The following is a 57,031-nucleotide window of genomic DNA, read 5'->3' as shown; positions in this document are numbered from 1 at the left end:
GGACTCACTGGCTAACTCGGCTCAGCCGGTTTCTGGATGGCAGCGCGTCATGACACGGCCGCGCAAGCTGCTGCTCTGGGGCGCGCTGCTGGTTTTGCTGCCCGCTGGTGTGGGCGCAGGATGGAGCTGGGCCGTTGCGTCACGCTCCGCTTCTTCTTCGCAGCCGCTCGTGGTGCTGGGTGATGGCACGCACGGCCCATTGGGAATGGCGTGGGTGCCAGGCGGACAGTTTCTGATGGGCAGTGATTCGAAGCAGGCTCAGGCGAATGAGCGCCCGGCTCACGCTGTGCGCGTGCATGGCTTCTGGATGGACCGTCATCACATTACGAATGCAGAGTTCCGCCGCTTCGTGCAGGAAACCGGTTACGTCACGACGGCTGAGCGCAAACCCGATTGGGACACGCTCAAAGTGCAACTGCCACCCGATACGCCACGGCCGCCTGATAGTGCGTTGATCGCGGGGGCAATGGTGTTTGTCGGCACGAATCAACCTGTGCCGCTGCAAGACTATTCGCGCTGGTGGCGCTATGTGCCGGGTGCGAACTGGCAGCATCCGACAGGGCCCGAGAGCAGCATCGCAGGCAAGGACGATCACCCTGTCGTGCAGGTGTCGTACGAGGATGCGCAACGCTATGCCGCGTGGGCGGGCAAACGCTTGCCGAGCGAAGCCGAGTGGGAATTCGCCGCACGCGGTGGGCTGGAGCAAGCCACTTACGCGTGGGGCAACCAGTTCACGCCTGATGGCAAGCAGATGGCCAATGTCTGGCAAGGACAGCAGGCGCAGGCATTTCCCGTGGTGAGCCCAAAGGCGGGCGGGGCGCTGGGTACGAGCCCGGTTGGCACTTTCCCGGCCAATGGCTATGGCCTTGTGGATATGACCGGCAACGCATGGCAGTGGACGGCTGACTGGTATCGCGCGGACCAGTTCCGGCGCGAGGCGGCCAACGCCAGTGTGGTGGATAACCCGATGGGCCCCAGCGATTCGTGGGACCCCGCCGACCAGGGCGTGCCGGTGGCAGCACCGAAGCGCGTCACACGCGGTGGCTCATTTTTGTGCAACGAGGCTTACTGCCTCAGCTACCGGCCTAGCGCCCGGCGCGGCACCGATCCCTACAACAGCATGTCGCACCTGGGCTTTCGCCTCGTGGTGGACGAAGACGCGCTGAAGAATCCTGTGACACGGCAGAAAGTCGCACATGCCAGCGCCGCTGCGCTAACGGCTACTGCTGCGGCTACTGCGGCTACTGCATCAAGCACCGTGTCGTCATCGGGTGGATAGGCAGACGTCTGCGCATACCTGCGCAGACTAGTCCTGCCATGTGACGCAGTTCATGTGGCGCAGTTCAACGGCAATCCAGCTAAACAAGAAGAGGTCATATGCAACGCTTGCACCAAGAGCAACGTAATGGGTTGGGCCGGCTGTCAGGTGCCGTGGGTGCGATGTTGCTTGCACTGAGTCTGGCGGGCTGCGTCACATCAGGTGGTGCAACTACGGGCACCACCCAGGCCTCAGCAAATCAGCCGCAAACGCTCAGCGCACCGGTGGCCGCCTTGCCTTCCTGGCGTGACGGTGCAGCGAAACAAGCTATCGAACAATTTGTCGCCGACGTCACGCGCCCAGGGTCTGCGTCTTACGTGCCGCCTGCTGAGCGCATCGCCGTGTTCGATAACGACGGCACGTTGTGGAGCGAGCAGCCACTGTATTTCCAGTTCATCTTCATGCTGGATCAGGTGAAGGCGGCGGCTCCCCAGCATCCTGAGTGGAAGAACAACCTAGCGTTCAAGGCGCTGCTCGCTAAAGACACCAGCGCGCTCGCCAGTCAGCCCAAGGCGTTGCTTGAACTGCTGGCAGTGGCCAATAGCGGCATGACGGTCGAGGCTTACGACAAAACCATCCGCGATTGGCTCGCCCAGGCGCGCCATCCGAAATTCAACCGGCCTTATACCGATCTCGTGTACCAGCCACAGCTTGAACTGCTGGCGTATCTGCGCGCGCATGGCTTTAAGACCTTCATCGTGTCGGGCGGCACCATTGAGTTCATGCGTCCGTGGGCGGAGAAGGTTTATGGCATTCCGCCTGAGCAGGTGATCGGTTCAAGCCAGCTAGTCAAATATGAAATGCAGAACGGTCAGCCCGCGTTAGTGCGTCAGCCAAAGATTGATTTCGTCGATGACGGCCCGGGTAAGCCAGTGGGGATCTATCGCAACATCGGGCGCAAGCCGATTCTGGCGTTCGGTAATTCAGATGGCGATTTGCAGATGCTGCAATACACCGCCTCAGGTTCGGGCCCGCATCTCGCGTTGCTGGTGCATCACGACGATGCCGAGCGCGAATTCGCCTACGACCGCGCGTCGAAGATCGGCAAGCTCGACCACGCCTGGGACCAGGCACTGGCGAGCGGCTGGACCGTTGTGAGCATGAAGAACGATTGGCAAACGATTTACCCCAGCATCAAGCCGTAGTTTGAGCCGCAGTTGCCGTGCGGCGAGCATGAGACAAACCGGTTCACCGGTGGATTAAAAGAAGTATTTTTTGGAGCGACACGATGAGACAGTTTCTGCGCAAGAAGCACTACGCAGTCGGGGCGACGGTTTTCGCCTTTGCCGCGTTGTGTGCATTACTCGTTTTCCCTTCGGTCAACGTCCCGGCCCAGACCTCAGCCCAGACTTCCGCTCCGGCCAAACCAGCAGCGGCGGCTCCTGCCCCAGCGAAGCCTGCCGCACCTAGTGCAGTTCAGCCCGTGAGCAAACAGTCGTCGAAGCCGAACATCCTCGTGATCTTCGGTGATGACATTGGCCAGTCGAACATCAGCGCCTACACCCACGGCCTGATGGGCTATCAGACGCCGAACATCGACCGCATCGCCCGCGAAGGGATGATGTTCACCGATTACTACGCTGAAAACAGCTGCACGGCAGGACGCTCGTCGTTCATCACCGGCCAGGTGCCGTTGCGCACGGGCTTGTCCAAGGTGGGCGCGCCAGGTGCACCAGTTGGGCTGCAAAAGGGCGACATGACGATTGCCCAGGCGCTCAAGCCGCTTGGCTATGCCACGGGGCAGTTCGGCAAGAACCACCTCGGCGACAAGAACGAATATCTGCCGACCAATCACGGCTTTGATGAGTTCTACGGCAACCTGTATCACCTGAACGCCGAAGAAGAACCCGAGCGTCCGTACTGGCCGCAGGACAAGAACGATCCGTATGTGAAGAACTTCTCGCCGCGCGGCGTGATTCACAGCACGTCGGACGGCAAGATCCAGGACACCGGGCCGTTGACCACCAAGCGGATGGAAACCATCGACGACGAAACCGGCGCTCATGCGGAAGAATTCATCCGCAAGCAGGCCAAGTCGGGTACGCCGTTTTTTGCGTGGATGAACTTCACGCGGATGCACGTGTTCACTCACGTGCGCCCTGGGTTCAAGGGCAAGAGCGGCATGCCGGGCAATGAGTACGCCGATGGCATGTGGGAGCACGATCAGGACGTCGGCAAACTGCTCAAGCTGCTCGATGACCTAAAGATCGCCAACAACACGATCGTGATCTACACCACCGATAACGGCCCGAACATGTTCTCCTGGCCGGATGCGGCGATGACGCCATTCCGCAGTGAGAAAGATTCGAACTGGGAAGGTGCCTTCCGCGTGCCCGCGATGGTGCGCTGGCCTGGGCATATCAAGCCGGGCGATGTGTCGAACCAGCTGTTCTCCGGGCTGGACTGGTTTCCGACGCTGGTGGCAGCCGCGGGTGACCCTGGTGTGAAGGACCGCTTGCTGAAGGGCTGGTCGCCAAAGTCAGGTGGCACGAACTTCAAGAATCACCTCGACGGCTATAACCAGTTGCCCTATCTGACGGGTAAGGCACCCAAGAGCGCTCGCTCCGAGTTCTATTACTTCAACGACGATGGCGACCTGGTGGCGATGCGCTGGGATCAGGACGGCATGGCGTGGAAGGCGGTGTTCTGCGAGCAGCGGGCCAAGGGCAATCTCAACATCTGGCAGGACCCGTTTGTCTGCCTGCGGCTGCCCAAGATCTTCAATCTGCGCATGGACCCATATGAGCGCGCCGACGTGACCTCCGACCAGTACAACGACTGGCTGGTGAAAAACGCGTATCTGACGGGGATTGCAACGATGAAGGCCTCCACGTTCCTGCAGACCTTCGTGACTTATCCACCGAGCCAGCGTCCCGCGAGCTTTAGCGTGGATGCGGTGCGCCGGCAGGTAGACAAGAAGATCGACGAGTCCTTCAAGAAGCGCGGACTTGAGTGATTGAGCCATTGAATGATTGAGCCATTGAGTCATCAAGCAAGCAATCAGGCTTGAGGTTTTGAGCCCCTTGGCGCCCGCCGGTGATGAACCGGCGGGCGCCAAGTGCTTGATGCACCAGATGGATTCACGCCAAAGAGGGTTTGCTGGTTTCGCTATTGTTCTTTGCTGCTGGTGTTGCGGACGGGCTGCACTCGCAACGGGCAAAGCCGCCGAGCCGTTTTTGCTGTGAACCGCTATTGACCCATGTATTGCCAGGTGATTGACCGATGACGCTAACTCCCTCCCGTTCCGCCAGAACTTCTCGCCGGGAACATGACCGCGCTGCAACGCGTTCCGCCGGTCGATCTACCGGCTCGCCACAGCAAAGGCCGCAAACACAGCACACTCATCCAGCGTCGTTAGCGCTAGCCTGGCCGGTGCTGTTGCTCTTGATGTCGGGCGCAGCTTCGCTGGTGTATCAGGTGCTATGGATCAAGCAGCTCGCGCTGGTGGTGGGGATCGATGTGCAAGCCGTGACCACCGGCGTGAGCGCTTTTTTTGCCGGATTGGCGCTAGGTGGCTGGGTGTTTGGCCGGCTGGCGGATCGGCTGGCGCGGCCGCTGCGGCTATACGTGCTGCTTGAGTTCGGCGTGGCGCTGCTCGCGGTGTTGAGCACGCTGGCACTGGCGCATGCCGCGGCGTGGTTTGCGTTGTTGCAAACGCATGCGGGAGCATTGGCCTGGTTGTTGCCGTTCGTGCTGGTGGGGCTGCCCGCAGTGCTGATGGGCGGCACGTTGCCGGTGCTGATGCGGGTCGTGTCGCCCACGGCTGGGCGCATGGGCCGGGTAGGCGCACGCTTGTATGCGGCGAACACGGCAGGCGCGATTCTTGGCACATTGGCCAGCGCGTTCTGGCTGTTGCCATCGTTTGGGGTTCAGCACAGCGCGCTGGCAGCCGCTGTGTTGAACGTCGTGGCTGCAGGGCTGGCGTTACTGCTGGGGCGTTTTCATCCCGCACTTGCTCGGCCACATGCTGCTCCAGTTAACACAGCGCAGGCAGAAAGCGCGGCGGACACGGGCCTCGCTTCCATGGCGCAAGCCGTTGCGCCGCATTCCCCGCGAGCGCGTTTAGCCCTGCTGCTCTACGCGCTCGCAGGTGGCGTGGCGCTGGGCTATGAAGTGGTGTGGTCGCAAGCCATCGTCCAGTTTCTGAGCACTCGCAGCTTTGCTTTTGCGATTGTGCTGGCGACGTATCTGCTTGGACTGATGCTGGGTAGCGCGCTGGTCTCGCGTCGCGTCGATCGTGCCCGCGATCCGTGGGGGGCCTTTGCGTTGCTGATTACGGCTGCAGGCCTCGTGGCTTTGCTCGAATTCACCATCACGGGCAACTGGCTGCTGCATTGGCAAAGCGTCGTGCGAGCCACCACGCTTGCTGCCACCGGCAGCTTGCTCAGCGCGATGTGCGCTAGTTTTGCGCTCGCGGCGTTTTGCCTTGTGTTTGTGCCGACCCTGCTGTTGGGTGCAGCGTTTCCATTTGCGCTGCGCTTAGGTGTGGATAGCCAGCACACCGGGCGCGATGTTGGCGCGGTGGTGGCGTTGAACCTGGCAGGAGGAATCGCCGGAAGCGTGCTCGCGGGCTTTGTGCTGGTGCCGCTGCTGGGTTTGGTGCATGCGCTGGCCACACTGGCGTTGGCGGCAGCGGTGCTGGGTCTGGTTGCCATCTGGCGCGGTGCGGGCGTGCGCGCATTGGCGCGCTGGGGTGTGCCGTTGCTGGCCGCCGTGACGTTAGCGGGCGCCTTCCTTACCCCAACCGACCGGCTGGCGACGATGCTTGCAGCAGCACGCGGCGGCACCCTGAATTTTTACGAAGAAAGCGCGGGCGGCACCGTCGCGGTGCTCGAACAAGGCACGGACGAAAAACGCTTTCGCCGGCTGTATATCCAGGGGGTTTCGAACTCAGGCGACACGATGACCTCGCTGCGCTACATGCGCTTGCAAGCGTTAGTGCCGTTAATCACGCAGCGCGATGAGCCGCGTTCGGCGCTGGTGATTGGGCTTGGCACCGGTATTACCGGTGGCGCGCTGCTTACCTGGCCGGGGCTGGAGCAACGGGTCATAGCGGAGTTGTTGCCAGCGGTGGTGCGTGCAGCGCCGCAGTTCAAAGGCAACTATGGCGTGAGTACCGATCCGCGCGTCGAGATTCGCTTGCGCGATGGACGGCGCGAATTGCTTAGCAATGCAACGCACTACGATCTGATAACGCTGGAGCCTCCACCGCCATCGGCAGCCGGCGTGGTCAATCTGTATTCGCAGGATTTTTATCAGTTGGCGGCGGCACGGCTGAAGCCGAATGGCGTGGTCGCGCAATGGTTGCCGCTGCCGACACAGAATGAGGACGACACGCGCGCGCTGATCAAGAGCTTTGTGCAGGTGTTTCCGTATGCCGCGCTGTGGACCACTGAGTTGCACGAGATGATGCTGGTCGGCTCGATGCAGCCGCTCGAACTCGATGTGCCGCGCATTCAGGCGCGTTTTGCGCAGCCGCAGGTTGCCGCCGCGTTACGCGAAGTCGGCATCACTTCACCGCAGGCATTGCTGGCCACGTGGATCACAGATCGTGCCGGACTGGAGTACTACGCCGCCGAAGCCTTGCCGGTCACCGACGATCAGCCGCGTATTGAGTACGCGCCCTGGGTGCGCCGTGAGAACTTCCCCGCCGTGCTGGCGCACTTGCTGGCATTGCGCACAGCACCGCCACTGAACGGCGCTGATCCGGCCTTTCGCGCGGCGCTGGAGCATGAGCGCGACACATTGCAGCATTTCTACGCCGCTGGGCTCGCGGCTTACCGGGGCGACCGGCAAGCTTGGTCACGCGAGATCAGCGCCGCGTTGCAGGCCGATCCCGGGAATGCGTATTACCGCTGGTTTATTGGTTCGGAGCAGTAGATCCGTCGCGCAGTAGATCAGTAGGGCCGGACGAAGTGCAGCTCAGCCAGCGCTTGCAGCTCTTCACGCGTGCGTGGGGATTTGCTGGCGAGTGCCCAGAGCTCGAAAGCCTCGGGCCGCGCCATGGTGGCGACCACCGGGAACCCGGCTGCGGCAAGCGTGCCATTCAGCACTTTCTCGGTGAAGCCGCAACGGTGCGCCATATACAGGTTGCCCTGCGCCATGGGTGGACGATGGCCGTACAGGATGTCGAGAGGTGCGATGGGCCCAGCACTCGATTGATAGGCGGGCTCCAGCAGTTTGTCGTCTGCGACCAAAGCGCAGACCGATTTCAGGTCTGGGCAGGTGACCACCGCAAAACCATCCGGCTTGAGCACGCGCAAAAATTCAGCCAGCGCGAGCGGCACTTCATGGACGTATAGATGTTCGATGTTGTGGCTGGAAAAGATCGCATCCACCGAGCCATCTGCCACCCGTGACATATCGGTCATCGTGCCAACGATATCGGGCTTAACGGCTTCGTCGATATCGAGCCGCAGCTCAATCCAGTTGCCGGTATTGAAGCCTCGCGTAGTCGTGGCTTTGTGCTGCGGACCGCAGCCTACATGGAGGAAGGTTGGGGTGGTCGTCGAGTCGGTCATGGTGGTGTGGCGGGCAGGAGATTCATCGGTGACAGAAGCGGGTTGGCCGCAGTTTTCAGATGTTGCAGCATTGTCGCGGTGGAGCCGCAGGCGCGGCAAATTCTCCCACGGAACCGGCTTGACGGCATGCGCTAAAAAAATGGTTTTGACCGGCTGGCAGGGTTTGAACAGCCGCTGCCACCGGCGCGATTCCTGCCGCGGTGGCAGCGGTTGACGCCTGAAAAGACCGGTAACGCGACTGGTTGCGGCAGCACAAAGCAGCGGACCTGCCGAAGCAGGTCCGCTGAATCACGTTACGGCATGCCCGCGCGCTGGGTGATAGCGTCACAGGCCACATCACAGGCCATGCGCGGGCGGTGAAGACGGCTTATTGCCGGAGCGACGCGAGGTCAATCACGAAACGGTATTTCACATCGCTTTTCAGCATGCGTTCGTAGGCCTCGTTGATTTCCTGTATCTGAATCAATTCGATATCCGATGTAATTCCATGCTTGCCGCAAAAATCAAGCATCTCTTGCGTTTCTGCGATCCCGCCAATCAGCGACCCTGCTAGACGCCGGCGTTTAAAAATCAGATTGAACACCTGTGGCGATGGATGGTCATGCTCCGGCGCGCCGACCAGCGTCATCGTGCCATCGCGGCGCAACAGGTTCAGGAACGGATTCAGGTCATGCTGCGCCGCGACCGTGTTCAGGATGAAATCAAAGCTATTGGCGTGCGCCGCCATCTCGTCGGGATTTCTGGAAATCACGACCTCATGCGCACCTAGCCGTTTCGCGTCGTCGATCTTTGACGGCGAGGTGGTGAACAGCACCACATGCGCCCCCATCGCGCGAGCCAGCTTCACCCCCATATGCCCGAGCCCACCCAGCCCGGCGATGCCCACTTTTTTGCCCGGACCCGCACCCCACTGGCGCAACGGCGAATACGTCGTAATGCCCGCGCACAGCAGCGGTGCGACGCCAGCGGCATCAAGCCCTTCTGGCACACGCAGCACAAAGGATTCATCGACGACCAGCGTGCTTGAGTAACCACCTAGCGTGATCTCACCGCTCTCGCGGTCCACACCGTTATAGGTGGCCACGAAGCCGGTTTCGCAATACTGCTCCAAGCCTTCGGTACAGCTCGGACAAGTCCGGCACGAATCGACCATGCAACCCACCCCAACCCGGTCACCCACCTTGTAGCGCGTGACCTGCGGCCCAACCGCCGTGACCTTGCCGACGATCTCATGGCCTGGCACCACTGGAAAAATCGAATTGCGCCATTCGTCACGCACCTGATGCAAATCGGAATGGCAGACCCCGCAAAAGAGCACCTCCATTTGCACATCGTGGTCGCGCAGCGCGCGCCGCTCGAACTGGACCGGTGCGAGTGGCGACTGGGCATCCTTTGCAGCATAGGCATACGTGGTGTTCATGACGACTCCGGCAGATGAGGGAACAGGGACAGGCACGCCACCCGGCGGGTGACATGTGGTGATTCAGATTCGCGCGAGATTTCGAGATAAAACGGGCATTGTCGGGCAAATTCCTTACGTCCAGCCTGCACGGTTTGGCGCAAGAGTGAAGCGCGGAGCCAACACTTCGGGAAACTAAAACACCGGGTACAAAGCAGAAATCCGCCAGCGTAAGATTGAGCCCCAGTCCAGCACCGAAGCTGCGCATTAGATTAGCTAAACGTAGTAATTTCAGCGCTGGCTTAGCCTGGTTTAGCCAGGCGGAGCGTTGCACGCTGTACGTAATCAACTGATGGAGGAAAGCCCATGAAAGCCGCAATTGTTCACGATTATGCTGCCCCACCGCGCTACGGAGATTTCACCGATCCCAGCGCCCAAGCTCACGAAACGCTAGTCCACGTCCGCACGGCGGCACTGAGCCAACTCGTGCGCTCCCAGGCGAGCGGCAAGCATTACAGCAGCGGCAAGATTTTGCCGCTGGTTCCCGGCGTAGACGGCGTTGGGCAATTGCCCGACGGCAAGCGGGTGTACTTTGCGTTTCCGCGTGCCCCGTTTGGCTCTATGGCTCAAACCACAGTGGTTGAGCGGTGCCATTGCATTGCCGTCCCCGATGGCGTGGATGACGTCAGCGCTGCCGCGTTAGGCAATCCGGGCATGTCATCGTGGGGCGCGCTGATGGGACGGGCGAAGTTCCAGCCGGGCGAAAACGTGCTGATTAATGGCGCGACGGGCGTCTCCGGACGACTAGCGATCCAGATCGCGCGCTACCTTGGCGCAGGCAAGGTGCTCGTCACCGGACGCAACGCTGGCAGCATCGAAGGACTCAAGGCGCTAGGCGCTGATGTGCTGATTCCACTCGATGCACCCATTGAACAGCTCACCGAAACATTTCGTTCGATACTCCGCGAGCATCAGGTGAACGTGATCCTGGATTACCTCTGGGGGCCATCAGCGGAAAGCCTGATTCACGCCGTTTCGGCACACGGCAGCGGTACAGCCGAACCGCGTATTCGCATGGTCCAGATTGGCTCGCTGAGCGGCAATACGATTGCGCTACCCGGGTCCGCGTTGCGCAGTTCTGGGCTGGAGTTGCTAGGCAGCGGCCTGGGGAGTTTGTCGAACGAAGCGCTTCTGGACGCGATTAGCGGCGTACTGAAAGCAGCCGCAGAGGGCGCGTTGTCGATTGAAGCCGAAGCAGTGCCGCTGGCAGACGTGGAAGCAGCATGGCAAACGGCTGGGGCGGGGCGGGTGGTTTTTAGGGTTTAGAGGTGGAGGAGGATAGCGGGCGGATTCGCATTTTATTTAGAAATTCTGAAATATCGCTTTAATCTTTGCTCGCTACCCTGAGACTAATCGTATTGGCTGTATGGCGAAGAACGGTTGCCACTGTGCTGGATGCTGCCGGAGGTGAACCGTTCGCTGCCGATTGTTACTAAGCAGTTGATTTTTACAAACCTTTGATAGCCCCGATTTTTACCGTGCGGCCTCGCGTGCTAAAAATTTTAACTAATTTTTCAATAAAATTATTTCCCGATATGTCGAATATAAACAATAAAGTCACCGCGAAATCTCCCGTAATTCCCGGCAAAAATGATGATAAAAATCTAAATTCTGAATTTGGTAGCATCTCTTTAGGTTCGCCTGGCGATAATCGTTTGGTAAAGGAGGTGATTCAGGGTGGATCTTTTGTTGCTGTTGATGGGGGAAGTGATGTGAGTGCGGTGTGCATTGGCGGGGATATAAAATCTCAAAAATATTTTCAGGATTTATTGCCTGTATCGAATGAATCTGGTTCGCTAAGTGATGCGGAGTTTGAAAGACAGAAGCAGCGCAGAATTGATGAACTCAAAACCAGGCAGGGAAAAATTTATCCTTCCCAGCAAAAAGCGATAGACGAACATTCGCCTGATATATTTATTGTTGAAAATGATTGTGTTGCATTATCTCTCGAGAATTTAGATGAATTTGCTAGTCGGTATGAGGAGGTTGTGCCGCCTTCTATAAAAAACGAAAAAGCATTAAGCGTTGCTGAAAAACAGCAAGTCTTTGAGGGTAAATTGGCTGCGATAATGGGTTTGCTTGAAATTAATGGTATTGAAATTTCAGAGACGATTTTAAAGGCGTTAAGCTTAGGTCTGGATGATATTTTGATTTTTGATGGGGGCTTCCCTGATATATCGTTTGAGAAATTATTCAGCCGGGTAGAGAGCTTGCGGAAGGACGAGGGGCGGACGTCATCTGAAATAAAAGTCAACGTCCTGAATGTGCCTGAGACTGTATCTGAAACGATGAAAAATACGGAGTATACGTATACGTTTAATGATAAAAATTTTAGGCTGGCAAAAGATATAATTATTTCATCAGGTCTTGTTTCATCAGATTTTGATTTTCCAGAATCTATGCTCAAGGTGCTTGAGAAGCATTTGCCAGAGATTCTCTGGCGTAATGAAGGCGGCGAAGCAGATATACGGATAGATGTGTTGTATGAAAAAATCGATCAGTTTGAAAAAAATTCACCCCTGAAAGCTGAATTAAATTGCCTTGAACTAGATGCCTCTGCAAAATTGCAGCCAGGTAATCTCGAGGAACGGGCAGAGCAGGTTATTAAGCGACAAAAAGAACAAATGCGCGAAGAAAAATTATTCATGGAAAAAGAAAAATCATCCGGGGAAAAGGCAACCGGGTTTTCCGATATAGAGTTTATATTATCCCGGGTTACAGTTAGCGCTGCAGATTGTGCGATTTCGGCACTTAGGGAAAAAGGATATAAAACTATTTTTAATACCGGAGGTTCGATTGAAGGCGTTAACCCAGGTAATGGTTTGATCTATTCTTTTGTCATGCAGCTTGAGTCGGTTTATTTTTGGCTGGATCTGGATGGTAGAGTTATCGAAATACGAAAAATATTGGAAAAATTAAAAGCGGAGCTTAAAGTTAAAAAATCAGAAAATCTACGCCTCGATATTCACGGTGAAAATGGCGCGCTTCTCATCAAGCTTCTGAGCTTTTTATATGAAACTGTTTTGGACACGTTAGTCGTTGTGGTTCCAGAGAGCACTGGGAGCGCCCCTTATACTCTGGAGCAGCATAAGGGCGCAACGCAGAAAGAAGTGGAGGCATGGGCCGCCACTTTGCCTAAAAATATCCATGATTGGTGTGTCCAGATAAAAAAACCGCTCGCTCGTATTAGCGATGGAACTGAGCTATCCAATGCTAAATGGACTAAAAGCGAAATGAAGATCTATAACAACGACGGCGATTTTTTGGCCTTGGGTCCGATCTCGGGGAAAACACCTCAACCGCTCCTGCCTTCGTCCGGGCTAGTGTCGAAGTAGGCCGGATGCGTCTGCCGGGCATCGTCAGACTGGTGGAGGGCCGCACAAGCTGGCGTGATGGACCGGTGGCAGATAAGACTACGGGTTAGAAAACAAGCGGCGGATGTGGCGTGAGTTCGGTGAATTCACGCCATGTGGCGAACAGGGCAGCGAGGGGCTTGCGGTAAAGCAAGGCGCACAGCAGAAATCTTCCAGTGCGAAGTGCTGCCCAGTTGGCTAGAGAGGCGAAAGGAATTTCTGGAGGTGTTTCTGATCGAGCACATTTGAGATGCGTGGCTTTAGTAGTTTGCATTTGCGTGTCGATCTTTTTCATCTCCCGACGAACGCCGACGCGTGTCGCCGCTTTGCCGGGGAGATTTCCTCTTACTTTTTAGGTCGCTGCGATCTCGACGGTAATTTCCGGCTCGGACGGCGAGGCAATATCAATGACGCGATCCAGACAATACGCGGCCCAATGCTTATAAGGTCCGGGATGGTCATCGCAGGCCCATGACGCCTTGCGCAGGTAGCCGAGATATTCCGAGCGAATGTATTCCTTGAAGAGATCTCCTGAACCGTCGGAGGTCTCGGGTTCTCCTGACGCGTAGCTTTCGTTGACAACAGAGTACGCAATGTAGTCAGACCAGCGGATATCAAATACACGGCATCCAGGCAGATGCTCGATTGCGTGCGCCTCCTTAAGCATGTCGGCCAATTCAGGGGGTGAATCAAAGCCAGTTCCTGCCGGTCTTTCCAGCTCGCGTAGTCCAGCGAGTTGCGGATCAGGTGCACGATGCACGTTTGCCGTGTCGTGGCGGGAAACGCCATGCCCAGCGCTTCAGACATGCCCTTCAGGCCATCGGTAACCGCAATCAGGATGTCCTGCACGCCACGCGTCCTCAGGTCGCTAAACACCTTCATCCAGAACTTCGGGCCTTCCGTGTTTTCGATCCATAACCCCAGGATCTCGCGCGTGCCGTCGGGCCGCACGCTCAGCGCCAGATAGATCGCTTCGTTCATCACGGCGTCCATGACCGAACTAATGAGCCTCGGTGCCGTACTGCCCGGTCAGAAAGCGCTGGATTTCGCGCACTGTCATGTTGCGCGCGGACATCGCAATGATCTTGTCATCGAAGCCCGTAAAGCGCCGTTCGTGCTTCGGTATCCTCAGCGGCAGCAAAGCTGCCATCGTGGTCACGGGGAATATCCAGGCGAAGCGGACCGTCTTGCCGCTCTTGCCGTTGCGGTGGTTAGTCGCCACGTCGGGACGTGTTGCGCCCAACGGATACCCCCACAGGTGGTGCCCGAGCTCCGCGCCCAGCATTCGCTCGATTAGTGCTTTCTTGAATGCGGCTGACGCCGATTGCCACCGAATTGCGACTACCGAACGCACAAACAAAAACAGCGGACATTTAGTCCGCTGTTTTGTAATGGATAATTCTGGTCGGGGTGAGAGGATTCGAACCTCCGGCCTCTACGTCCCGAACGCGTAAGTCAAAAGACGGTTTGACGGGGTTGTAATCGCCATCGTAGTATTTGTTGGGACAAATTTGGGACAACGGTGGATGGGCACGATTACGAAGCGAGGCGATCTGCAATGGCAGGCAAAGGTGCGGCGGAAGGGGTTTCCGCAGCAATCGCGCACCTTCATGTACAAGGAAGACGCGGAGAAATGGGTGCGGACCGTCGAGCGAGAGCTCGAAACCTCCGGGTTCGTTGACCGGCGTGAGGCGGAGAAAAACACACTGGCGGAAGTGCTCCGGCGGTACCAGAAGGATGTTACCCCCCAAAAGAAGTCGGCGGCGATCGAGTCCGTCAAGATCGACGTGCTGCTGCGCGACAAGGCGCTCGTGGACCTGAAGATGTCCGCCGTCACGAGCGCCGCGTTGGCGAAGTGGCGCGATCGCCGACTCAAGGAAGTGACTGGTGCAACGGTCAACCGGGAAATCGACGTGCTTTCCACGGTGCTGAATCACGCGCGGCGCGAGTGGGGTATCCATGTCGAGAACCCTGTTCCATATATCAAGCGGCCAGAAAAGGCGCGCTCGCGGGATCGGCGGCTGTCGTCTGACGAAGAGCGCTATTTGATGGCCGCGCTGACGGGCGGTGAGCGACGGGAGGATGGAACCTTCAGCAAAGGCGCGCGGAACCCATGGCTGCTGCCGCTCGTTGAGCTTGCCCTCGAAACGGCAATGCGACGCGGCGAGCTGCTATCTCTGCAATGGGAGAACGTCGACCTCGAGCGACGCACCGCTTACCTGCCTGATACGAAAAATGGGGACGCGCGTACGGTGCCGCTTTCGACACGGGCTACCCACATCTTGAAGGCGCTACCGTCGTATATCGCCGACAAAATTGACGAACATGCCGTCGGGCCCGTCTTTGCAACGACCGCGATGGCGCTCCGGAAGGGGTTTACGCGGGCGATCGAGAGAGCCCAGCAGCAATATGCCGCTGATTGCGAGGAAGCTCAAAAGAAGCCTCTTCCAGGGTTTCTCTGCGACTTGCATTTCCACGATACGCGCCATGAGGCGGCGTCGCGGTTAGCTGACAAGCTTTCCAATGTGCTGGAGCTGTCGGCCGTGACGGGGCATCGCGATCTGCGGATGCTGAAGCGCTACTACCACCCACGCGCCGAGGATTTGGCAAAGAAACTGGACTAGTAACGTATCTGGGTCTGCGAATACATGCGGCGGCCGTCAGGTTCTACCGTACATCTTGGCCTCGATGGCCGCGTCGAGCCACGCGACGAAGCGCTCCACGGTGTCCATTGACGCCACGAGCGCCGCCTGATGGACGTGCACCGACGGCGGGGCCAGCCAGGTCTTCGCGTCGGGGTCTAGGCGATCGAGCAAGTCCACCTCGCGAGCGTCGAGAAATACCGACCGCGCGACGCCCGGCTTCCGGTCGGCGTGCTTCGCTTTGATTGACGTGATCTCGACGTCGTGCTGGATGCTGTTGCGCGTCAGCACAATGTCTTCCAGCACCACTATGGGAACCGGCCCATCCCGGAACGAGATCCCGAACGCTAGGGCGAAGATCCGGTTGTAGCCCCGGACCCAACCTCGACGGAATACGCGTTTGCGCTCGTCCTCCGTCAGGTCCCGGCAGTGCAGCTTGTGACGGGTGTGTAGGTACGCCTGCAACGCCGACGAGAGCATGCACATGCAGGCATGGCCCAGGACGTCGATCGAATCGCTGGCCTCCTGCCATTCGAGCAGGAAGGGCGGCTCACCGTCCTCCGAGTACGGCGGCACGAACGGCTCCTCGCCGTTCTCGATCTTGGTCCGGCGATCAACGAAGGGCGCCGACGACTGGGCGTAAAGCTGCCGGATGAAATCCAGGCGGCGGTTCAGAAACCAGGCCACGTCCATGGCGTTCCCCCGATCGGGTGCGTTCGAACCATTGTGCCCGGTGCCTTTGCATGGCACCGGGCGTCGTGTCCGCTTACGCGGTTGCGCGAGCCTTCCTTTGCTTGATGTACTCGTCAACGAATGCCTTGATTTCTTGGCTCCGCGGGAAAGCCTTCTTCACCTCGGCGGGCACGACGACGCCCGCATCCTGGAGACGGGCGAGCCCGTCTTTCCAACGTGCCACGAGGTTGTCGTTCAGGAACTGTTCGATCTCCTCGAACGTCACCACGCTGTCGATCGGTGCGCCCGTCGCCACGTAGAGATCGGCTACTAGCTTGATCCCGTCGTTGGAAGGGACGGGCAAGGTGGCCGCAATGGCCAGGATCCGCGCCAGCAGGTCCGCCTCCATGTCCGTTCCGCCACCCGCGCGCATCGTACTCATGAACACGTTCATAACGTCGGCGCCATACGTGCCGCAAATCAGCAGCGCGTCCTCGCTGTACTTCAACAACAGCTCGGGCTCGGTGTAGCTGGGGTGGTAGATCAGGCGGCGATAGCCTTGGGCGTAGGCGCTCTCGATCGACGGCAAGAAGGGCAGTTGCCGGATCGCTTCCGGCACGTCCCAGTCCTTTGATGGCGTCGAGCGGTGGCGCGCCATGATGCGGGCGGCCGGGCCGGCGTGCTCGGTCAGCGCCAACGAGGCCGCCACAAGGTCCATTGCGGAATGTTCGGCGATGACGGCGGACCCGAACAGCAGTAAGCCGTTTGTACGTTCAGCCAGCGCATCACGCAAAGGTCCCATGAGCGGCGTCGGCAAAGCGTCGGCGGTTCCTGTCACCGTGACCGGTTCAATCGTCGGCCACGCCCCCGAAAACGGCGTGCGCGCTTGCAACTCGCCCTCGTCGGTGACGACGCCGATCAGCGCCGTTTCTTCGTCCACATGGCCATCCCTGGATGCGATCATGAGCCGGACGTCCTCGTGGAGCATTTCGGGTGTCGGCGTGTCGAGCAGCACCGCGACACGGTGCCCCGAGTCCAGTGCGTACCGGCAAGCCGTTTCAAGACGGCTCGCGGTTCCGTCCCAGGATTGTTGGTCGAGTTCGAGAGGGCCGACTACCAGCAACGTGCCGCTGGGCACACGATCAAGGCCGGACGACCAGAGGCCGTATTCGCCCAGGTCGATGGCGCTGGGACAACCATTGCCGGCGCGTTCGGCGTAAAGCAGCGCGCCGTCGGTGGCGTCCTCGTACACGTCCAGCAGGGCGTCGATCGCCTTCTGGGAGGTCGCGATGTAGACGCCGGGAACGGGACCTGACCGCCAGATCTGCGGGACCCTGCGGGCGACGACCGCACCAGGCGGCGAGAGAGCGCCGAGCAACTCATGCGGCGACATGTCGACCGCGAAGCGCTTCTTCAGGCGGAACGCGAGGCGGCCGGTTGAGGTGGTGTCCAGCTCGGCGGCGGCGACGCGTTCGGGGAACGCCATCACCTCGGGCCAGTTACGAAGCCCGGGCAGCGCTGCGATCAAATCGAGCGCTTGGCTATGACCAAGGGATGGGTCCGTAGGCTGCAAAAGGCCGCGGACGAGCCCGGCCAGCAGCTTCAACTGCTGCGTATCCATTGCTTTCTCCTGGGCGGCAAATCCGGTGCACGCTTTGCGGACCGCCCATCGAAAACAAGGACTATGGAATGGGGTAGGTGCGGTGACACATCGTCTTCGTCATGCCCCGAAGGGCGCGTGCGGCAGGCGACGACAGCCTAGGCAACTATAACAGGGAACATCTCTCGCGGGCGAGGTTGTGGACAACCCCGGTTGTGCTTCGGGATAGCGTTCCGCTGCTGTCGGGATAGCGTTCCGGCATGTCGGGATAGCCTTCCGTTTTCTCGGGATAGCGTTCCGCTGCTCCCTCAAAGAGCCTTGCTGGTAAAGGCTCTCCGGGCCGCAATGGAGCCTCTACCTTTCTTCTACCTTTTTCTACCAGCTACAAGCTGTGGACAAGGTCGTATATCGGCGACCGTCTATGAGGACGGCGAGCGGCTGGACTCGAATCTTCGAGAAGGCCGGAAGCTGCAAGAAGCACCATCGAAGAAGCCTTGAATCCGTCTATGCGCTGCTTTCAAGACAGGGTTTTTTACCGAATTGGAACCAAAACGTTCCATGCCCCCCGACGGAAGGGCAACCGTTTCAACCTAGGGGTTGAGTTGCCGTTGGGAGTGGGGCATTCCCGCACTGGGGTAATACGTCTTGTAGATGTCAACGGCCTCGGCCCAGCAATCCAACAGTTCGGACGAGTGCTGCCGTACCCAGATAGATAGGGCCGGACCGTTTGGGTGGCTCGTGCCATACAACGGAGCGCCGTTTGCCAAATCAAAAACATAGTCTCGCCCGCCACCTCGAATGATCACGCACGCGGCTTGCTTCGGGTCCGCGCAGAACGTAAAGGCCTTCGGGATTTCGAAAGGATGTTGGCAGTGCATCAAGGGGCGCAGAGATTGCAAGGTCGCATCGCAGGGAGCCACAAATCCCGCGTCTTGGAATGGCCGCCTCCCGTGAGTCTCGAATTCGTAGTCAACGAATCCAGTAGGACCGTTATATTCCACTCGCGTAATCGCACTGGCGGAGATCGGTCCAAATGACAGCCACCACGAGCTTGCCTTCGTGGCCGTGGTTTTCATCAGATGTCGTTGCGTTGCCCGGGGTAAGCGCCAGGGATTCTCGACGTAGGCGGAGAGCCCCATGAGTATCGCTTCGTCAGGCTTTTCGCCACGCTGCGCATAATAGTCCACAAACGGCATGATCAAGCTATCGTCGGCCGGCAGATCCACCGTGATGCGAATCCGCGTCTTGTTGAAGACAACGCTATTCTTGGGCGCGGCACCTTCGACGCGGGTTACGTATGCGAGCCGACTGGCGGTCAGCTTCTCCTGACCGGTCAGTAACCCGTGGCCATCGGCTTGCGGGTCGGTCGTCAACCAGACCACTGGTTTCCGGATACTCCCATCTCCATGCTTGATATGGCCTTCCGAAAGGCCCTTGGAGATGATCGACTCTGCCATGGAGACTGCTGTGAAATGATAGAACTTCATGCACTTCCCATCCGTGGTTGCGCGAGCCCGGATGGTTCGCGACTAAAGATGTGCGTCAGGTCGGCAGCGAGGACACGTTCTCAAAGTCTCCCGGCACGAACGATCTTGCCGTAGATTTCAATCGCTTTCCGAACTGCCGCATCATCGCCGATTCGCAAGCTGTGGCGCTCTTGATTCAGCCGTCGTTGCAGTATCAATAATTTGCTTATCCGATCTGCGTCGGGCTGTGATTTTTGCCGCTCGGCAGCAATGTCGCGCGAGGCAATCGCGATCACGTTACCAACGGTCTCCAGTACCGTCTCGTAGTTCGCCAGTTGATCGTCAGTCCAAGTTCGCATGTCGTCCACTCGTTTCTCGTCGCTTGATACGCTGGCAGAGGTTGGCTCCAACCTCCGTAGCAATCGCCTTTGAGAGCGTGGCGCGAACGCCATCGCTGCTTCGTTTCAATCGTCCTTCGTGGAGGTATCCCGGCAAGACTTTAGTCTGTCCGTGTGTCTGATTATCGCAACACCTTTTCGTTCGCCGAATCATGTCTAAAAAGTGTTGTTAAGAGTAATTCGAGAACCTTCCTCGATACCGTCTTTTCTGCTTGGGAAAAACCGTCCGTTCAAGCTACCTTCAAACTTCCGCAAACGACAGCGTAACTTCGGTGACAGGGTAGGGTTTGTAATACCGCCAAATTGGCGCTATTACAACCGGCAGCGCACCAGTCGTTTCACTCCCTATGCGCGGCCTACCGTCCCTGCTCAGGGCTTCGCCCCGAGACCCCGATTTCAAGAGAGATGGGCGTAACAATGAGTACGAGCGAACAACGACAGAGAACCGGCATGCTTCCACCGATACGGTGCTATGAGAAAGAGGAAGCCGTGGTTCGAGAGAGGGCGCGAGATTGCGGTATGAGCGTCGGGCAATTCGTGCTCGCGGCAGCGCTTGGGCGTCGCACGCGCACAAAGATCGAGGCGCACATTCTCAATGAGCTTCGCAGGCTCGGCGGCCTGCAGAAGCACCTGTTCAATGAAGGCGGTGGAGTGCTGTCGAAAGAATACGCTGCCATCCTCGTCGAGATTCGCGAGGCAATCGCACGGATCGGTGACTGAAAATGCTGGCCAAAATCCCGCCTCGGCGAGAGGATTTGAAATCGAGTTTTACAGACTTGGTGGAGTACATCACCAATCGCGATGAAGAGAAGGCGCATTTGAGCGACGAGGTTGATCCGAGCGATCCGCACGATCGAGAAAAGCAGCTCAAGATTCTTGCGCGTGCTAGAGAGCATCTCCGATTGGCCGCGAACTACCTTCGACAGTCACCGCAAATCGACAGCGATTTTCAACAGAGGGCGCTAGCGCGGCGAGTACGTCTCCGGCTCGAAAAGAAGCCGATTCAGCCTGCACCTAGCCAGGCCGAAGCGGAAGCCCTTGCGGAGCTTTGGTCTGGGCGACTCCTCGGCCAGGCCGAACGTCTCGTAACGCCGACGGGCGTTGCGTGCGAACACAATTGCTTGTCATTGTCGTCCGCTGCTGCTGAGATGAAGGCAGTGGCGACCCAGAACGCCCGGGTTAAGGACGCCGTGTACCACGTCGTTCTGTCTTGGCCGACGAATGAATCACCGACCGATGCACAAGCGTTCGAGTGCGGTGCGCACGCGCTTGGCGCTGTCGGCATGGCAGATCATCAGTACGTTTTTGCCGTGCATCGCGATACCGACAACACGCACCTGCACATCGCCGTCAATCGCGTCAATCCGGACACGTTCGCCGCCGTCTATCCCGAGCGCGACTATTTCAAGCTGGATCGCGCGATGCGCGAGCTGGAACTCCGATATGGCTGGCAACACGACAATGGCCCTTACGCAGTCTTTGAGCGCAATGGCCACGTCGTCATCGATTGGGCGAGCAAGGACCCGGCCACGAAAGGCAAGCAACCGACGCCGGCAGCCGATATGGAGCGGCACGCTAATCAGGAAAGTCTATTTACTTACGCACGCGGTGAGCCGCGTAAAGCGCTCTTGGCTGCGCTGAAAAATGACGAGTTGACGTGGCGTCAACTGCACAATCTGCTCGCCAAGTATGGTCTCGAACTACGCGAGAAAGGGCAGGGCTTCGCTATCTACGACCTCAATCCGGGTGCTGCGACTACGACGCCGATCAAGGCCAGCGACATGCACGAGGCGCTGGGTAAGGCACGGCTGACCAAACGACTCGGGCCGTTCGAGCTGTCGGCATCGACGACCAGCGCTGTTCTGACGTACGACAAGGATCGGCCGCCGAAGCGCGATTCGAAAATGCGGGAGGAGCGGCGCCAGGAGCGCGCGCAAGCTCGATGTGAGCTGCGTGCCCGGTACGGCGAGTACAAGCGCGCGTTCGTATATCGCCGACTCGACCCGGCTGGTGTGCGGCAGCGATTCTCGGATATCCGCGAAGCCGCCCGTCAGAAGCGGTTCGAGATCCGAACGACCGTCACGGACGCTGCAGCCCGTAACGTGCTGTACAGCGTCGTCGCATTCGAGACGGTGCGGGACCGCGATCGGCTGCGACGTGAGATCCGCAGAGAGCGTCAGGCGCTGTGCGCGGACCCAGTGAACCGCAGGTTGTCATATCGCGAATGGGTTGAGCGCCAGGCGGCCGCCGGCGACGGTGCGGCGATCGGCCAGCTACGCGGCTTTGTCTACAGTGAGAAGCGACGTGCGCGAGAGCTAGTGCGGGCGCTAACCAATGATGATGCCGACGGCGTCATCCACGTTGACGATGTCGACCCGGTTGCACGGAACGTCGCTGATGGGCTGTATTTTCGCGTCCGCCGGGACGGAGCGGTGATCTATCGATTAGACGATCGTCGCGACGCTTTCATTGATCTCGGCCGGCGCATCGATGTGCTCGCCAAAGGCGATCGCGACGACCTGTCAATCAAGACTGCGCTGCAATTGGCCGCGGAGAAGTATGGGGGAGTATTCGAGCTCACGGGTAGCGAAGAATTCAGGCGGCGCGCGATCGACATTATGGTCAAACATCGAATTGAGGTTCGGCTCCGAGACGCCGAGCAGGAAGCGTTGCGGTGTGCCAAGACAGCGGCTGCAGCGAAGCAACTGCCCCGGCAAACGCCACGCCATCCCAGAAGGCCTTGAGCGGAGCAATGGGTTATCTTGGATATTGGGGTCATATGGACTCGGGTGGCGCTTAGGTCTATAGTAGTCGCAGGTATTACCTTTTGCTACGGAGGCCGGGCCATGGTTACGGCAACATCCATCAAGCTTGATGATGAACTGAAAGGGCGGGTCCAGCACTTGGCCGAGGCTCGCCGACGTACCGCGCATTGGATCATGCGTGAAGCCATTGAGCAGTATGTCGAGCGCGAGGAAAAGCGCGAGGCGTTAAACCGGGACACGCTCAAGGCGTGGGATGAATTTCAGGTGACTGGCCTGCACGCGACTGCTGAGGAAGTAGATAAGTGGCTCACGAGCTGGGGAACTGAAAACGAACTGCCCTCGCCTGAATGCCACAAGTAATCTTTGCACCGGCGGCTATCCGAGATCTACAGCGACTACGCGACTTCCTGCGACCGAAGAATCCTGACGCTGCGAGGAGGGCTGGTGAAGCGATTAGACAAGGCGTACAGGCCCTCGGGACTCACCCTCGAATGGGACGTCTCGTAGAAGATCTACCCGAGCAGTATCGGGAGTGGCCCATCGATTTCGGGGACAGTGGTTACGTGGCCCGGTATCGCTTCGATGGCGACGCCGTCACGATCTTGGCTGTCCGGCATCAGAAGGAAGCGGGGTATTGATCATGACCGATGACGAGGCGAAGGCACGGATCGACGTGCTCCACGACGATGCGGCGACGATTCTGGCCGAGCAAGGGCTATCGCCCGTGCAGGCTTACTGCCTGATCCTGGAGTGGGTCACGGTGCGGCACGAGCCTACGCTGCAGTTGCTTGCAGACGCAGCAGCCTATGACCAGTGGTTTCGAGATGAGGTCCAGGAGAGTCTTGATGAGCCCCGTGAATCGGTATCTGACGAAGACGCACGAGCTTCCTTTGCGAAGCAGCGAGCCGATTTGCTGGCACGGATCAAGAACGGCAATGAGTGACGATTACACCCGCTGCGGCACGCCACTGGTCTACGCTGGCCAGCTCGAGCTGCAGCCCGATATTCTCGGCGAGCTCGGCGGGCAGAAGGGCCCGGACCAGGACGCCCAGCCGTCGACCTGACCGGATTAGGCGCCCCGCCCGTGTGTTGGCGCACGCGGACGGGACTTCCACAAACACCACCTATGTACGAGGTGATGGCATGGCAACTCAAAATCTTAGCCCGGATGCAATCCGGGATGAAATCGCGCGCCTTCAGTGGGCGAACGCCCTCATGCGTGCGGCCAACAAAGCGCTGGCGAAAGGCGACGGCGCGGCCTTGGTCGACATGGGGTTTTCACGCGAGCATGTCGACGAGCTGAAGAAGCATGGAGGGTTTCCGCCGACATCGATCGGTAACAACACGCGGATGGTTACGTACTTGCGATCGATTTAGGGGCTCCGGCTGGCGTCAATAAATGCCCTTCAAGCGCTGAGCCTGGGAGTGTGGACTTAACGGCCGCGATGCAGGTTTGGCGCATGGATGGAGCCTTCTAGCACCATTGCTGTCTGTGTTGCACGCGAAGGTCCATCTGTACCGACCTCACAGCAAACAGTATCATTGGCGACCAGCACCGACTCAAAACCACATATATCGGTACATCGGGGGACCAATCTTTGCGGATCAATCACGCTGCCCAGATCTGCGCGCTTTCGCCATCAGAGCTTGAGGAATTCGTCAACGACTGGCTCGCCCAGCGTTGCAAGGACTACCACAGCCACGAGCTGTGGCGGGGCACGGGTGACATGGGCCGCGATGCAACAGGCTACGTCACCGACCGCCGCATGGAAGGTGCATGGGACAACTTCCAGTGTAAGCAGCTTAGCTCGAAGCTGTCTGAGGCGTCAGCATTCATTGAACTCGGCAAGATCTTCAAACATTCGGCCGACGGCTGGTTTTCACTTCCGCGCGCCTACATCTACGTCGCGCCACTCGGCGTCGTACGGAATGTCCGGCATTTTGTCGCACATCCCGAGCAATTCAGGCAGGCCTTCCTGGACCGATGGGACGCCGCTATCGCCGGCGAGCTCGTAGAGAACCAGGTCGTGAAATTGACCCCCGAGATTGAGACCAAGATCCGATCGTTCGACTTTACGAAGGTGGACTGGTTCGACGCGAATCGCCTCGTCAACGATCCCTCGTGCAAGCCCGCTTTGGTGGCGTGGTTTGGCGCTGACCCGGGGCCTGGGCCGAGGGGGGTGGTGCCGGACGAGATTCAGGCCAGTGAGTCGGCCTACATCGGCCAGCTTCTAAAGGTCTACGAGGAAAAGGGGGGCGGGGTCTACCCCGAGGCGGCGGCGGCGCTTGCTTGTCCAGAGTTCGGACCGCATCTGCGCGCCCAGCGCACGCGCTTCTTCGATTCAGTCGCGTTTGATCGGTTCTACCGCGATTCCACACCTGATGGGTACTTGAAGAACTTTAAGGATGAGATTTACCACGGGGTGCTCGATGTCCATTCCGGCGCGCATCCGGGTCGCTACGCTCGGCTCAGTCAAGTGATGCAACAGGCAGCCATCTTGCAGCCGTCCGGCGTGCTGGGTAAGCATGCGGGCCCGCAAGTCAAGCAAGGCACCTGCCACCAGTTTGCGAATGACGGGCTGATGCCATGGGATCGTTAGATCACGATAAAGTGAGCGCGCCCCCGTTCAATAGCACGCTTGAGACCGGGATACGGGCTCTAGTGGTGCTCGAGGCTTTCTACCCGCGGCGCTGCGACCTATTGGAGATGACTTGGCTTGACCATCTGGTCGTGCATACCGGCGACCTCGACGGACAGGACGTACCAGACAGCTTGCATCCGGATCTCCCGAACCGCGCCGGCGAGTTACTTGTGCGCCGCCAGTTGGTCGAGAAAAGCCTGCGCCTAATGCAGCAGGTGCATCTCGTCGAAATGTTTGAGACAAGGGATGGCATCACGTTCGGCGCCAGCGAAGACGCGCCCAGCTACCTGGACCTGCTGCAGACGCCATACTCGCTTGCGCTCAAAGACCGCGCCAAGTGGATGGCGAATCGCTTCGCGGACATGGAGACCGCAGAGATGAGAGCGCTGATCGAATCGCGCATTGGGCGCTGGACCGCCGAATTTCATATCGACGCGTTGCCTCCGAGGTTATTGAAATGAACGGCATCCGTCTGCGTCATCTGGTCTTCACTGGCCCGAACGTTGAGATCGCCGAGCTTGAGTTCGACGAAGGTTTGAACATCGTCTTCGGCGCATCTAATACCGGAAAGTCTTTTGCGTCGAAAACCATCCTTTTCATGCTCGGCGCGTCGACGAGCCTGCCTGAGACTGAAGAGATCGCAGCCTATGATGGTGCTTGGCTCGGCATAACCTTAGCCGGTCAGGGCGACTTCACGCTCTATCGGGCGACGCGCGGTGGACACCTCAAGCTCTATGCTGGCCTGCACAAAGGCACGCCCGAGGGCAGTGGCGAATTGCTGCGTGAGAAGCACGACCACAAGCGCACCGATACCGTCTCGCATCGGCTACTTGACGCAATCGGTTTGGCCAACAAGTGGGTTGTGCGTGACGGCAACGGCAAAAAGGACTCACTGTCCATCCGCCTGCTATCGAAGTACGCCGTGGTGGCCGAGGACGACATCATGTCCGAGGTCAGTCCGGTCTATCTTTCGGGAAATCCGTCAGAGCGTCCCTTCGAGCAGAACCTCTTCAAGCTCCTCCTCACGGGTAAAGATGATGCGGCCGCTGTGACGGTTCCGAAGGAAACGGAGCGCAAGGCCGCCAAGGCCGCGAAGATCGAGCTGGTCGACGAGCTGCTCGCTCAGATTGATGCTGAACTGGGTGAGGAGCCCCCGGACGAAAAGGAGACCGACGAGCAGCTTGAGCGGCTCGAACTTAGTGCCGACGGCCTGCTCACACGGTTGCAGACTGCTCAAGGCGAACTGGACAGCCTCGTGCTTGAGCGCCGTGCCACATTTGAGCGTTGCGGCGAACTGCAAGAACGCATTGGCGAGCTGGAGCTGACGCTGGAGCGCTTCGCCAAGCTGCAGGCGGTCTACAACTCTGATCTGCAGCGTCTGCAATCCATTGAGGAAAGCGGGTACGTGTTGATGGCCATGGCCGGGCGTGATTGCCTGGTCTGTGGTGCTCCGCCTGATGCCCAGACACACAACCACGCAGCGGACGAGATCTCGCTGGCGCATACCGCTGCTGCCGCCGAAGCCCGCAAGATCGAACGTGAGCAGCGAGAGCTGGCACACGTGGTCGCCTCACTTGAGGCGGAGGCCACAGGCCTACGCAGGACCATCGTTAAGCTCACGGCCGATACTGAAAAATTCGACAGTTCCATAGAGGGACTGCGTCCTCAAGAAGCGTCGCTTCGGGAAAGCTACGAGACGTACAATACAAAGCGCATTGCGATCCTCAAGGTGCTCGACCTTTATCAGCGGCGCGCGAACCTGGTCGCGCGACGGGCGGAGATCGGCGCGATGCCCACTAAGCGTGAAGGCGAAAAGCCAGTTGTCGGCCCTGACTCAACAACCTTGTTTGACTTCGGCGAGACGGTGAAGGCGGTGTTGAAGGCTTGGAAGTTTCCCGACGCTGACAAAGTCCAATTCGACGGGAAAGCCAACGACATCACGGTCGGTGGCAAGTCTCGGGCGGCCAATGGCAAGGGGGTTCGGGCGGTGCTCCACGCTGCCTTCAACGTCGCAGTGATTGTTCACTGCATCGACAACAACTTGCCGCATCCAGGCTTTCTGGTGCTTGACACCCCGCTGCTCACCTATCGGGAGCCACTGAAGTCCAAGTATGGCGACTTGTCGCCGGACGAGGCCGCGCTCAAAGCTACTTCGCTCGCTGAACACTTTTACAAGTACCTCGCGAGTCTCTCGAAGCATGTGCAGGTAATCGTCATCGAGAATTCGGATCCGCCGTCCGCCATCGCCGGGTTGGCTCGCATAGAGACGTTCACTGGTAGCCTGGGTAATGGGCGGGCTGGGTTGCTAGCACGGCCCGCCTGACCTTCGGCGCTAAGCGACATCGACTGGCCGGGGCCGATGTACTCCTTTGTGCGGGCTACTCGAGCAGGGCTGGGCGGAACTTTGCCGAGCATGAGATCGTGCGCGTTGTACGATCGTTGTATAGCAAGACCGGGCCGTTAGGCCCGGTCGGTCAGTATCCATCCGCTACGCCGCGCGCCCCAAGGCATACTGAATACGAGCGCTAGTATCTTCGGCGTGAAGTCGGTTGACGCGGATCTGCATCGAAGGATTGGCAAAGTCCCTGAAGCTGAACGTGAATGCAGAATGGATCGCGTCGCCGGCGTCGCTAACTTCGGCGCTTTGAATGTAGGTGAGCGGCTCGTATTTTGCGACGTTCTTCTCACGATCAATGACAACCGCTCTGCCTGTCACGGTATCAAGGCCGACATATCGCGTGTTGAGGTAGTCGGCAAGCTCGACTTGTGGCCGGAAGCTCGGCGCGATCGAAGCGATGAGCTTGCGCATGTTGCTGTCGCGCGATCGGCGCCATTTCGATAGCAGCAGGAGACCGCCCGCGACCCAGACGACAGATGCAACCATTGTCACAACGGCCACGCCTGAGTGCAGGAATCTTCCACCCCATACCGAATACACGAATACGGGGAGCGCGGCCAGTACGGATGTCGCGATATAGAGCAGCTCGGATGCAAGTCTCAGCAATCGCATTGCGTTCTCCTATTCTCTGATGCCATCAGTCTTGGATGAAGGACTCGTCCCGCCCAGCGGGCGCTTGCCACCGCTACCAGACGGACGAATATCGAATTTTGCCAGCATGGTATTGAGCGCGGTTTTGGTCCTCTCGCTATGATCGCCACCGATCATAGCCGGCGCGACGCCGCCTACCCAGTTGATCACCTTGTCGGGGACCAGGAAGATCAAGTTGAAGCAACTATGCACGAGGTTGAGACACATCGAAAAGTAAATCGTGCAATACGCCAGAATCGAACCGATGCCGGTCAACGAGTCGAACTGCGCGTTGGCGAGAGCGATGCCGAATCCTTCGTTCAGCAACGTTCCGCCGGCGATGATCCCTGCGCCTCCGAGGAAGAAGCCGATCACCATGAGGATAGGGCGAACCATCATCTCCAAGAGGAAGATGTAGCCGTGAGCGGTCTTGTGGCCGAGGCCGTCGCCTTCCCCGCCTAGATGCGTGATTGCCCATAGCGGGGCCGCGATCACGCCTTCTCCGACAACGACGAGCCAGTTCACGGCTGCGCCGAACCAGATAACGAACGGCACCATCGGCAGATAGGTCGACAGACCGAGCCCGAGCAGCAACGCGGCAATGATGATCATCATGATGATCGGCCCAGCACCATCCAGTGCGCCTTTGATGAAGCTGATCGCACCGCTGGCGTCGGCCACTCGCGATGCCAAACCTGCGATGCTGAAGCTTTCGCTGGTCTTTTCAAGCCCCTTGGCGGTCAGGTATCCGGCGAGACCGATTTCGGCGACGCCAGTAAGGTGATCCCCCAGATTTTTCATCTTGATGAGCGGGTTGATTTGGCCACGCGACTCGCCACCATCGTTGATGTTGGTGATTGCCTCCGTCAACGTCTGACCAGGCGAGCTGAACAGCTTCGCGAGGATGTTGCTGCCATCGTCTTGTCGCTGTGTACCGAGCGGGGTCGCGTGTGTCGTCGTTGCGCGGCCCTGTTGTGCTTGGTACGCGTTCAAGGCCGTCGTGTAGACGGTCATCATGCCGGGATCGCCGCTGATCGACGCGCCGAATGTCGTCGCCTTGCCGGCTACAGCATCGGACAGCTTCGTGTTGGCCGCGGCGAAGGTCTGATACCACTGACCGAGCGTCCACCATCCCCCTTCCTTGATAGATGAGCTGAGCTGGCTAGCCAGTTCCCCAATGTTGCCCTGTTTCGTGGCGGCCATCGAATTGACGGTGTTTTCGTACTGCTGTGCCGCTGCCTGAATTGCCACTTCAGTGTCAGGCAGTGTGCTGTTGCCACTCGTGCTGCGGGTCGTTATCGCGTTGACGAACTCTAGCGCGGATTCGCTCAGCGATTTTTCCATGCTGGAAAGGGCTTGGAGGTGGGCTCTGCGGACCTCGGCGACATCGATTGTGCTCGAGAACCAGCTCGTCGAGCTGGGCTGTGATTCGAGGTTAGGGTCGACATTGGCGCCACCGCACACGAAGCTCTTGTTGGCGAGTAGGAACCCGGTATCCGTCGCTTGCGTTTGCACATAGCTGTTTTCGGGAAGAAGCGCCCCCTCGCTAGACCCCATAGTCAAGCTTGCGTTAATTCCGTGGCGGCACAACTCGATCTCAAAGATCTTGTGAGCCAGCGCATTGGTGCTGGGCATGACGGGCTGCAATACCATTCCCTTCCCGTCATTAAACGCCGTGACGGCGGCGTCGACGCCCATGTTCGCGACACCGACGCCCATCACCGCCGCGGACCACAGCATCAACAACTGCGCGAGCGACCAGCCGTTTGCCGTCGGCACGAGGGCGGCCAGACCCCAAACGAGTCGGATCGGCCCCCATAGCGTGTGCTTCTCACGATCGTAGACCGTGCCGTCGTGCGCTGTTTGCGACACCTTCCGGAACATCACGTAGCACGCGAAAAGCGCGCCGATGACCAGCAGCGCGCCGTTTGCCACTTGGAAGATTCCGGCCAGTATCGTGTCGCTGCCGCCGGCGCCCCCGGTCGCAAGTGGATTGTTGACGACGTTTCCGTAGATGGTGACGAGCGCCTGGCGCGACTTGTCGCCCGAGCGTTGCGCTGCCTGCGTGATCTCACCGAGCGTCGTACCGTCGGCGAAAACCGGCATGGACATCCAGCAACCGGCGATAAGCAACAGGAGCGCGCGCATAGTCTTCATGCGGTTCATCGCTGTTCCTCCCGTTGATCGCTTTTGGTCCACCAGAATCGAATCTCGTGATCGAAGACGTGGGCCCACCAGAACCTCCGTCGGTAGTAGTCGATACACGGCCGGTCGGGATGGCGTGCGCGCCACAGCAGTTCGTCGGAGAACCAGGCCAGGACGGTCGTGATAACCAGTAGGACCGACCATGTGAGCGGTTGAAAAAGCCGTCCGGTGACAAGGCCGAAGAGCGACCAGAGGGCGAGAAAGAGGAACCATCGCTTCAGCGCCAGTTGCTTGGCGACTTCTTTTTTATCAGGGCTCGGCATTTTTCGTTCCTTGCGTTTGCATATGTACGTACGTATGTATTCAGTCGCGGCGATCCGGCGAATCGCGCAGAAGGAGGGCGGTTCCATGATTACAATTTGGTCCAGATCGCTTGCTCTCTGCCGCGCGTGCTGGTTCCAATGTGGGCGCCTGCGATAATCTCAACGCGCTCCAGTTCCGCCAGTGCGGCGCACAGGGCGTGGCGGAATTTGTCCATCCGACTGGTGTATTGCAACTTGTTCTTGAGCCAGTCCAGGCCATACCGTTGCACCTTGTCGGCCGAGGTTGCGATCAGGCGTTGCAGCGCCTTCGCCATGTTCTGCCCCCGTCCAAACTGGCGACGCTTGTTCCAGTCGATCAGGGAAAATTCCCGGTCGCCGTAGACGTCCTTCCAGCGAGGATCGATGCGCAAGGTGTACACGCCAGTCTCTTCGTCGTAGTCGAAGCCCTGGATCATGTGTAGGACACGGTTTTTGCCGACCTCCAGCTTTAGCTCGCCGTCCTTCCTTACCTCGATGACGAGCATGGCAAAGGACAGTGCGGTCATTGTGCGAAGCAGCCACTTGTACTCGTTTCCGCCGGTGTGCCGGTTGATGGACTGAAGGAATGCGGATCGCTCGATGACGACTGGTTCTCCCAACCGCTGTTTGCCCGCGATGTCCATGGCCTGCATCCACACATCGGCTTGCGACTCGTCGAGTTGTTCCCCCCAAAACTTGATGACGGTGCCGCGGAAGGTCACCAGCTCTGCATCCTTGTGAATCTTCTTCTTGCCTTGTGCGACGGGGGCGAACAGGCTGGAGCTGGCGATAGGGTTAGGCATTGCGCGCATGTGCGGCCGCAAACCTCGGAGGAACAGTTTCCGAGGCTCATGCCGCTCCTTGGCTTGTGCTGCACGCTCTTGCAATCGTGCCCAGGTAGCTGGGTTGACCATGGTGTCGAGTCGTCGCGGCCCGCGGACTACTTGAGCCGAAGCGTTGTTTTGGGGGCGAGGGTTGCTCATCGCTCGGCCCTCGCGCTGTAGCTGTACCCTTGCCGCTTGGCGTCCCCCTCAATCCAGCCCGAAAAGTAGGAGAAGGCGTCAAGGTTGGCGGGGCATGGCGTCATTGCGTGGCCGACCTCACCGGCATCAAAGCCCGCATGCCACGCTTTGGGATCAATGTGCACGGCGACGTTCATTGCGCCCCCTTGGTCGGGGATCGCGATTCCGTCGCTTGGCGCTGCCAGGCTAATTGCTGGGCCTTTGTTGGCCGACCGCGCGGACGGCGAGTCGGGGGAGGGAATGGTTCCCGATTCGCGTCAATCCAAGCCCGAACATCGTGCTCGTACCAACACAACCGGCGGCTGTGCGGCATCTTGAAAGGACGGGGAATGAGGTGTTGGTACTTTGCGTTTGTGGCGCAGGTACGAATCGTGGTCGCTGTCTTGCCAATGAGGGCCGACAGTTGTTCAATGAAGAGGACGCGAGGGAGCCCGTCTGTAGGGGCGAGCGGGATGGTCATAGATGCCTCATAAGTGCAATGCGCTTATGAGGGCCGACTGTCGGTCAAGCGGGGCCGGTGAATTCGATCACCTTTCCTTGGTCGCTTCACCTCACGGTGTTCTGAGCACTAAGGGTTCGGGTTTAGTTCCGCTGCGCTTGGGAATGAAAACCGTTGCCCCCGACGGCTTGACCGTCGAGCGTTGCAGGCTCTTTCAGCTGGGCTCTATCCCTCTACGATTTGCCCAACCTTCTCGCGAAATTTGCGCCGGGGCTACACGGTGTCTTGTAAGGCGATTCGCGAGGTCACCGTTGCGTTGACCCCATGAATAAGAGGATAAAAAAATATCCCACGCGCTGTCAAGCAGGTGGGACATTCTTGGGACAACCAGAAGGGAGATTTATTCTAACTCGACATGAACATCAAGTTAGAAAAGGATCGATAACTCCTTGATCTTTTTGAAGAATTCTGGTCGGGGTGAGAGGATTCGAACCTCCGGCCTCTACGTCCCGAACGTAGCGCTCTACCAGGCTAAGCTACACCCCGATTTATAGACTGTTTTCTTTGGGATTTTTCCGACGCTTTAGTCCAGATTAGGACTGCCTTGCCGTCGAATAAGAGCACAATGATAGCAGGCTTTCTTTATAAATGGAATGCGGAAACCCCGAGATGGCTGCCGCTGCAGCCTGTGCTTCCTGTTTGGCGCACTCAAGCGTGTGGTCAAGCGCGCCTGATCGTGTAATCGCCTCAAAAATGGTGTCGAAGCGGTCAGTGCCGCCTTGTTCGATCGCCTCCCGGGCGAGTGCCGATTGCTCTGGCGTGCCGCGTTCAATCAGGTAAATCAGCGGTAACGTTGGCTTGCCTTCGCGCAGATCATCGCCGGCGTTTTTACCCATTGATTCGGCGGTGCCGGTGTAGTCGAGCCAGTCGTCCATGATCTGGAACGCTGTGCCGATGCGGCGGCCAAATTCGGCGGCGGCGGCTTCAACCGTTGCATCAACGCCGGCCAGAACCGCACCTAGTTGCGCGGCGGCTTCGAACAGTTTCGCTGTTTTGTAGCGAATCACTTGCATGTAACGCGTTTCGTCGACGTCCGCGTCGTGCATGTTCAGAAGCTGAAGCACTTCGCCTTCCGAAATAACGTTGGTTGCTTCGGCGAGGATCTCCATCACACGCATTTTGCCCACGCCGACCATCATCTGGAACGAACGTGAGTACAGAAAATCGCCAACCAGCACGCTTGCGGCATTGCCAAACAACGCGTTAGCGGTTTGCCGGCCGCGCCGCAGATCGGATTCATCGACGACATCATCGTGCAGCAGCGTCGCTGTGTGAATGAACTCGACCACAGCAGCCAGCTCGTGCCGGTGCCCGGTGGTTTCGCCTAGCGCGCCGGCTACCAGCAGCAGTAATGCAGGGCGTAGGCGCTTGCCGCCTGCACCGATGATGTACTCGGAAATCTGGTTAATCAGCATCACCTCGGATGCCAGACGGTGCCGGATGACGCGGTTCACCTGTTGCATGTCTTCGGCGACGGGAGCAAGCAGGTCGGTGGCGCTGGGGATAGGGATGGCAGTCGACGGCATGATGATGAGATGGGAGAGTGCCGCGAATTATAAGGGGAATCGCGCCTGTTCCGGGCTATAGCCTGAGTGATCCATGCAGGCGAGCTGTTTTATTGGCCAGATGACGGACGACTCTTTTGACTGGAAACCGGTTGGCTAACAGATTTTGACCGTGTAGCTAACTCTATGTATAATTGAGGGTTTCCGCGCGTGGTGCGTGGAGAAAATGAATCCAGAGTGAGGTTTTCAATGTACGCGGTCATAAAAACCGGCGGCAAGCAGTATAAAGTTGCCGTTGGCGAAAAACTTAAAGTAGAACAGATACCGGCAGACATTGACGCTGAAATCACGCTCGACCAGGTTCTCGCAGTGGGCGAAGGCGAATCGATTAAGTTCGGTACGCCGCTGGTCAGTGGGGCTTCCGTCAAGGCTACCGTTGTGTCACACGGTCGTCACGCCAAAGTGACCATCTTCAAGATGCGTCGCCGGAAGCACTACCAGAAGCATGGCGGCCACCGCCAGAACTATACCGAACTGCGTATCGACGCGATTACCGCGTAAGCGCACCGGTCAAGGAGTAATCACATGGCACACAAAAAAGCAGGCGGCTCCTCGCGGAACGGCCGCGACTCCGAGTCAAAACGTCTCGGCGTCAAAGTTTATGGCGGTCAGGCAATTAACGCGGGTGGCATTATCGTGCGTCAACGCGGCACACGTATGCACCCGGGTCAAAACGTTGGCATTGGCAAGGATCACACCTTGTTCGCGCTGACAGATGGCCACGTCAAGTTCTCGACGAAAGGCGCTGACAAGAAGCATCTGGTCAACGTAGTCCCGGCAGCAGCCTGAATTTAATCAGGCACGGGCTTTAAGGACCGGAACAAAGGCCCCGCGAAGTTAGCGGGGCTTTTTTTATTGCCGCATGCGCGCATGCTTGGCCACCTGGCTAGCTGGCAAAGTGCGCGAGGCACGGCAAAATCAAAACCCTGACGGGACGGAGTAACGCATGAAGTTCATTGACGAAGCGCGAATTGAAGTCATCGCCGGCGACGGAGGGGATGGCAGTGCGTCGATGCGCCGCGAAAAATTCGTCCCGTTTGGCGGGCCGGACGGCGGTGACGGTGGGCGTGGCGGTAGTGTGTATGCAGTCGCTGACCGCAATATCAACACGCTGATTGACTATCGCTATGCTAGAAAACATCTGGCGCGCAATGGTGAAAATGGCCGGGGCGCTGATTGCTACGGCAAGGGCGGTGACGATATAACGCTGCGCATGCCAGTCGGCACCATCATTACCGACATGGAAACGGGCGAACTGATCGCCGATCTGACCGAGCATAACCAGTCGGTTCAGATTGCCGTAGGGGGCTCGGGTGGTTTGGGCAATCTGCATTTCAAGTCCAGTACGAACCGTGCGCCCCGGCAGAAAACCGAAGGCAAGCCCGGCGAGCGCCGGATGGTGCGGCTGGAGTTGAAGGTGCTGGCCGACGTTGGCTTGCTGGGCATGCCGAATGCGGGCAAATCAACGTTTATCGCATCGGTTTCGAACGCCAAGCCGAAAATTGCTGATTATCCGTTCACCACGCTCGCACCGAATCTTGGCGTGGTTCGCGTTGGCCCCAGCCGTAGCTTCGTGATCGCTGATATTCCGGGCCTGATTGAGGGCGCAGCCGAGGGGGCGGGGCTAGGCCATCAATTCTTGCGCCACCTGCAACGCACGGGGCTGCTGCTGCATATCGTTGATCTCGCGCCGTTCGATGAGGCGACCGACACGGTTGCCGAGGCTAAAGCGATTGTTAACGAACTGCGTAAGTACGATGAGCTGCTCTTCGAAAAAACACGCTGGCTGGTGCTGAACAAGCTGGACGTGGTGCCGGAAGACGAGCGTAAAGCGCGTGTGGCTGCATTTTTAGCGGGCTTTGGCTGGGATGGGCCAGTGTTTGAAATTTCGGCTTTGACCGGGCAAGGCTGCGAAAGCCTGTGCTACGCGGTGTACGACCATATTGCGGCGCATTCGGAAGCCCAGCGTGCGTCTGAGGCGGAAGAGCTGGCCGCTGATGTTCGCTTCCGCGAAAAGCCGCAAGGTGATGTGGCAAGCGGCTCAACTGAACCTCAGGAATAACCTTCATCGTCGCTGGCGCGCTCGTTTTCCGCAAAATCACGCGGCGCGCGTGCCCACTTTATTGAGAGAGTGCCTACCATGCGGTCCGTCATTGCAGATTCCAGGCGGCTGGTTGTCAAAGTCGGGTCGAGCCTTGTCACCAATGATGGGCGAGGGCTCGATCATGCTGCCATTGGCCGCTGGGCCGCACAGATCGCAGCGTTGCGGGCGCAGGGCAAGGAGGTGGTGCTGGTTAGTTCAGGGGCGATTGCTGAAGGGATGCAACGTCTTGGCTGGACCAAACGGCCGCGCGAGATTGACGAATTGCAGGCGGCTGCAGCAGTTGGGCAGATGGGGCTGGCGCAAGTCTATGAAAGCCGTTTTGCCGAGCATTCAATTCAGACCGCGCAAATTCTGCTAACTCATGCCGATCTGGCGGACCGGGAGCGTTATCTGAATGCACGCTCGGCGCTGCTTACGCTGTTGCGCCTGGGCGTGGTGCCGATCATCAACGAAAACGACACGGTTATTACCGACGAAATCAAATTTGGTGATAACGACACGCTCGGTGCGCTGGTCGCCAATCTGATTGAGGGTGACGCTTTAATCATCCTGACTGACCAGACGGGGCTTTACACCGCTGATCCGCGCAAAGATCCCACTGCCAGGCTGGTTGGGCAAGCGGATGCGGGCTCCCCCGAGCTGGAGGCGATGGCTGGTGGCGCGGGCTCCAGCATTGGGCGCGGCGGCATGCTTACCAAGGTTCTGGCCGCCAAGCGTGCAGCGCATAGCGGTGCCAATACCGTGATTGCGAGTGGCCGTGAAGTTGATGTGCTAGTTCGACTGGCAGCGGGTGAGGCGATTGGCACACAGCTTGTTGCCCGCACAGCCCGTATTGCCGCGCGCAAGCAGTGGATGGCCGATCATTTGCAAGTCCGGGGTCACGTGCTGATTGACGACGGCGCTGCTGAAAAGCTGATGACCGACGGCAAAAGCTTGCTGCCGATTGGTGTTGTGAGCGTGCAAGGCGTGTTCGCGCGTGGCGAGGTCATTGCTTGCCTGAATGCTGTGGGCGTTGAGGTTGCACGTGGGCTGACAAACTACAGCAGCGCGGAAGCCCGGTTAATCCAGCGCCGGCCTAGCGGCGAAATCGAAGCGGTTCTGGGCTATATGCTGGAGCCTGAATTGATTCACCGAGACAATCTGGTGCTGCTCCAGGGGGCGGAAGGCTAGCGCTGCTGGCCGGTTGGATTGAGTGAGCTGTCGTATGCAAATGCAACAAAGCCGCTTTCATCCATTAAGAAGGGAAGCGGCTTTTGTTTTGCACCACTGGGCAATCAGATTAGGCTCGGTGGAGCGGCATGCTGAATTGAAGCATGGGATTAATGCAGCATGCTGTTGCCGTTGGTTCGGTTATAGCGCATGTTTTCAATAATCTGTTTTGCGCTTCCGACGGGCATTTTGCTGGCGCAAAAATAATCCTGATACAGCGCAGCGTGGTACGCATTGAGCTCACCGTTTTCGATTCGCGTCCAGTCGTTTGCCACGGTCTGGTCCCAGCCGCTGTGATCTGCATCAAGGCCTGCATAAAGGCGCCAGCTATAGGTGTCGCAACGAATGCCTTCATAGTTCACATTGCGCGCGCCAGCCGGGCTGGTGATAACGACGGTGTAACGCACGACACCATCAGTGCCGACGCTCAGTGACTGGGTATCAAGCGAAAACTGAAGCCGAGTGTTTTGCGACACGTTGAAGGGCTGGAGGTTGTTTGCCTGCGGCAAAGGTGGCAAGCCTTCGAGCTTGTTTTCGACCCAGTTGCTCGGCCGGTCCAGTAAATAGGTAAAGGCGCTGTCGTCCTTGTTGCTTGGCTTGCTGGCGCAGCCGGCCAGCAGCGCGGCGGCGGAAATAACCGCTGCGGCGAATACTAGAGCTTTCAATATAATTTCCTTGAAATGACGATGCGGCGGAGTAACCGCCGCATCGTCGAGTCCGCCGTGGTGGCCGCACCGCTAATCATGCAAACCCGGCAAGCGTATCAGCGTGGCTTCCGTCTGGCTGAGATCTGATTCGATCATCGTGGTTTGGAGCGAGGTTTCGGTGCTGGTAGCGACAGATACCTCTGTTGTCGTGACCGATGTGTCGCCCCCGGAAAAATGCACGATATGAGGCTGTTTGCCAGGTTTCTCCGCGCGTGACGAAGCGCGGCGCAAGAAACGGGATAGTTCCGTTAGTGCCAGTTGATAGACGTCCCGCTTGAATTCAATCACGCAATCTAGCGGAACCCAGTACTCATTCCAGCGCCACGCATCGAATTCAGGGTGGTCTGTTGCGCGTAGGCAGATATCGCAATCGCGCCCTAACATCCGAAGCAGGAACCAGATTTGTTTTTGGCCACGGTAGTGGCCACGTACTTCGCGCTTGATGAACTTGTCCGGCACCTCATAACGCAGCCAGTCGCGTGTGCGGCCGATCACCTTGATGTGTTCAGGACGCAGTCCGGTTTCTTCGTGTAATTCCCGATACATCGCTTGGACGGGAGTCTCGCCATACTTGATCCCCCCTTGCGGAAACTGCCAGGAATGTTCACGGAGCCGTTTGCCCCAAAACACCTCATTGTGTGCGTTCAAGAGGATGATGCCGACGTTCGGGCGAAAGCCTTCACGATCCAGCATACAACCACCTTCGAATCCTTTAAAATTGCTTTGATTATAAACAGATAACGGACCCGACGCAGCGATTCGCCGCAGATATGGAACGATTTTCTGCGGCCTGCAGCCTTGCGTGCAGGTCGAGTCGTGGCGGGTTTGTCAATCCCATCGTTTTATCTCTCTGAGCGGCCTGTGCCGCCATCGCTTTTGGAAAATTCTGAATGAAAGCCTCCCATTTCTTTATCGGTACGCTGAAGGAAGCTCCTGCTGACGCCGAGATCGTTAGCCACAAACTGATGGTGCGTGCCGGCATGATTCGTCGCGTGGCAGGCGGTATTTACAACTATTTGCCAATAGGTTTGCGCTCCATTCGCAAGGTCGAAGCGATTGTCCGCGAAGAAATGAATCGCGCTGGTGCAATCGAGCTCCTGATGCCAGCTGTTCAGCCCGCCGAGCTGTGGCAGGAGTCGGGCCGCTGGGAGAAGTACGGCCCGGAGTTGCTGCGTTTCAAGGATCGTCGGCAAAGTGAGTTCGTGATTGGGCCGACACATGAAGAGGTCATCACGGATATCGCGCGCAACCAGATCAAGAGCTATCGTCAAATGCCGCTCAATTTCTATCAGGTTCAGACTAAGTTCCGTGATGAAATCCGGCCGCGTTTTGGCGTGATGCGTGGCCGCGAATTCATCATGAAAGATGCTTACTCTTTCGATAAAGATCTGGCTGGTCTTCAAGCGTCATATCAGAAGATGTACGACGCCTACGTGCGCATTTTTACCCGCTTGGGTCTCGATTTCCGTCCGGTTGCTGCCGACAATGGCTCGATTGGCGGCAGCGGCTCGCATGAGTTTCACGTGATTGCCGAGACCGGCGAAGACGCTATCGCTTATTGCCCCACGTCAAACTTTGCCGCTAACGTTGAAGCTGCGGAAGCCTTGCCGTTGCTCGCGCAACGTGCTGCTCCGGCTGCCGAGATGCAAAAGACCGCCACACCGGGCAAAGCGAAATGCGAGGCTGTGGCCGAATTGCTGGCCATTCCGCTGGAGCACACGATCAAGTCGATTGTGCTGGCTACCGATACCGGGGAGGCTGAACCGACCATCTGGCTGCTGATGCTGCGCGGCGACCATGAGCTAAACGAAATCAAGGTCAACAAGCTGCCTGGCCTGGGCGGTTTTCGTTTTGCGACGGAAGACGAGATTGTTGCGTGGTTTGGCACTCCGCCCGGTTATCTGGGCCCGGTCGGCACTAAAAAGCCGGTCAAGGTGATTGCTGACCGTACGGTGGCGAATATGAGCGATTTCGTGGTGGGCGCGAATGAGGTCGATTTCCACCTCACAGGTGTGAATTGGGGACGTGATTTGCCAGAACCGGTCGTTGCTGATATTCGCAACGTTCAAAAGGGCGACCCATCGCCGGATGGCAAAGGGGTGCTCGATATTTGCCGCGGTATTGAGGTTGGCCACGTGTTTCAGCTTGGCAGCCAATATTCCGAAGCGATGAATGCGTCGTATCTGGATGAATCCGGCAAGCCACAGCCGATGATGATGGGCTGCTATGGCGTGGGCATTACGCGTATCCTGGGCGCAGCGATTGAACAGAACTTCGACGACAAAGGCATCATTTGGCCTGAGGCGATTGCGCCATTCGAAGTCGTGCTGTGTCCGATGGGATATGACCGTAGCGACGCAGTGCGCGAACAGGCTGACAAGCTGTATGCAGATCTCACCTCAGCAGGAATCGATGTGATTCTGGATGACCGTGGCGAGCGTCCTGGCGTAATGTTTGCCGACTGGGAACTGATCGGTGTGCCGCATCGCCTGGTGGTTGGCGATCGTGGTCTGAAAGACGGCAAGATCGAATATCAGGGGCGACGTGAAAGCGAAGCGACGCTGTTGCCAGTCGAGAATGCAGCGCAGGCGGTGACGGAAAAAATTCGTGCGGCACTGGCGAGCTAAAACGTCTGCCCTGACCCTGAGTGAGTGACGAAGAGAGAAGTGGGTGTGCCAAGGTGCTTGCGGTACAAGCATCACGTCATGCTCCTTCTTCGTCACAAAGCACAAAAAAGCGGCCTGATGAGTTGCACCCTGCGAGGCTGGATACCGATCCAACCTTTGGAGTGCAACTCATCAGGCCGCTTTTTGTTTAAACGCGCGGCGTGTTTTTAAACCAGGCTGGTCAACGCGCGAATGCCCGGCAGATTACGCCAGTACCCCTTGGCATCCATACCGCAACCGAACACATAACGGTTCGGCACGGCAAAGCCGCAGAAATCAGGGTGTAACGGTTTTTCTTGCGGGAGGGTTTTTTCGCATAGCACCGCGCTCAAAAAGCGTTTGGCCCCCATGGCGAGGATCCGGTCGCGGATTGCCGCCATGGTTTCGCCTTCGTCAAGAATGTCATCGAGAACGAGCACCACGCGATCTTTGACTGATTCGGCTGGCGCGACACGCCATTGCATTTCGTTGCCGCCTTGAGTGGTATTGCGATAGCGGGTCAGGTGGATGTAGTCGAATTCAAGCGGGAAATCGAGGTGCGGCAGCAGCATGCCGGTGAAAACCGCCGCGCCGCCCATGACGGAAAGCACCAGTGGGAAATCATCGCTGATCTCGGCGCGAATGGCCGCAGCCATGGTTCCGATAGATGCACTAACGTCGTGGGCCGATATGATTTCTTCGGACTGTTGGAGTATCTGGAGAGCTTCTTCTCGATTCATGACGTCTGGCGAGTGAGTAACGGGGGGGCTGGTAGGGCCTGGGGGCTTGAAAGAACGCAGAAGAGCGTGGCGTGCACCTGAGGAACTATGTCCGGGCTGGCGCACGCCGCCTCAACCTTAACGCATGCCGGGCAGCATGCCCTTCATGCCTCGCATCATCTTCTGCATGTTGCCGCCCTTGAGCTTTTTCATCATTGTGCGCATCTGGTCGTACTGGTTCAGCATCCGATTCACTTCCTGCACCTGCACGCCCGCGCCTGCAGCGATACGGCGTTTGCGCGTGGCCTTGATAAGTTCGGGTTTGGCGCGCTCTGCCGGGGTCATGGAGCAGATGATGCCTTCCATGCGGCGCATCTGTTTTTCCGCCTGGCCCATATCAGCCCCCGAGGCGGCTTGCTGAAATTGGGCAGGGAGCTTGTCCATCAAGGTGGAAAGGCCACCCATGTTTTTCATTTGTGACAGTTGCGCGCGGAAATCATTGAGATCAAAGTCGCCGCCTTTTTTTACCTTGTCGGCGAGTTTTTGCGCCGCTTGAACATCCACGCCGCGCTGCGCTTCTTCAACCAGCGCGAGGATGTCGCCCATCCCGAGAATCCGGTTCGCCATCCGGTCAGGATGGAACACCTCAAGGCCATCGAGTTTTTCTGCTACCCCGACGAACTTGATTGGCTTGCCGGTGATGTGGCGTACTGACAGAGCGGCACCGCCTCGTGAATCACCATCGAGTTTGGTGAGCACCACGCCTGTTAGCGGCAGTGCATCGTTGAAGGCCTTGGCGGTATTAACGGCGTCCTGGCCCAGCATGGCGTCGACGACGAACAGGGTTTCGACAGGATTGAGCGCCTGATGCAGGGCGGTGATTTCTTGCATCATGGCCTCGTCAATCCCGAGGCGGCCTGCCGTATCGACTAGCACTACATCGTGGTAATGACGTTTGGCCCAGTCGACGGCGGCGCGTGCAATATCAACGGGTTTTTGTTCGGGCTCTGAAGGGAAGAAATCGGCACCCACCTGTTCGGTGACGGATTTCAGCTGTGCAATGGCGGCTGGGCGGTAGACGTCGCACGACACCGTGAGCACTTTCTTTTTGTGCTTTTCGCGCAGCAGCTTGGCCAGCTTGCCGACGGTCGTTGTTTTGCCTGCGCCTTGCAGCCCGGCCATCAGGATGATCGCGGGTGGCGTGACGGCGAGATTGAGTTCGACGGCTTGACCTTCATAATCGCCACCGATCACTGCGGTCAGTTCGCGCTGTACCACGCCAACCAGAGCCTGGCCGGGTGACAGGCTGCTGAGTACTTCTTCGCCGAGCGCTTTTTCTTTTACTCTGGCGACAAATTCGCGCACCACGGGCAACGCAACGTCTGCCTCAAGGAGGGCGAGCCGTACTTCGCGCAGCATGTCTTGTGTGTTGGCCTCGGTAAGCCGGGCTTCGCCGCGCAGCGTCTTGACGACGCGCGCCATCCGTTGGGTCAGATTGTCGAGCATGGGGATCAGTCTGGCAGTGCGGCCCGTGTGGCACGTGATGCCGGATGGCGTCGTGGGGCAGGGCCTAGTGTAAACTTCGAAGATGGATATTGTACTGTATGCCCTTACTGTGCTTCTGTATGGCGGTCTCGCTGTGGCGGGCTGGCATGCGCACCGGCGCGCCGGCGTGCCGGCGATGCTGGGCCGCGTGCCCGCGATGGCGGGTATGCCAGCGGCCACTGGTGCAGCAGGTCTAGGCCGCTACGGCCGTGTGATGCTGCTGGTTGCGCTGCTCGCGCATGGCGTGCTGCTGCACGTCACTATTTTTCCGCAAAACGCGATGGTGTTTGGTTTCGCGTTCGCGTTGTCCGCAATGCTCTGGCTCGGCGTGGGCATCTACTGGATCGAGAGTTTCTTTTTCCCGCTAGATGGCTTGCGGTTGCTGGTGTTGCCTCTCGCTTGTATTGCGGCCTTGCTGCCGCTAGCGTTTGGCGGCACTAGGGTTTTGTCGTATTCAGCGGCACCGCTCTTCAAACTCCATTTTCTGATTGCCAACATTGCATATGGGTTGTTTGCGATTGCAGCGCTGCATGCCGTTTTAATGTTGCTTGTCGAGCGCCGGCTTCACGCGATGCGTGGCGGGGCGCTGCAGCAACAAGGCGCGGCAGCTGGCAATGGCTGGCTTGCGAGCTGGCTCGATACGCTGCCGCCGCTCCTCACGCTCGAAAAATTGCTGTTTCGCCTGATCGGCGCGGGTTTTGTGCTGCTCACGCTGACCCTGCTTTCGGGCATCCTGTTTAATGAGCAACTGGTTGGCCGGGCACTGGTGCTGGATCACAAAACCGTGTTTGCCATTCTCTCGTGGCTGATGTTTGGCGCGCTGCTGACCGCGCGCAAAGTGTCGGGCTGGCGTGGGCGGGCGGCATTGCGTTGGGTGCTGGTGTCGTTTGTCGCGCTGCTGTTTGCTTATGTGGGCAGCCGTTTTGTGTTCGAGGTGCTGATGCACCATCCTGTGATCTGAACCTCTTATGCGACAAATTTTTCTGCTGATCGTGCTGTTTTTTGTCGGGCACTGGCTGTCCCGCAAGCTGAAGCGTGCCCAGGGTCGTCAAGAGCCACATTCGCGGCCGAATCAGGCGAGTGGCACTGCTTCATCGCCTGGCACCCCCCGTCTTGCTGAACCCATGATTCGCTGCGCCGAATGTGGAGTGCATGCGCCGAAGAGCGATTCGGTTACCGTGGCGGGGCAGGCGTTTTGCTGCGCTGACCACGCGCAGCGTCATGCTGCGCGGTCTGCGGGCCGTGATGCGCGATGAGCGCGAGTATTGCTATTGCACCTGATGGCTGGAGCGCTGCGGCGCACCTGCTGCCGTCGCCGAATGCCGACGAGCGTCCCGAGGGGGTGGTGCCAACCCTTGTCGTGATCCACAACATCAGCTTGCCGCCGGATACCTTTGGCGGTAGCGCGATTGCAGAGCTATTCCAGAACGCCCTTGATTGTGCTGCTCACCCGTACTACGACAGTCATCTGCGTGGCGTGCGAGTGTCGGCGCATTTCGTGATTCACCGGACCGGCATGCTGGAACAGTTCGTGTCCTGTAACCGGCGAGCCTGGCATGCCGGACTGTCGAATTTTCTCGGGCGCGAACGGTGCAATGATTTTTCTGTGGGCATCGAGCTGGAAGGCAGCGACACCACGCCTTTTACTTCCCCGCAATATCAAGTGCTGGCGCGCCTCGTCACAGCTCTGATTGAGCGCTATCCGATGACGGCCATCGCTGGTCATTCGGATCTTGCGCCTGGCCGTAAAACCGACCCCGGGCCGTATTTTGACTGGGCTCGCCTGCAGTCCGATACGGCGCTTCCCGCCGATTATTTCCCCTATCTCAAGCCGCCCACCGCGCGATAACGCTTGCTATTTCCGCATGTAATAGCGCCCGGTGTCGTGTGCCTTTTTGCGCCTGCTCGCGCTGGCCTTATGGCGGCCCAGCCAGGTAAAAGTCAAGGCTGGAGCAGCAAATATAATAATTTGAGATATCGGTTGGTTCCACTATACTTGGTGCCATCGGTTCTATTTTTCACTATATGTTGTGTTGGTAGGGCGGCGCTGTCATAGCGCCGCTAACCTTTTCAGCACAGCCAGAACAGGCTTTGCAGTGTGGCTGGCCAGGCGTCAGCGGCACGCGCAGGATCAAGGGAACACCATGACAACCGGTTGTGCCGGGGTGATGAAAACCGCCGCTGGTTTATGCGTTCCCGCTGCTGGTTCTCTGGCCTTGCTGTTTTCCTCAGGCTTTTATTTGCCTGCGTCCTTTGCGACGCAGCGCCCGTTTTAATTCGCGGTTTCTTTCCGCACATTTTCAACACCAGGAGCTTTGCACATGCAAACGACCGATAACGCGACGACCCGGTACGAGGGTGCATCCATTGGCCATGCCCATGGTGGGCAGGCACCAGATGAATCACTGGTATCCCAGACCACGTTCGCCGATTACAAGGTAATTCGCCGCAACGGTGGCGTTGTGTTGTTCGAGCCGTCAAAAATCTCGATCGCAGTGACCAAGGCTTTTCTGGCGGTCAATGGCGGTCAGGGCGCAGCATCGGCGCGTGTGCGTGAACAGGTCGAGCAACTGACGCAAAGCGTGGTGCGTGCATTGCTGCGCAGCCGCCCAAATGGCGGGACGTTCCATATCGAAGATATTCAGGATCAGGTTGAACTTGCGCTGATGCGAGGTGGCGAGCATCACGTTGCGCGTGCTTACGTGCTGTACCGCGAAAAACGCAGTCAGGCCCGTGGCCATGAGCCTGAAGTGGCGGCTGGCGTATCGGGCTTGACCGTTGTCGATGGCGGGGTGTCGCGGCCGCTTGATCTGGGTGCGTTGCGCGGCATCATCGAATCCGCCTGTGCAAATCTGGGCGAAGCGGTTGTAGCGGAGCCGATCGTCGCAGAAACGGTGAAGAACCTGTACGACGGCGTTCCGATGACCCAGGTGTATGACTCGGCCATCCTCGCTGCCCGGACGATGATCGAAAAAGATCCGGCCTATAGTCAGGCTACGGCCCGTATCCTGCTGCATACGATCCGCCGTGAAATTCTTGCCGAAGAAGTGACCCAGGAAGCAATGGGCGAGCGCTATGCGGAATATTTCCCGCAGTTCATCAAGCGTGGCGTGCAGGCAGAGCTGCTTGATGAAAAATTGATGCAGTTCGACCTGAAGCGTCTGGGTGCGGCACTCGATGCCAACCGCGATCTCCAGTTCGGCTACCTCGGCTTGCAGACGCTGTATGACCGTTATTTCCTGCATCACGATGGTGTGCGGATCGAGTTGCCGCAGGCATTTTTCATGCGCGTGGCGATGGGTCTCGCGCTAAGCGAGATCGACCGTGAAGCCCGTGCGATCGAGTTCTACAACGTGCTCTCCAGCTTCGACTTCATGAGCTCGACGCCGACCCTGTTCAATGCCGGCACGCGCCGTTCGCAGCTGTCGTCGTGCTATCTGACCACGGTCGCCGATGATCTTGATGGTATCTACGAAGCCCTGAAAGAAAACGCGCTGCTGTCGAAGTTTGCGGGTGGTCTGGGCAACGACTGGACCCAGGTCCGGGCGCTGGGCTCCCATATCAAGGGCACCAACGGCAAATCGCAGGGCGTGGTGCCGTTCCTGAAAGTCGTCAACGACACCGCCGTGGCAGTCAACCAGGGCGGCAAGCGCAAGGGCGCGGTGTGCGCCTACCTGGAAACATGGCACCTGGACATCGAAGAGTTTCTGGAGCTGCGCAAAAATACCGGGGATGACCGCCGCCGCACGCACGATATGAACACGTCGAACTGGATTCCCGATCTGTTCATGAAGCGGGTCATGGAAGGCGGCGACTGGACGCTGTTCTCGCCATCCACCTGCCCGGATCTGCATGACAAGTTCGGCGCAGACTTCGAAGCGGCTTATACCGCTTACGAAGACAAAGTGGCTCGCGGCGAAATCAAACTGTTCAAGAAGCTTCCCGCCGCGCAACTGTGGCGCAAGATGCTCGGAATGCTGTTTGAAACCGGCCATCCATGGATCACCTTCAAGGATCCGTGCAATATCCGCAGCCCGCAGCAGCACGTTGGCGTGGTTCACTCATCCAATTTGTGCACCGAGATCACGCTGAACACCAGCGAAACTGAAATTGCTGTGTGCAACCTGGGTTCGGTCAATCTGGTGGCGCACTTGGCAAAGCAGGCTGATGGCACGCTGGCACTCGATCACGACAAGTTGCAGCGCACCATTCGCGTGGCGATGCGGATGCTCGACAACGTGATCGACATCAACTACTACGCGGTTGCCAAGGCACGTAACTCGAACCTGAAGCACCGGCCGGTTGGCATGGGCATCATGGGCTTCCAGGATTGCCTGCATCTGTTGCGCACACCTTATGCATCACAACAGGCGGTTGAGTTTGCCGACCGTTCGATGGAAGCCGTCTGCTACTACGCGTATTACGCCTCCACTGAACTGGCAGAAGAGCGCGGCCGCTATTCGAGCTATCGCGGTTCGCTGTGGGATCGCGGCATCCTGCCGCAAGACACGCTGAAGTTGCTGGCCGATGCCCGTGGCGGTTACGTTGAAGTTGATTCGAGCGAATCCATGGACTGGTCCGGGCTGCGTGCACGGATTGCGACCCACGGCATGCGCAACTCCAACTGCGTGGCAATTGCTCCTACCGCGACCATCTCGAACATCATCGGCGTGTCGGCCTGCATTGAACCAACGTTCCAGAATTTGTATGTGAAGTCGAACCTGTCCGGCGAATTCACGGTGGTGAACGATTACCTGGTGCGAGACTTGAAGGAGCGTGGTCTGTGGGATGAGGTGATGGTTGCCGACCTGAAATACTTCGACGGCACGCTGTCACGCATTGACCGTATTCCGGCTGATCTGCGCGCGATCTATGCGACGGCATTTGAAATTGATCCGCGCTGGCTGGTCGAAGCGGCATCGCGGCGCCAGAAGTGGATTGACCAGGCGCAGTCGCTGAATATTTATATGGGCGGCGCGTCGGGCAAGAAGCTCGATGAGGTGTACAAGCTAGCGTGGCTGCGTGGCTTGAAGACAACCTACTATCTCCGCACGATGTCGGCGACGCACGTTGAGAAATCGACGGTGGCGCATGGTGCGTTGAACTCGGTGTCGTCTGGCGGCAGCTCTGGCGGTGACGATAGTTCAGGCGGTGCGGCAGGTGGTTCGAGCGGCTTTGGTTCGAGCGGCGGTGCGGCTGGACACGACGGAATGCAGGCCTCAGCGGAGCAAGCGGATGGTCCGGTGTGCATGATGCGTCCGGGCGATCCTGGCTTCGAAGAATGTGAGGCATGCCAGTAATCACGCTGGCATCGCGCTGATTAGCAGGTGCATGAACCGGGCGCGCAACGTTGCCCGGACCGGATGGAAAACACCGAACGGTGGGCAACGAAATATGCGTGCTGTTCGGGCACCGGTCTTCATGGGAATCCAGCCTGCAACTGAAGCCTGATGATCCAGAAAAGAAGCGTGGGACGATCCAGGCCGGCCACGCAATACAGACTGAGAATACAGATTGGCAGCCCATCGAAATCACCTGGTCTCGATGGGCTTTCGACACCGCAGCGCGCTTCGATGCCGCACACTGTTCGTACCTCTTGAGAGTGCATGCGCACGATGGATTGAACAAAGTGTTGTATGAAGGTCGCAACGCGAATCGAAAACAGGAACTTTCATCAGCGAAGTCTTTTAACGCTGATGAAAAGATGGTACAAACCGTTCTAAATTGATGGTGAAATTTATGCTTAACTGGGATGACGAGATTACTGCGGCGAAGCCTTCAGCCAAAGCGCCAATGGATGTACTGCGCAATGCTGAAACAACGCGTTCCGCGCATCAGGCTCCCTCGGCTCACGACACTTTTTCAAGCGACATCGCTGTGGCACCTCACCCGGCACCAGCAGCTAACACCGAAGCACGGGTGAACGTCGCCGACAAGCGCATCATCAACGGCCAGACTGACGTTAATCAGCTGGTGCCATTCAAATACAAATGGGCGTGGGAAAAATACCTTGCGGGTTGTGCCAATCACTGGATGCCGCAGGAAGTTAACATGTCCCGCGACATCGCTCTCTGGAAAGACCCTAACGGGTTGACTGAAGATGAGCGCCGGGTAATCAAGCGCAATCTAGGTTTCTTCGTGACGGCGGATTCGCTGGCTGCGAACAATATCGTGCTGGGAACCTATCGCCACATCACCGCGCCCGAATGCCGCCAGTATCTGCTGCGTCAGGCATTCGAAGAAGCGATCCACACCCACGCCTACCAATATATTGTCGAATCGCTGGGCCTCGACGAAGGCGAGATTTTCAACGCCTATCACGAAGTCGACTCAATCCGTGCGAAAGACGAATTCCTGATTCCATTCATCCACACGCTGACCGATCCAGCTTTCAAAACAGGCACGCCTGATGCAGACCAGAAGCTGCTGAAATCACTGATTGTTTTCGCCTGCGTGATGGAAGGACTGTTTTTTTACGTCGGATTTACACAAATTCTCGCGCTTGGTCGTCAGAACAAGATGACGGGTGCTGCGGAACAGTATCAGTACATCCTGCGTGACGAGTCGATGCACTGCAATTTCGGCATTGACCTGATTAACCAGATCAAGCTCGAAAATCCGCATTTATGGACTGCCGAGTTCCGCGCAGAAATTCGTGAAATATTCAAGGAAGCGGTAGATCTTGAATACCGCTACGCCGAAGATACGATGCCACGTGGCGTGCTGGGTCTGAATGCGTCGATGTTCAAAGGTTATCTGCGCTTCATTTGCAACCGTCGTTGCCAGCAGATCGGCCTTGATCCGTTATTCCCGAACGAGGAAAACCCGTTTCCGTGGATGAGCGAAATGATTGATTTGAAGAAGGAACGTAACTTCTTCGAGACGCGTGTCATTGACTATCAGACAGGCGGTGCCCTGACTTGGGAGTAAACCGGGTGGGTGCCAGTTGACATTGTCGAAAGGGATGCCGGTGTGTATCGGCATACAGATGAGAAACAGGACTGCCTGATGCAAAGCGTGCCCGGTGCCTTTATGGCCCATCAACTTGACAGGCACTTTGCGAACCCTTCAATGGGGCGGGCAAACTTCTCCCGAAAAAGTTGCTACCGATGTAGCGGCTCGATCAAGCGATTGTTGGCGTTGGCATTCGACGCTAGCTGGATTTGGCGCGCAGTGCCCGAAGGCACGGCGCGCCTTGCCGTATTCATTAGCGTAAGCGCGTTGCATCTGCGTGCGCCGATGAATAGCCCGCTTCGTAGTACACGCCCTGAGAAGCGTCTGCGAGAAGCGGGTTTTGACGAAGGGTGTAGTTGAACTGACTCTCATCTGAAACCTGAAGGAGAAAATGATGGCACTTGCCAAGAAAAAAACTGCTGCCAAGACGGCCGCAGTTAAAAAAGTTGCCGCAAAGAAGGCTGCTCCGGCGAAGAAAGCCGTAGCAAAAAAAGTTGCGGTGAAAAAGGTTGCTGCGAAGAAAGTTGCGGTGAAGAAGGTCGCTGCGAAGAAGGCGGCTCCGGTCAAGAAAGTTGCGGCTAAAAAAGTTGCGGTGAAGAAGGTCGCGGCGAAGAAAGTAGCGGTTAAGAAGGTCGCTGCGAAAAAAGCCGTGCCCGCGAAGAAAGTCGCAGCTAAAAAAGTAGCGGTTAAGAAAGTCGCTGCGAAGAAGGTTGCGGCGAAGAAAGTAGCGGTCAAGAAAGTAGCTGCGAAAAAAGCCGCGCCCGCGAAGAAAGTCGCAGTTAAAAAAGTAGCGGCTAAAAAAGCACCCGCTAAAAAGGCGGTAGCCAAAAAAGCAGCTGCACCGGCGAAGAAGGTCGTAGCCAAAAAAGCGGCTGCACCGGCGAAGAAGGCCGCAGCTAAAAAGGCGGCTGCACCGGCGAAGAAAGCCGCAGCGCCAGCCAAAAAGGCTGCGGCTCCAGCGAAAAAAGCCGTAGCTCCTGTCAGCAAGGCGGCTGCTCCCGCGAAGAAAGCGGCTGTGCCAGCGAAAAAGGCTACTCCAGCGAAGAAGGCTGTGGCGAAGAAAGCCGCACCCGCAGCTGCAGCACCGGTCGTATCTAACGCGCCTGCTTCAGGTGTAAAGACGACGCTGAATCCAGCTGCGGCATGGCCGTTTCCGACGGGTAGCCGTCCGTAAATGCTGGGCGCTTAAGTTGACTGGGAGCGAATTCGAGTGAACTTAAGCGACGCGCGGCATAGCGTGATGAGCGGCGCTGATTGAACTGATCGGGCTGTTTGATTAAGCCGATTGATTCAGTGACCATCCCGCCACCAGTTGTTCTGGTGGCGGGATTTTTTATGCTGATTCAGACCTGGCGGCTGCCGCGATGAATTTCGTCAGCCAATGATTCGGCAATGAAAAAGGGCGTATGCATCAGCCGATGCATACGCCCTTATCTCGAGCAGCGTGTGAAGCTTGAAAGGCCTGGCGCTAGTGCGTTACGCGGGTCACGCCGCCACTGGAAAGCAGTCGCACACGTTCACCGGCACGGAAGATTTCGCCCGTTGCGGTTTGGGTGATGGCGCGAATATCGCCGTTATCCAGACGTACGGTAATTTCAACGCCGTTGCGCATGGCAGTGCCGTTTTCGATCGCGTTACCCGCGACTGCGCCAGCCAGCCCGCCGACAATCCCCGTCAGTATCGAGCCGCGCCCACCGCCAATGGCACTACCCGCGACCGCGCCCAGCGCGCCACCCCCCAGCACACCAAGCCCGCTGGACTGGCCATTGTTGGCACTGATCTTCACAGCGCGCACGCTGTCGACGGTGCCCATCCGGACGGTCTCTTCGCGCATGGCCTGCGATGCCGTATACACATCAGCCGAGCTGTTATGAGTTGCACATCCTGCCAGCACTACTGAGCCGCCAATCAGGACCATTACTACCAGGCGGGTCGATATTTTCATTTCATGCACTCCCGATAAGCTTGTTCAAGCTTGATTGAATGACGGCAGGTCATAACCAAAGGCCTGCTTGAACCGGTTTTGGATGTCAGCGGGCGTTGGTGCGTAGTTTTGCGGCCCCAGATGTTCGATTTTCAGGGCACCCATCAGGCTGGCGAGACGTCCGGTGGTGGCCCATCCGAGCTGGTGCTCGATTCCGTACAGCAGACCGCCGCGAAACGCATCGCCGCAACCGGTTGGGTCAAGCACCTGCTGTGCCGTGACAGCGGGAATGTCTTCAATACCGCCAGCATGATGAATCTGCGCGCCATGCTCGCCGAGGGTGATGATCAGCGCTTCGACCTTGCTGGCGATTTCTTCAATCGACCAGCCGGTCTTGTTGCTGACCAGTTTTGCTTCGTAGTCGTTGACCGCGACATAGGTAGCAAGTTCAATCATCCGGCGTAGCGTTGCGCCATCAAACAAGGGCAAGCCCTGGCCTGGATCAAAGAGAAAGGGTATGCCAGCGGCGGCGAGCTGTTCGGAGTGCTGCACCATGCCGTCATAGCCGTCTGGCGCGACGATGCCCAACGTGATGTTGTCGGCTTCGTCAGCGCGGTTCAGGTGCGATTGCATCATTGCGCCCGGGTGGAACGCGGTGATCTGATTGTTGTCGAGGTCGGTGGTAATCATCGCCTGCGCCGAATAAGTGCCGGGCAGCACGCGGATATTGGTTTTTTTCAGACCCAGGCTGTCGAGCCGCTCAAGGTAACGGGCGGCATCGACCTCGCCCAGCGTCGCCATGATGCGTGCGTCACCGCCGAGCAAGTGCAGCGCGTAGCCGATATTGCCCGCGCAGCCGCCAAACTCACTGCGCATCGTTGGCACCAGAAAACTTACGTTCAGGATATGAACCTGCTCAGGCAGGATGTGCTCCCGAAAGCGGCCTTCGAAGGTCATGATGTTGTCGTAGGCGAGCGAGCCGCAAATGAGCGTAGCCAAGGTGAGGTGTCCTGTAAAAATGGAAAAGGGAGCACGGATGCCAAAACGCCGCGCAAAAGCGCGGCGTTTTGCCTTGCACGGCGTGTTTACTTCAGTGCGCTGAGTGCCGCGTCGTAGTTCGGTTCGTCCTTGATTTCACGAACCAGTTCGGCATGCACCACTTTGTCGTTTTCGTCGATGACCACCACGGCGCGTGCCGTCAGGCCGGTGAGCGGGCCGCTGGTCACGTCAACGCCGTAGGCTTGGGCGAAATCGTGGCCACGGAAGGTCGACGCGGTGACCACGTTTTGCAGGCCTTCTGTGCTGCAAAAGCGCGATGCCGCGAAGGGCAGGTCGCCTGACACGACGATCACGGCCGTGTTGGCAAGCTTGCCTGCCGCTTCATTGAACTTGCGGGTGGACGTGGCACAAGTCGGCGTGTCTAGACTCGGAACAATGTTGAGCACCTTGCGTTTGCCAGTGAAATCAGCAAGCGACAGCGGTTTCAGATCTTGTCCAACGAGTGAGAATGCGGGTGCTTTCTGGCCAACCGACGGGAACGTGCCTGCTACTTCGATAGGGTTTCCACCCAGCGTAACTTGACTCATATGGTGCTCCTGACTGAAAGTGCGCCCGCCTGTGGCTGGGCGCACAAGGGCGCGTTACGGATAAAAAATCTGCACGCGAAAATTGACGGCGATGGCCGTGCCGGTATCGAGATGCACGATCATCGTTTGCGTAGTTTGTGGGGGCAGGCCGGTTGTCACCGAGGTGCCTGGGCTCACATAGTCTTGCGGCCAGAGAACGCGGCGCATGGCGATGTTGTTGTGTTCGTCGAGCAGCGTGAGCTCGGCGGCTGGATAAGCCAGTGTCAGATCGCTGCGGTTGCGCAGCGGCATGCGTAGTTCAAGCCGGTGCGGGCCATCAACCTGACGCAGGTCAGAAGGCTCGATGAGCAGGCCATCAATATCGCGCGGTGGACTGACTGAACAGCCCAACTGGACGCAAGCCTTGTTAAACAGTTTCTGCGAATGTGGCCAGTAGACCATCACGGTTTCGCGTTGCCACCATGCGAGCTGCAGTACCAGCGCGGCGAGCAGCACAAGCACGAGCAGTGTGCCCACGATTTTCCAGCCGGTGCGGCGTGGAGCGCCTTCGCGTGTTTCGCGCGTGACAGCAAAATGCGCTTCATCGTCGGAGAGCGGTGGCAGTGGCGCGGGTGTCGCAGCGGAGAGGTTCAGATGAGGCTCGTTTGGGCCCGCATGCGCGGTATTTCCGGTGTATTCGGGCTGCGGTGCGCTGCGTTGCGAGGGTTCCTCGGGCGTATTCCCGCTGAACGGTGCTGCTGGCATACCTGGTTCGCGGGGCGGCTCAACCGGCAGGGCGGGCGCTAGCGTGGCCGGTTTGGCATGCGGATTTGCCTGGTAGAGGGGCGAGGCACGGAACGGCGTGCCGGGAGGTAACGCGGTGATATTGGCTATCAGTGCCTTTGCTGGCGGAATGTGCGCGGAATTCTGCCGCAAGGACGGGGCTATGGAGGCTCGTGTGGCAGGCGTCCATGGGTTCCAGCCTGCTGCTGTGAAGTCTGGTGCCGGGGGGCGTGCGGCGGCTGGATTTGCTGGGCCGGAGGTCAGCTCCACCACGGTTTCGGCGGCGACAGGCGTTGCCGTGTCGAGGTGGTCGCTGCTAGTGGTTTCGAACAGGCTGCCCGAAGCATCAAATACTTCCTGGCAATGGCCGCAGCGCACAAGCCCCTGACGCAGCGCTAGCTGCGCGGGCTGGAGACGAAAGACGGTTTCACAGAAAGGGCAGCGTGTCGCCAGAATCATGTTGAGCGCGAAAGCCCGTGGGCTGGTGAGGGTTGAAGAATACGTCGCATTCTAATGGCTTTCACGCCGTGTCCCCGTTAGACAGACCCAGCCGTCATGTTCACGCCAGACTGTCATGTCGAGCCATTGCTGGTAAATCTGCGCGACTTCCTGCGCTTGCCGCGCAAGAATACCTGACAGCGCAATCCGCCCGCCCGGCTTGACCTTCGACGCCAGCATCGACGCCATCAGCTTGAGCGGGTTGGACAGAATATTGGCAATGACGATATCGAACTCTCCTGGTGGGCAGGCATCCGGCAGGCCATAGGTGACTTCGGCCTGATTGCGTTCGCTATTGCTGCGTGCGGACGCGACGGCTTGTGGATCAATGTCGATGCCAAACACCGGATTGGCACCGCATTTTTTCGCCAGGATAGCGAGGATGCCCGAGCCACAGCCGTAGTCGAGCACCGATTGCCCCGTTGCGACGGATTGTTCGAGCCATTCCATACACAGCCGGGTAGTCGGATGGCTGCCCGTGCCGAAAGCGAGACCGGGGTCGAGTTCAAGCACGAGCGCGTCAGGATCGGGAGCGGCATGCCAGGACGGCACCACCCAGATGCGCTCGCCAACCGGAATCGGCTCGAACTGGGATTGAGTCAGACGCACCCAGTCCTGCTCGGCCACTTCGTGCAGCGTGAATTCGGGCACGGGATCAAGCCCGAGGGTATTAGCGGCAGCGGTGAGCAGCACGGCTGGATCGTGTTCGTCGGCCAGCAGTGCAAGCACCCGCGAGTGCCGCCATGCCGCGTGCTCGGGAATCAGCCCGGGCTCGCCGAAGAGCGGTTGCTCATCAGGCGTATCCGCGTCGGCATCTTCGACGGATACCGATAGCGCGCCGAGATCCAGCAGCGTGTCGGACAAGCTTTCCGCGTGCTCGCGCGCCAGCGTAACGACTAGTTCCCGGTAGCTCATCGCTTATGCCTCTTCCGGTGCGGCTTGCAGCTTGGCCGCGAGGCGGTTTTCGAGGTAATGGATGCTGGTGCCGCCTTCAACGAATTTCGCGTCTAGCATCATTTCGCGGTGCAGCGGAATGTTGGTTTGAATTCCTTCGACCACCATTTCGGACAGGGCGATGCGCATGCGCTTGATGGCCTGCTCACGGGTCGCACCATAGGCGATCAGCTTGCCGATCATCGAGTCGTAATTCGGTGGGACGAAATAGCCGTTGTAGGCGTGTGAATCAACCCGAATGCCTGGGCCGCCAGGCATGTGCCATGACGTGAGGCGTCCAGGTGACGGTGTGAATTTGAACGGGTCTTCGGCGTTGATCCGGCATTCAATGGCATGGCCTTTGAACACGATGTCGCGCTGACGGAAAGCGAGTTTTTCGCCAGCCGCGATGCGGATCTGCTCCTGCACGATATCGACGCCTGTGATGAGTTCCGTCACAGGATGTTCGACCTGAACCCGTGTGTTCATTTCGATGAAATAGAACTCGTTGTTCTCGTACAGAAATTCAAACGTGCCTGCGCCCAGGTAGCCCATTTTCTTGCACGCGTCCGCGCAGCGGTCGCCGATACGGTCGATCAGGCGGCGGGCGATGCCTGGCGCGGGTGCTTCTTCGATGACTTTCTGGTGGCGGCGTTGCATGGAGCAGTCGCGCTCGCCAAGCCAGATCGCGTTCTTGAATGAATCAGCGAGGATCTGGATTTCGATGTGCCGCGGGTTTTCGAGGAATTTCTCCATGTAAACCTGCGGATTGCCGAATGCCCGGCCCGCTTCTTCGCGTGTCATGTTGACCGCGTTGACTAATGCTGCTTCGGTGTGGACCACGCGCATGCCACGTCCGCCACCGCCGCCTGCTGCTTTGATAATCACCGGATAGCCGATGGAGCGGGCGATTTTGACGATTTCTTTGGGGTCTTCGGGCAGTGCGCCTTCGGAGCCTGGTACACAGGGCACGCCCGTTTTAATCATGGTCTGCTTCGCGGAGACTTTGTCGCCCATCAGGCGAATGGTCTCGGGGCGCGGGCCAATAAAAACGAAGCCTGATTGTTCGACGCGTTCGGCGAAGTCCGCGTTTTCAGACAAAAAGCCGTAGCCTGGGTGAATGGCTTCAGCATCCGTTACTTCAGCCGCGCTGATGAGCGCAGGCATATTCAGGTAGCTCAGGTTCGACGGTGCCGGGCCGATACACACGGCTTCATCGGCAAGCCGCACATACTTGGCTTCCTTGTCCGCTTCTGAATAAACGACGACGGTTTTGACGCCTAGTTCGCGGCACGCCCGTTGGATACGGAGTGCAATTTCGCCGCGATTGGCAATGAGAATTTTTTCGAACATAACGGATTATCGACTCATCAATGGGCAGCCAATGCCAGACACACAAGCCGGAACTGCCTCAGAGGATCGGTCGCGTGCCTGTCAGCGGCACGCGGAAGGCAAACGCACCACGCGCTGCGGGCTAACCGACGACGAACAGCGGTTGACCGTATTCGACGGCCTGGCCGTTTTCGACCAGGATTTCTTTGACGACGCCTGATTGATCCGACTCGATTTCGTTAAGCAGTTTCATCGCTTCGATGATGCAGATGGTCTGGCCTTCCTTGACCGTATCGCCTACCTGGACAAACGGATCAGCGCCCGGTGAGGGAGCACGATAGAACGTGCCAACCATCGGTGAGGTGACGACATGGCCTTGTGGTACCGCTTCAGCCGGGGCAGCGGGAGCGCCGCCGCTTGCTGCATCCACTACACCGCCCATTGGAGCCGGTGCGGGCGCGGACATTTGCGGTGCGTAGGAGGTGGATGGCTGCACGTAAACTGGGGGTGCATTCTTGACGATCCGAACCTTGCCTTCGCCTTCAGTCACTTCGAGTTCTGAAATGCCTGATTCGGAGACGAGGTCGATGAGAGTTTTCAGCTTGCGTAAATCCATAGAACATCTCCTTTCAATGCGTAGCATGCTGGCGTAGCGTGACGCCAGCACTCAATAGACG

At 58.3% G+C, this 57,031-nt stretch carries 54 protein-coding genes, 1 tRNA gene and 1 pseudogene; 30 read left to right on the top strand and 26 right to left on the bottom strand.

All coding sequences use genetic code 11. The features are described from left to right. Positions 1-49: 49 nt before the first annotated feature. The 4 genes from GH656_RS12880 to GH656_RS12865 all read left to right on the top strand — a co-directional run bounded on the left by GH656_RS12880 (position 50) and on the right by GH656_RS12865 (position 7,198). Positions 50-1,279, top strand: a complete 1,230-nt coding sequence (locus GH656_RS12880; RefSeq protein WP_153076670.1) for a formylglycine-generating enzyme family protein — start codon at positions 50-52, stop codon at positions 1,277-1,279. Between the two features lie 98 nt (positions 1,280-1,377). Continuing rightward, entirely contained in the window at positions 1,378-2,463 is a 1,086-nt protein-coding gene (locus tag GH656_RS12875) for an HAD family hydrolase (RefSeq protein ID WP_153076302.1), read from the top strand. Between the two features lie 83 nt (positions 2,464-2,546). Beyond that, the gene (locus tag GH656_RS12870) at positions 2,547-4,274 is read left to right on the top strand and encodes an arylsulfatase (RefSeq protein ID WP_217352253.1); all 1,728 of its coding nucleotides are present in this window, start codon (positions 2,547-2,549) and stop codon (positions 4,272-4,274) included. A gap of 416 nt (positions 4,275-4,690) precedes the next feature. Beyond that, positions 4,691-7,198 (top strand): fused MFS/spermidine synthase, encoded by a 2,508-nt coding sequence (locus GH656_RS12865; RefSeq protein ID WP_425495863.1) that lies wholly within the window; start codon positions 4,691-4,693, stop codon positions 7,196-7,198. Between the two features lie 17 nt (positions 7,199-7,215). On the opposite strand, the gene GH656_RS12860 is transcribed toward GH656_RS12865, so the two are convergent. Then, positions 7,216-7,839 carry a class I SAM-dependent methyltransferase gene (locus tag GH656_RS12860; protein WP_153076300.1) on the bottom strand — a complete coding sequence of 208 codons (624 nt, stop codon included), beginning with the start codon at positions 7,837-7,839 and terminating at the stop codon, positions 7,216-7,218. A gap of 367 nt (positions 7,840-8,206) precedes the next feature. Then, positions 8,207-9,259 (bottom strand): NAD(P)-dependent alcohol dehydrogenase, encoded by a 1,053-nt coding sequence (locus GH656_RS12855; RefSeq protein WP_153076299.1) that lies wholly within the window; start codon positions 9,257-9,259, stop codon positions 8,207-8,209. 345 nt (positions 9,260-9,604) lie between these two features. On the opposite strand from GH656_RS12855, the gene GH656_RS12850 reads away from it, so the two are divergent. Both GH656_RS12850 and GH656_RS12845 read left to right on the top strand, forming a co-directional pair. Beyond that, positions 9,605-10,564 (top strand): quinone oxidoreductase family protein, encoded by a 960-nt coding sequence (locus GH656_RS12850; RefSeq protein ID WP_153076298.1) that lies wholly within the window; start codon positions 9,605-9,607, stop codon positions 10,562-10,564. A gap of 224 nt (positions 10,565-10,788) precedes the next feature. Beyond that, on the top strand, positions 10,789-12,633 hold the full coding sequence (locus GH656_RS12845; RefSeq protein WP_153076297.1) for a hypothetical protein: 1,845 nt from the start codon (positions 10,789-10,791) through the stop codon (positions 12,631-12,633). 85 nt (positions 12,634-12,718) lie between these two features. Here GH656_RS12845 and GH656_RS18305 read toward each other — a convergent pair whose 3' ends face one another. Both GH656_RS18305 and GH656_RS12835 read right to left on the bottom strand, forming a co-directional pair. Further along, positions 12,719-12,946 carry a hypothetical protein gene (locus GH656_RS18305; protein WP_153076296.1) on the bottom strand — a complete coding sequence of 76 codons (228 nt, stop codon included), beginning with the start codon at positions 12,944-12,946 and terminating at the stop codon, positions 12,719-12,721. 398 nt (positions 12,947-13,344) lie between these two features. Further along, positions 13,345-14,017, bottom strand: a pseudogene (locus tag GH656_RS12835) (transposase); the annotation flags it as partial. Between the two features lie 160 nt (positions 14,018-14,177). Between GH656_RS12835 and GH656_RS12830 the strand changes: the two are divergent. Then, entirely contained in the window at positions 14,178-15,275 is a 1,098-nt protein-coding gene (locus tag GH656_RS12830) for a site-specific integrase (RefSeq protein WP_153076295.1), read from the top strand. 36 nt (positions 15,276-15,311) lie between these two features. On the opposite strand, the gene GH656_RS12825 is transcribed toward GH656_RS12830, so the two are convergent. From GH656_RS12825 to GH656_RS12810, 4 genes are all read right to left on the bottom strand, one after another. Beyond that, a complete protein-coding gene (locus tag GH656_RS12825) occupies positions 15,312-15,986 on the bottom strand; it encodes a hypothetical protein (RefSeq protein WP_153076294.1) in 675 nt (224 codons plus the stop codon). Positions 15,987-16,059: 73 nt separating this feature from the next. Next, positions 16,060-17,586 (bottom strand): hypothetical protein, encoded by a 1,527-nt coding sequence (locus GH656_RS12820; RefSeq protein WP_153076293.1) that lies wholly within the window; start codon positions 17,584-17,586, stop codon positions 16,060-16,062. 569 nt (positions 17,587-18,155) lie between these two features. Then, positions 18,156-19,052 carry a hypothetical protein gene (locus GH656_RS12815; protein ID WP_153076292.1) on the bottom strand — a complete coding sequence of 299 codons (897 nt, stop codon included), beginning with the start codon at positions 19,050-19,052 and terminating at the stop codon, positions 18,156-18,158. Positions 19,053-19,132: 80 nt separating this feature from the next. After that, a complete protein-coding gene (locus GH656_RS12810; RefSeq protein ID WP_153076291.1) occupies positions 19,133-19,390 on the bottom strand; it encodes a hypothetical protein in 258 nt (85 codons plus the stop codon). A gap of 444 nt (positions 19,391-19,834) precedes the next feature. Here GH656_RS12810 and mobA point away from each other — a divergent pair, with 444 nt between their 5' ends. From mobA to GH656_RS12765, 10 genes are all read left to right on the top strand, one after another. Continuing rightward, positions 19,835-20,149, top strand: coding sequence for a plasmid mobilization protein MobA (gene mobA / locus GH656_RS12805; protein ID WP_343039011.1), 315 nt, complete (start codon positions 19,835-19,837; stop codon positions 20,147-20,149). A 2-nt stretch (positions 20,150-20,151) separates the two neighbouring features. After that, complete coding sequence (gene traI / locus GH656_RS12800) at positions 20,152-22,173, top strand: TraI/MobA(P) family conjugative relaxase (protein ID WP_246184262.1); 2,022 nt, start codon at positions 20,152-20,154, stop codon at positions 22,171-22,173. Between the two features lie 102 nt (positions 22,174-22,275). Continuing rightward, positions 22,276-22,554, top strand: a complete 279-nt coding sequence (locus tag GH656_RS12795) for a CopG family ribbon-helix-helix protein (RefSeq protein WP_089341915.1) — start codon at positions 22,276-22,278, stop codon at positions 22,552-22,554. Beyond that, positions 22,542-22,832, top strand: coding sequence for a type II toxin-antitoxin system RelE/ParE family toxin (locus tag GH656_RS12790; protein ID WP_089341914.1), 291 nt, complete (start codon positions 22,542-22,544; stop codon positions 22,830-22,832). Before GH656_RS12795 ends, GH656_RS12790 begins: the two co-directional genes overlap by 13 nt. Before the next feature lie 2 nt (positions 22,833-22,834). Further along, positions 22,835-23,137: a hypothetical protein gene (locus GH656_RS12785; protein ID WP_246184261.1), complete on the top strand. Its 303-nt coding sequence runs from the start codon at positions 22,835-22,837 to the stop codon at positions 23,135-23,137. Then, entirely contained in the window at positions 23,130-23,258 is a 129-nt protein-coding gene (locus GH656_RS18165) for a hypothetical protein (RefSeq protein ID WP_281349653.1), read from the top strand. Before GH656_RS12785 ends, GH656_RS18165 begins: the two co-directional genes overlap by 8 nt. A gap of 79 nt (positions 23,259-23,337) precedes the next feature. Next, positions 23,338-23,571 carry a hypothetical protein gene (locus GH656_RS12780; RefSeq protein ID WP_153076288.1) on the top strand — a complete coding sequence of 78 codons (234 nt, stop codon included), beginning with the start codon at positions 23,338-23,340 and terminating at the stop codon, positions 23,569-23,571. A gap of 221 nt (positions 23,572-23,792) precedes the next feature. After that, positions 23,793-24,794: an ABC-three component system protein gene (locus tag GH656_RS12775; protein ID WP_153076287.1), complete on the top strand. Its 1,002-nt coding sequence runs from the start codon at positions 23,793-23,795 to the stop codon at positions 24,792-24,794. Beyond that, the gene (locus GH656_RS12770; RefSeq protein ID WP_153076286.1) at positions 24,782-25,297 is read left to right on the top strand and encodes an ABC-three component system middle component 2; all 516 of its coding nucleotides are present in this window, start codon (positions 24,782-24,784) and stop codon (positions 25,295-25,297) included. Before GH656_RS12775 ends, GH656_RS12770 begins: the two co-directional genes overlap by 13 nt. Further along, the gene (locus GH656_RS12765; protein WP_153076285.1) at positions 25,294-27,159 is read left to right on the top strand and encodes a hypothetical protein; all 1,866 of its coding nucleotides are present in this window, start codon (positions 25,294-25,296) and stop codon (positions 27,157-27,159) included. The genes GH656_RS12770 and GH656_RS12765 overlap by 4 nt, the downstream gene beginning before the upstream one ends. Positions 27,160-27,324: 165 nt before the next feature. On the opposite strand, the gene GH656_RS12760 is transcribed toward GH656_RS12765, so the two are convergent. The 7 genes from GH656_RS12760 to GH656_RS12730 form a co-directional block, all read right to left on the bottom strand. Further along, complete coding sequence (locus GH656_RS12760) at positions 27,325-27,846, bottom strand: hypothetical protein (protein ID WP_153076284.1); 522 nt, start codon at positions 27,844-27,846, stop codon at positions 27,325-27,327. Between the two features lie 9 nt (positions 27,847-27,855). Beyond that, positions 27,856-30,030 carry a DotA/TraY family protein gene (locus tag GH656_RS12755; RefSeq protein ID WP_246184260.1) on the bottom strand — a complete coding sequence of 725 codons (2,175 nt, stop codon included), beginning with the start codon at positions 30,028-30,030 and terminating at the stop codon, positions 27,856-27,858. Further along, positions 30,027-30,332, bottom strand: coding sequence for a hypothetical protein (locus GH656_RS12750; RefSeq protein WP_153076283.1), 306 nt, complete (start codon positions 30,330-30,332; stop codon positions 30,027-30,029). Before GH656_RS12750 ends, GH656_RS12755 begins: the two co-directional genes overlap by 4 nt. A gap of 89 nt (positions 30,333-30,421) precedes the next feature. After that, complete coding sequence (locus GH656_RS12745) at positions 30,422-31,153, bottom strand: replication initiation protein (protein WP_153076282.1); 732 nt, start codon at positions 31,151-31,153, stop codon at positions 30,422-30,424. A 176-nt stretch (positions 31,154-31,329) separates the two neighbouring features. Then, the gene (locus tag GH656_RS12740; protein WP_153076281.1) at positions 31,330-31,509 is read right to left on the bottom strand and encodes a hypothetical protein; all 180 of its coding nucleotides are present in this window, start codon (positions 31,507-31,509) and stop codon (positions 31,330-31,332) included. 771 nt (positions 31,510-32,280) lie between these two features. Continuing rightward, a tRNA-Pro gene (locus GH656_RS12735) sits at positions 32,281-32,357 on the bottom strand. A 47-nt stretch (positions 32,358-32,404) separates the two neighbouring features. Next, positions 32,405-33,397 (bottom strand): polyprenyl synthetase family protein, encoded by a 993-nt coding sequence (locus GH656_RS12730; RefSeq protein ID WP_153076280.1) that lies wholly within the window; start codon positions 33,395-33,397, stop codon positions 32,405-32,407. Between the two features lie 228 nt (positions 33,398-33,625). Between GH656_RS12730 and rplU the strand changes: the two genes are divergently transcribed. The 4 genes from rplU to proB all read left to right on the top strand — a co-directional run bounded on the left by rplU (position 33,626) and on the right by proB (position 36,710). Then, positions 33,626-33,937, top strand: a complete 312-nt coding sequence (gene rplU / locus GH656_RS12725) for a 50S ribosomal protein L21 (RefSeq protein WP_096718280.1) — start codon at positions 33,626-33,628, stop codon at positions 33,935-33,937. Positions 33,938-33,961: 24 nt separating this feature from the next. Beyond that, on the top strand, positions 33,962-34,225 hold the full coding sequence (gene rpmA, locus GH656_RS12720; protein ID WP_153076279.1) for a 50S ribosomal protein L27: 264 nt from the start codon (positions 33,962-33,964) through the stop codon (positions 34,223-34,225). Positions 34,226-34,382: 157 nt separating this feature from the next. Continuing rightward, positions 34,383-35,498 carry a GTPase ObgE gene (gene obgE, locus GH656_RS12715; protein ID WP_153076278.1) on the top strand — a complete coding sequence of 372 codons (1,116 nt, stop codon included), beginning with the start codon at positions 34,383-34,385 and terminating at the stop codon, positions 35,496-35,498. Between the two features lie 78 nt (positions 35,499-35,576). After that, positions 35,577-36,710: a glutamate 5-kinase gene (gene proB, locus GH656_RS12710; protein ID WP_153076277.1), complete on the top strand. Its 1,134-nt coding sequence runs from the start codon at positions 35,577-35,579 to the stop codon at positions 36,708-36,710. A gap of 149 nt (positions 36,711-36,859) precedes the next feature. Here proB and GH656_RS12705 read toward each other — a convergent pair whose 3' ends face one another. Then, a complete protein-coding gene (locus tag GH656_RS12705; protein WP_153076276.1) occupies positions 36,860-37,414 on the bottom strand; it encodes a CNP1-like family protein in 555 nt (184 codons plus the stop codon). 72 nt (positions 37,415-37,486) lie between these two features. Continuing rightward, on the bottom strand, positions 37,487-38,149 hold the full coding sequence (locus GH656_RS12700) for an RNA pyrophosphohydrolase (RefSeq protein ID WP_153076275.1): 663 nt from the start codon (positions 38,147-38,149) through the stop codon (positions 37,487-37,489). A 197-nt stretch (positions 38,150-38,346) separates the two neighbouring features. On the opposite strand from GH656_RS12700, the gene GH656_RS12695 reads away from it, so the two are divergent. Beyond that, on the top strand, positions 38,347-40,083 hold the full coding sequence (locus GH656_RS12695) for a proline--tRNA ligase (RefSeq protein WP_153076274.1): 1,737 nt from the start codon (positions 38,347-38,349) through the stop codon (positions 40,081-40,083). A gap of 206 nt (positions 40,084-40,289) precedes the next feature. On the opposite strand, the gene GH656_RS12690 is transcribed toward GH656_RS12695, so the two are convergent. Beyond that, a complete protein-coding gene (locus tag GH656_RS12690; protein ID WP_153076273.1) occupies positions 40,290-40,841 on the bottom strand; it encodes a hypoxanthine-guanine phosphoribosyltransferase in 552 nt (183 codons plus the stop codon). 117 nt (positions 40,842-40,958) lie between these two features. After that, positions 40,959-42,326, bottom strand: a complete 1,368-nt coding sequence (ffh, locus tag GH656_RS12685) for a signal recognition particle protein (protein WP_153076272.1) — start codon at positions 42,324-42,326, stop codon at positions 40,959-40,961. 82 nt (positions 42,327-42,408) lie between these two features. Here ffh and GH656_RS12680 point away from each other — a divergent pair, with 82 nt between their 5' ends. The 8 genes from GH656_RS12680 to GH656_RS12645 all read left to right on the top strand — a co-directional run bounded on the left by GH656_RS12680 (position 42,409) and on the right by GH656_RS12645 (position 50,493). After that, positions 42,409-43,326 carry a cytochrome C assembly family protein gene (locus GH656_RS12680; protein ID WP_153076271.1) on the top strand — a complete coding sequence of 306 codons (918 nt, stop codon included), beginning with the start codon at positions 42,409-42,411 and terminating at the stop codon, positions 43,324-43,326. Positions 43,327-43,333: 7 nt separating this feature from the next. Continuing rightward, a complete protein-coding gene (locus GH656_RS12675; protein ID WP_153076270.1) occupies positions 43,334-43,621 on the top strand; it encodes a PP0621 family protein in 288 nt (95 codons plus the stop codon). Continuing rightward, complete coding sequence (gene ampD, locus GH656_RS12670; protein WP_153076269.1) at positions 43,618-44,214, top strand: 1,6-anhydro-N-acetylmuramyl-L-alanine amidase AmpD; 597 nt, start codon at positions 43,618-43,620, stop codon at positions 44,212-44,214. Before GH656_RS12675 ends, ampD begins: the two co-directional genes overlap by 4 nt. Before the next feature lie 472 nt (positions 44,215-44,686). Then, positions 44,687-47,665 carry a ribonucleoside-diphosphate reductase subunit alpha gene (locus GH656_RS12665; RefSeq protein WP_153076268.1) on the top strand — a complete coding sequence of 993 codons (2,979 nt, stop codon included), beginning with the start codon at positions 44,687-44,689 and terminating at the stop codon, positions 47,663-47,665. A 98-nt stretch (positions 47,666-47,763) separates the two neighbouring features. Beyond that, positions 47,764-48,093 (top strand): hypothetical protein, encoded by a 330-nt coding sequence (locus GH656_RS12660; RefSeq protein ID WP_153076267.1) that lies wholly within the window; start codon positions 47,764-47,766, stop codon positions 48,091-48,093. A gap of 11 nt (positions 48,094-48,104) precedes the next feature. Then, positions 48,105-49,295, top strand: a complete 1,191-nt coding sequence (locus GH656_RS12655) for a ribonucleotide-diphosphate reductase subunit beta (RefSeq protein WP_153076266.1) — start codon at positions 48,105-48,107, stop codon at positions 49,293-49,295. Positions 49,296-49,373: 78 nt separating this feature from the next. Next, positions 49,374-49,679: a hypothetical protein gene (locus GH656_RS18075; RefSeq protein ID WP_153076265.1), complete on the top strand. Its 306-nt coding sequence runs from the start codon at positions 49,374-49,376 to the stop codon at positions 49,677-49,679. Positions 49,680-49,710: 31 nt separating this feature from the next. After that, on the top strand, positions 49,711-50,493 hold the full coding sequence (locus tag GH656_RS12645) for a histone H1-like DNA-binding protein (protein ID WP_425495862.1): 783 nt from the start codon (positions 49,711-49,713) through the stop codon (positions 50,491-50,493). Positions 50,494-50,787: 294 nt separating this feature from the next. Here the strand turns inward: GH656_RS12645 and GH656_RS12640 are convergent, their stop codons facing one another. The 7 genes from GH656_RS12640 to accB form a co-directional block, all read right to left on the bottom strand. Beyond that, positions 50,788-51,264, bottom strand: coding sequence for an outer membrane lipoprotein (locus GH656_RS12640; protein ID WP_153076264.1), 477 nt, complete (start codon positions 51,262-51,264; stop codon positions 50,788-50,790). A gap of 24 nt (positions 51,265-51,288) precedes the next feature. After that, entirely contained in the window at positions 51,289-52,242 is a 954-nt protein-coding gene (locus GH656_RS12635; protein ID WP_153076263.1) for a carbohydrate kinase family protein, read from the bottom strand. An 86-nt stretch (positions 52,243-52,328) separates the two neighbouring features. After that, positions 52,329-52,829 (bottom strand): thiol peroxidase, encoded by a 501-nt coding sequence (tpx, locus tag GH656_RS12630; protein ID WP_153076262.1) that lies wholly within the window; start codon positions 52,827-52,829, stop codon positions 52,329-52,331. 54 nt (positions 52,830-52,883) lie between these two features. Then, positions 52,884-54,050 carry a zinc-ribbon and DUF3426 domain-containing protein gene (locus GH656_RS12625; RefSeq protein WP_153076261.1) on the bottom strand — a complete coding sequence of 389 codons (1,167 nt, stop codon included), beginning with the start codon at positions 54,048-54,050 and terminating at the stop codon, positions 52,884-52,886. Between the two features lie 51 nt (positions 54,051-54,101). Beyond that, a complete protein-coding gene (prmA, locus tag GH656_RS12620; RefSeq protein WP_153076260.1) occupies positions 54,102-55,004 on the bottom strand; it encodes a 50S ribosomal protein L11 methyltransferase in 903 nt (300 codons plus the stop codon). Positions 55,005-55,007: 3 nt separating this feature from the next. After that, entirely contained in the window at positions 55,008-56,375 is a 1,368-nt protein-coding gene (gene accC, locus GH656_RS12615) for an acetyl-CoA carboxylase biotin carboxylase subunit (protein WP_153076259.1), read from the bottom strand. 121 nt (positions 56,376-56,496) lie between these two features. Continuing rightward, entirely contained in the window at positions 56,497-56,970 is a 474-nt protein-coding gene (accB, locus tag GH656_RS12610; protein WP_153076258.1) for an acetyl-CoA carboxylase biotin carboxyl carrier protein, read from the bottom strand. Positions 56,971-57,031 lie beyond the last annotated feature (61 nt).

Origin of the sequence: Paraburkholderia bonniea, assembly GCF_009455625.1 — a bacterium.
GTDB lineage: Bacteria > Pseudomonadota > Gammaproteobacteria > Burkholderiales > Burkholderiaceae > Paraburkholderia > Paraburkholderia bonniea.
This window is presented reverse-complemented; position numbering and strand designations above follow the sequence as displayed.

Bases quoted from the DNA above. Each gene is read 5' to 3' on its own strand.
- GH656_RS12745 (WP_153076282.1), bottom strand. From the start codon at position 31,153: ATGCCTAACCCTATCGCCAGCTCCAGCCTGTTCGCCCCCGTCGCACAA.
- GH656_RS12780 (WP_153076288.1), top strand. From the start codon at position 23,338: ATGGCAACTCAAAATCTTAGCCCGGATGCAATCCGGGATGAAATCGCG.
- GH656_RS12765 (WP_153076285.1), top strand. From the start codon at position 25,294: ATGAACGGCATCCGTCTGCGTCATCTGGTCTTCACTGGCCCGAACGTT.
- GH656_RS12645 (WP_425495862.1), top strand. From the start codon at position 49,711: ATGATGGCACTTGCCAAGAAAAAAACTGCTGCCAAGACGGCCGCAGTT.
- GH656_RS12655 (WP_153076266.1), top strand. From the start codon at position 48,105: ATGCTTAACTGGGATGACGAGATTACTGCGGCGAAGCCTTCAGCCAAA.
- GH656_RS12675 (WP_153076270.1), top strand. From the start codon at position 43,334: ATGCGACAAATTTTTCTGCTGATCGTGCTGTTTTTTGTCGGGCACTGG.
- GH656_RS12770 (WP_153076286.1), top strand. From the start codon at position 24,782: ATGGGATCGTTAGATCACGATAAAGTGAGCGCGCCCCCGTTCAATAGC.
- GH656_RS12695 (WP_153076274.1), top strand. From the start codon at position 38,347: ATGAAAGCCTCCCATTTCTTTATCGGTACGCTGAAGGAAGCTCCTGCT.
- accB (WP_153076258.1), bottom strand. From the start codon at position 56,970: ATGGATTTACGCAAGCTGAAAACTCTCATCGACCTCGTCTCCGAATCA.
- GH656_RS12730 (WP_153076280.1), bottom strand. From the start codon at position 33,397: ATGCCGTCGACTGCCATCCCTATCCCCAGCGCCACCGACCTGCTTGCT.
- ampD (WP_153076269.1), top strand. From the start codon at position 43,618: ATGAGCGCGAGTATTGCTATTGCACCTGATGGCTGGAGCGCTGCGGCG.
- accC (WP_153076259.1), bottom strand. From the start codon at position 56,375: ATGTTCGAAAAAATTCTCATTGCCAATCGCGGCGAAATTGCACTCCGT.
- mobA (WP_343039011.1), top strand. From the start codon at position 19,835: ATGGGCGTAACAATGAGTACGAGCGAACAACGACAGAGAACCGGCATG.
- GH656_RS12875 (WP_153076302.1), top strand. From the start codon at position 1,378: ATGCAACGCTTGCACCAAGAGCAACGTAATGGGTTGGGCCGGCTGTCA.
- GH656_RS12860 (WP_153076300.1), bottom strand. From the start codon at position 7,839: ATGACCGACTCGACGACCACCCCAACCTTCCTCCATGTAGGCTGCGGT.
- GH656_RS12815 (WP_153076292.1), bottom strand. From the start codon at position 19,052: ATGAAGTTCTATCATTTCACAGCAGTCTCCATGGCAGAGTCGATCATC.
- GH656_RS12825 (WP_153076294.1), bottom strand. From the start codon at position 15,986: ATGGACGTGGCCTGGTTTCTGAACCGCCGCCTGGATTTCATCCGGCAG.
- GH656_RS12820 (WP_153076293.1), bottom strand. From the start codon at position 17,586: ATGGATACGCAGCAGTTGAAGCTGCTGGCCGGGCTCGTCCGCGGCCTT.
- GH656_RS12625 (WP_153076261.1), bottom strand. From the start codon at position 54,050: ATGATTCTGGCGACACGCTGCCCTTTCTGTGAAACCGTCTTTCGTCTC.
- traI (WP_246184262.1), top strand. From the start codon at position 20,152: ATGCTGGCCAAAATCCCGCCTCGGCGAGAGGATTTGAAATCGAGTTTT.
- GH656_RS18075 (WP_153076265.1), top strand. From the start codon at position 49,374: ATGCAAAGCGTGCCCGGTGCCTTTATGGCCCATCAACTTGACAGGCAC.
- GH656_RS12870 (WP_217352253.1), top strand. From the start codon at position 2,547: ATGAGACAGTTTCTGCGCAAGAAGCACTACGCAGTCGGGGCGACGGTT.
- GH656_RS12850 (WP_153076298.1), top strand. From the start codon at position 9,605: ATGAAAGCCGCAATTGTTCACGATTATGCTGCCCCACCGCGCTACGGA.
- GH656_RS12790 (WP_089341914.1), top strand. From the start codon at position 22,542: ATGCCACAAGTAATCTTTGCACCGGCGGCTATCCGAGATCTACAGCGA.
- ffh (WP_153076272.1), bottom strand. From the start codon at position 42,326: ATGCTCGACAATCTGACCCAACGGATGGCGCGCGTCGTCAAGACGCTG.
- proB (WP_153076277.1), top strand. From the start codon at position 35,577: ATGCGGTCCGTCATTGCAGATTCCAGGCGGCTGGTTGTCAAAGTCGGG.
- GH656_RS12795 (WP_089341915.1), top strand. From the start codon at position 22,276: ATGGTTACGGCAACATCCATCAAGCTTGATGATGAACTGAAAGGGCGG.
- GH656_RS12880 (WP_153076670.1), top strand. From the start codon at position 50: ATGACACGGCCGCGCAAGCTGCTGCTCTGGGGCGCGCTGCTGGTTTTG.
- GH656_RS12690 (WP_153076273.1), bottom strand. From the start codon at position 40,841: ATGAATCGAGAAGAAGCTCTCCAGATACTCCAACAGTCCGAAGAAATC.
- GH656_RS12810 (WP_153076291.1), bottom strand. From the start codon at position 19,390: ATGCGAACTTGGACTGACGATCAACTGGCGAACTACGAGACGGTACTG.
- GH656_RS18165 (WP_281349653.1), top strand. From the start codon at position 23,130: ATGAGTGACGATTACACCCGCTGCGGCACGCCACTGGTCTACGCTGGC.
- GH656_RS12680 (WP_153076271.1), top strand. From the start codon at position 42,409: ATGGATATTGTACTGTATGCCCTTACTGTGCTTCTGTATGGCGGTCTC.
- rplU (WP_096718280.1), top strand. From the start codon at position 33,626: ATGTACGCGGTCATAAAAACCGGCGGCAAGCAGTATAAAGTTGCCGTT.
- GH656_RS12665 (WP_153076268.1), top strand. From the start codon at position 44,687: ATGCAAACGACCGATAACGCGACGACCCGGTACGAGGGTGCATCCATT.
- tpx (WP_153076262.1), bottom strand. From the start codon at position 52,829: ATGAGTCAAGTTACGCTGGGTGGAAACCCTATCGAAGTAGCAGGCACG.
- obgE (WP_153076278.1), top strand. From the start codon at position 34,383: ATGAAGTTCATTGACGAAGCGCGAATTGAAGTCATCGCCGGCGACGGA.
- GH656_RS12785 (WP_246184261.1), top strand. From the start codon at position 22,835: ATGACCGATGACGAGGCGAAGGCACGGATCGACGTGCTCCACGACGAT.
- GH656_RS18305 (WP_153076296.1), bottom strand. From the start codon at position 12,946: ATGAAAAAGATCGACACGCAAATGCAAACTACTAAAGCCACGCATCTC.
- rpmA (WP_153076279.1), top strand. From the start codon at position 33,962: ATGGCACACAAAAAAGCAGGCGGCTCCTCGCGGAACGGCCGCGACTCC.
- GH656_RS12740 (WP_153076281.1), bottom strand. From the start codon at position 31,509: ATGAACGTCGCCGTGCACATTGATCCCAAAGCGTGGCATGCGGGCTTT.
- GH656_RS12755 (WP_246184260.1), bottom strand. From the start codon at position 30,030: ATGAACCGCATGAAGACTATGCGCGCGCTCCTGTTGCTTATCGCCGGT.
- GH656_RS12640 (WP_153076264.1), bottom strand. From the start codon at position 51,264: ATGAAAATATCGACCCGCCTGGTAGTAATGGTCCTGATTGGCGGCTCA.
- GH656_RS12700 (WP_153076275.1), bottom strand. From the start codon at position 38,149: ATGCTGGATCGTGAAGGCTTTCGCCCGAACGTCGGCATCATCCTCTTG.
- GH656_RS12830 (WP_153076295.1), top strand. From the start codon at position 14,178: ATGGGCACGATTACGAAGCGAGGCGATCTGCAATGGCAGGCAAAGGTG.
- GH656_RS12760 (WP_153076284.1), bottom strand. From the start codon at position 27,846: ATGCGATTGCTGAGACTTGCATCCGAGCTGCTCTATATCGCGACATCC.
- prmA (WP_153076260.1), bottom strand. From the start codon at position 55,004: ATGAGCTACCGGGAACTAGTCGTTACGCTGGCGCGCGAGCACGCGGAA.
- GH656_RS12855 (WP_153076299.1), bottom strand. From the start codon at position 9,259: ATGAACACCACGTATGCCTATGCTGCAAAGGATGCCCAGTCGCCACTC.
- GH656_RS12750 (WP_153076283.1), bottom strand. From the start codon at position 30,332: ATGCCGAGCCCTGATAAAAAAGAAGTCGCCAAGCAACTGGCGCTGAAG.